This window comes from Stenotrophomonas maltophilia, assembly GCF_002799245.1.
GTDB classification, from domain to species: Bacteria; Pseudomonadota; Gammaproteobacteria; order Xanthomonadales; family Xanthomonadaceae; genus Stenotrophomonas; species Stenotrophomonas maltophilia_S.
In genome coordinates, this window is sequence record NZ_NEQV01000001.1 from 489,000 (window position 1) to 546,670 (window position 57,671).

The window sequence follows — 57,671 nt, forward strand, 5'->3', positions numbered from 1 at the left end:
GGTTGTGCACACATAAAAGACCGATCCAGACGATCAATTCGCATTCAAGTACTTGCTTTACATGACAATTCCATCACATGCCTCACCGATTTCCTAGACAAAAGGGACTTGAACTATCGATTTAACGGCTCGTCGGGCTAGTTCTAACGTGCAATTTCGACACTCTGCCCGGCTTTCTTGACTGCTGATTACGCCCCCAGTTCCGTCCGGTCGATGTTCTGCCCCGCCTTGACCAACTCGTAGATCAGCCCCACCAGCGGGACCAGTGCCTGCTGGTCGTGCTTCAACACATGGGCGGCCAGCGTGCTGTGCGAGTCCAATGCCCTGACCAAGGCCGACTGGACTGAGCCTTTGATGTTGCCTGCCATGGCCACATCCCGCGGGTTGTTTTTGACTTGGGCCACGGTGTTGGCGTCCTCGCGCACGATGTCGGCGACGTGGTTCACCAGGGCCAATTTGTCGGTCAGTGCCGTGGCCTCACCGAAGATCGAGTTGAGCTTAGCGATCACCTGACGCAAGTAGACGGGTAGCTGCGCTTGCCCACCGCCCCCAGGGCCTACGGGCTTCAGTATCAGCTTCTGATCATCACCGTCATCACCACCCAAGGCGGGCTTGTCCTGCGACTTGATGTCGAAGCCGGTCAGCAGCAACGCGCATATGTCCACCTGATCAGGCGGCACACCGTTCAAGCGCTTGGACAGCAGGCGGGCGAAGCTGGCGAATCCTTCCAGGCTGGGGTCGCCGAAGTCGATGGTCTGGGCGATATAGGTGTACAGAGTGCCGAACCGGGACAACCCCGACTTGAAGTCCAGTAGCTTCTGGAGCACTTCAGCCGCCGCATTGCGCCGTGCGTCGGCCGCCTTCATACCGGCTTCGTTCCCCTGTGCCTTGGCGCCCTCGAAGTCTGCCTCCGCGGCCTGGATGGCGGTGCGGGCGGCTTTCAGCGCATCGTTGAACCGCTGGGTAGGCAGGCTAGTGGCCGCGTACATATCCTTGTGCTGGGCTTGGTCGCCTGCGGCGTAGGCCGCGGCTGACTTGAAGCGGATGGCCGTGTACGTCTCTACCTCGCGTTGCGTGTAGACCCCCACCTTGTCCAGGTCGGCTTGCAGGTCATAGACCACGTTGGGATCTTGCGCTTTCTCAATCTTGGCGCCTGCGTCATACATGGCGAAGGCGTCGAGGATCGACTGCGGATCGTTGACGAAGTCCACGACGAAGGTCGTGTCCTTGCCGGGCGCGGTGCGGTTGAGTCGGGAGAGCGTCTGGACAATCTCCACCGGGTTGGCGATCTTCTTGTCCAAGTACATTGCGCACAGCTTGGGCTGGTCGAAGCCGGTCTGGAACTTGTTGGCCACGATCATGACCCGGAACTCAGGACGATCGAACACCTTGCGCAGGTCGGTACCGTACTGACGAGGGTTCATGGTGCTTTCGGTAAACTGCTCATCGTCCTGCGCCGCGAACGGGTCGTTCTTCAATTGCTCGTCGGAGGCGTGCATGACCTCATTGCCCGTGAGTGAGCCGGAGAACGCCACCAGCGCTTGGTAGGGCTTGTGCTGCGGGTTGGCCCTGATATACGCGTCGAATGCCTTCTTGTAGCGCACGGCGGCCGCGCGCGAGGACGTCACGATCATGGCCTTAGCCGTGCCCCCCAGCAAAGGGGCTACGTTGGCCGCGAAGTGCTCGACGATGAACTCGACCTTCTGGGTGACGTTCGTGGCATGGAGCGAGAGCCACTTGGCCAGCGCCCGCTTGGCCGCCTTACCCTCCACGCGCTTGCCGTCCTTCTCAGGCTCGGCCATGTTGAACGCCGTCTTGTAGGGCAAGTAGCCCTGCAGCACATCGAGGATGAAGCCTTCCTCGATGGCCTGGCGCATCGGGTACTTGTCGAAGGACACGGGCAGGTTGTCCTCCTTACTAGCCGGCTTGCCCGGATCAGGGCGCGTGCCGAACAGCGTCAACGTGGCGTGCTTCGGCGTGGCAGTAAACGCGAAGTAGGAGACGTTATTGGGGCGCACGCGCGAGGACTGAATTTTCTCCAGTAGCTCCTCGACGGTGAGTCCTTCCATGGCCTTGGCGTCGCGGAGGGCAAGCGTGGCCTGCAGCTTGGAGGCGGCGGTGCCGGTCTGGCTGGTGTGGGCCTCGTCGATGATTACGGCGAAGTTGCGGTCAGCGAGTTTCCCGTTGGTCAGGATCTGCTCCATCGCGTAAGGGAAAGTTTGGATGGTCACCACGATGATGGGGGTGCCACGTTCCAGAGCTTCGGCAAGTTCCTTGGACTTGCTGACGCCGCTGTCCTTCTCCCCGATGGCCGCGATCAGATCCTTCTGATGATCGATCTGCTGGACTGCGTACTGGAGCTGCTTGTCGAGCACCGTGCGATCGGTGACCACGATGACCGAGTGGAACAGGTTGACGCCAGCATCGGTGCGCAGGCGGATCAGGTCATGCGCCGTCCAGGCGATGGTACTGGTCTTACCGGAGCCTGCCGAGTGTTCGCACAGGTAGGACTGGCCAGGGCCCTTGGCCTTGGCGTCGTCGATCATGCGGGTGACCGCTTTCCACTGGTGGAAGCGCGGGAAGATCTGCGTCTCCTTGCGGGAGTGGTTGCCAGCCACGTCCACCACGTCCTTCTTTTCGGTGTACACGAAGCCATGGAAGATCCGCAGCCAGTTGTCGCGCTGGCAGACCTGCTCCCAGAAGTGGGCGACCGGATACTCACCGTCCTCGCGGATGGGGTTGCCCGCCCGACCGTCCCGGCCTTGGTTGAAGGGTAGGAAGTAAGAGTTCTGGCCATCCAGCTTGGTGCACATCTGGATGTCGCTGTCGGACATGGCGAAGTGAACGACGGCGCCACGCTTGAAGATCAGCAGGGGTTCAACGCGGCTCGTGGTTGGATCCACGGGCAGTCGATCGTTCTTGTACTGCTCGACAGCAGCCGAGGCGGACTGGGTGAAGTCGGTCTTGACCTCTACGGTCGCCACCGCAAGACCGTTGATGAAGAACACCAGGTCGATGGCAAGCGTGCTGCCGGGGCGGTACTTCAACTGCGGCACCACGCGCAGAATGTTGGCGTTGTAGCGGTCCCAGGCCGACGGATCGCGCGTGTCCTCAGGCAGGCCTTCGCTCAGACTGATTTCGCCTGCCCCTGCGATCTTCACACCATGGCGCAGGATGTGGACGGTGCCCTCCTTGTCCAAGGCCTGGGCAAGGCGGTCCATGAGAGTGGTGACCGCCTTTTCGCCATTGCTCGCCACCAGCTTTTCCCACCTCGAAGGCTGTGTGGTCTGGATCCATGCCACAAGGTCTTCCGGGTAGAGCGCATGGTTCTGGTCGTAGTCGTTGGTATCGCCTATCTTCCAGCCGCGCGCGGCGAGTTGCTTGACGATGTACGTCTCGAAGTATTTCTCGCGGTGGGCGGTGTCGGTGAAGGCAGGATGCATGGCGTGTCCTTAGGCCGCAGGGCGCAGGTCGATCTTGCCGGTGACGGCAGCGGTAATGAGGGCGGTGCGGTGTTCGCGGAGCAATTCGATCGAGCGTTCGGTCTTGGCGATCAGAGTGTCAATGCGGGAGGTAGCGCGGTCGAGATGGGCGACGATGGCCTCAGCTTCACCATCCCTGGGGCGCGGTACCTGAATGGAGAGAAACGGGCCAGGTCGAATGGTCTTGCGCAGGCCCTTGTAGAAGGGCTTAAGGCGCTTGTACTCGTCCACGTGGAGAAAGAAGTAGTAGAGGTAGCGCGCCCAGAGGTCGCTCTGTGGCCGGAAAACCGTATACGCGCCCGTCAGCATCCCGTCCTGTTGGGCCACGCCGACGGTCCTCGGCGTTTCGTCCATGTCGAACAGGCAGAAGACCATCTCGCCTGCGGAAATGCGCTGGTAGCCATCGAATGAAGCAGGCATCTTGCCGGTGGGATTTTCCAGGTCTCGCTCAATCACGCCCTGCAAGGTGAGCGAAAGCAGCCTGGTATTCGCGCTGGCGGTACCAACGATGTCCCGACGAAGCTGAAGGAACGACTTGAGTGGTGCGGTATCCCACGTCACGGGGACCTCCCCCAGCCACTCAACCCCGCTGTCCTTCATCGGCGCACCACGATCCAGCCCCTTGGTCACGGCATGCGTAATCATGGCCTGGCGCTTCTCGCGCAGCAGCTCGATGAAGTGGGTCTTCTTGGCGACCAGGGCGTCGATACGGGTGGTTGCGCGGTCGAGGTGGGCGACGATGGCGTCCTGTTCCGGCCGAGGTGGAATGAGTACGGGGAACAGGCGAAATTTATCTGCCTCAAGATCCCACTGGCCCACACGGATCCCCTTTGAGATCGACTGGTAGCCAGTGATGTATGGAACGCTCCGCAACAGGTGGTGGAGGTAGGCGTTATTGCCGTCATGAAGCTTTGTGTAGACGTAGTATGCGGGGCTCACAATGCCGCGCAGGCTTGAGACGGCAATCGATCCTTGCCACGTCTTCATTTTGTTCGTGACTAGGTCGCCATCCACGACTAGCTGGTAGCCGCTCAGATCTTCTGACGCACGATTTTTGTTGTCGTCCCGCGAGCTCTTTTCAATGACACCATGGTCACGATAGACAGAGAGGAGCGTCTCCTCGGGGTATCCCGTAATCTTCTTCTGCCTGTACATGGACCACAGAGGTTTCACCACCCAATGGGTGGGCACATTCCCAAGCCACGGCGCGCCAGATGACTTGAACGCCTTGTGGTAAAGGGCGGGGGTCATTCCGCCACCTCATCCAGCAGTGCGGCGATTTCAGCCTCAACGGCCTTCAACTCTGAGTCGATTTCGTGCAGGTCACGCGGCGGAACGTATTTGTAGAAGTAGCGGTTGAAGTTGATCTCGTAGCCGACCTTGCCGCGCTGGCCATCCTCATCATCCGTAAAGCTGGCGTCCACCCATGCGTCGGACACGTGGGGCAGTACTTCGGCAGCCATGTAGGTGTCGATGGGCTGGTCCAGCGGGACAGTCTCGAAATCTTCCAGGTCCTTGTCGGCAACGAGGTTGCCATCGGCGTCCACCACTTCTGGTGCCTTGTCGTCTCGCACACCCAAAGCGCTCTCCAGAGCCGTCGCTAGAGCCTTTGCGATCTTCGGCAAGCCAGCCTTCTTGGCCAGAGCTGGCAAGGTGGCGAACCAGGTATAGGGGTAAGTCTGGCCCAGATGCTTGCGCAGCAGAGTGAGCCAACCGGATTGCTCAGTCTCATCAAGCTTGGCGAAGGCCTTGCTGGTCGCCAAGGTGGCAAGACCTTCCTCAGTCACCTTGGCGACCAGGCGCAGCGGTCGCTGGACCTTGATCCGGCGATAGCCGAAATCGCGATAGTCCACGATCCGCACATTCTCCCCGGGTGTGTAGTCGGCATAGAGCCGTGCGATGTCCTGGATCTGCCCGTCGCTCAGGTAGCGGCGCTTGTTACCTTCGGCCTTACGCATGGGGCTGTGCATCTCGGTAGCGTCGATCAGCTGGATCTTGCCGCGGCGGTCCTCTGGCTTGTTGTTGGTCAGCAGCCAGATGTAAGTACCGATACCGGTACGGAAGAAGATGTCGTTTGGCAAGGCGACAATGGTTTCGACGTAGTCCTTCTCGAGCAGCCACCGGCGGATCTGCGACTCGCTATGGCCATGACCACCTGCGGTGCCGGTGAACAGGGGCGAGCCCGACAGGATGATGGCCGCGCGGCCGCCGCCCTTGTTGGGGTGCTCCAGCTTAGAGATCAGGTGTTGAATGAAGAGCATTGAGCCGTCGGACACGCGCGGGGTGCCTGCACCGAAACGTCCCTCGAAGCCCTTTTCCTTGGCTTCGCGTTCGACGAACGCCTGGTCCTTCTCCCACTTCTTGCCGAAGGGCGGGTTGGAGAGGCAGTAGTGGAAGCGCTGGCCTGCGTAGGCATCCTGAGAGAGCGTGGATTTGGGGCCGGCGACGTTGGCCGACAGGTCACGAGAGGGTTCGGTTTCCAGGCGACGCAGCAGCATGTTGGCGAGCGCGACCGCGTGGGTTTCCGGTTCCAGTTCCTGGCCGAACGGGATCAGGACGGGCGGGGCCTTGCCCTGAGCGGCGAAGCCGTCGACGTAGTTCATGGCATCGGTGAGGAAGCCGCCGGTGCCGCAAGTGGGATCGTAAAGGGTGCGGATCAGGCCGGGACTGTTGCGAAAGAGCGCATCGTCCGGATCGAGCAACAGAGTGGTGGCCAGGTGAACGACATCGCGTGGCGTCATGAAATCTTCGGCCGCCTCGTTGACCTCGGAGCCGAACCGGCGGATCAGGTGCTCGTAGATGTTGGACATCACCCGGTCGGGCACGACATCCGGATGCAGGTCGGTATTGGCGAAGTTCTGGCAGATCTTGAACAAGATGTCGGCGCGGGCGAGCCGGGCGATCGTGTCGGTGAAGTTGAACTGGTCGAAGATGACGCGTGCGTTGTCTGAGAAGGCGGCGACATAGGCCTCGAGGTTCGACTTGGTCTTGGTCGCACCCAAAGTAGCCAGCGAGTACTGCGAGGTGTTGTAGAACGGAAGGCCGGCCTTCTGGCGCAGGATCAAGTCGGTATCCAGGCCCTTGTCCTTGAACTTGGCGTGGGTCTCGCGGACGACATCGCGCGTGGGTTCCAGCACGCATTCAAGGCGGCGCAGCAGCGTGAACGGCAGGATGATCTTGCCGAAGTCGGTGTGTTTGAAGTCGCCCCACAGGTCCTCGGCATTTTTCCAGATGAAGCTGGCGAGCACGGTGTCGGATGCCTTAGGGACTTCGATATGGCCCGCGGCCGTTCTGGTATCTTTCATTTGATTCATAGCCATTTTTGAACTTGTAGAGATGATGTCGGCCCGTTGGCGCCCTGCTTGAAGCCGCTGAGATACAGAAAGATCTTCCAAATGGGTTGCAAACCGATCATGTCTTTTTGGACACCCTAGGCCTCGGGATCCCACGTGGGCGTCCTGAGCGGTTCACCTCAGGCAGCGGCTTATCTAAAGCGAGAAGATCCATCCTGACGTTGTTCGCATAGGCGTTGTATTGCCATCTGCGGAACTGGTCTAACAGCCGGTTATTCGTCTCTTCTAGCCGTTTTACCTGTGCTTCCAGATCAGCAATCCGCCGGGTCGCGGAATCTAGCGTCAAGTCTCGCGGGAGTGCATCCCTTGCCTCTCGCAAGTCCTTCTGTCGCTGCTGAAACCGCTCTTTGATGGCGGGGTAGAGGTACATCGTGTGCTTCGAAATCGCTGCGACGTTCAGCACCTTTGCGACACGCTCGCAGAAAAGTGGCCAAGTGAGCTTGCCTTGCCAGCGATCTAGCTCACGCATGATCTTTGGGAGCGTTGCCTTGGTGATGATCCTTTTTGGCATGGCGATCAGGTCAGGGCCAAGGGAATTATGTTCGGACCAAGCGCCTCCATGGAGGGCATCTCCACCACATCAAGATCCATAAGGGCGCGACGAACTGGAGAGGGATCGTGCCCGTCCGGGACCCTGAGGACCGCTCCCTCCGGAATATTGGGATGCTCCAAGGCCATCCGCATTGCCTTGACGTGCGCGAGCTTCCACTTGTGATTGTCAACCCAGCGGTCGGCGCCAAAGTCGCCATCATCATGAGCTTTCATGGCGTGTTGGAGCAGTTTTTCCGTCTGCGTTTCCAAGAGACGAATCCGATCTAGCGTAACGTGATCGCCCTTGACGCAAACATGCTCCTTGCAGGTCATGCACTCGCGCTGTTTCTGGCACGGCGCCATGGCGTAGTCGTGCACGCACATGCCGTAGAGCGTTGCTTTGGCCGTTCCTAGCCGATCAACCCCAAGCTCCTGATATGTCACCGGCTGACGATGCTTGATGCGCTCGAGCAATGGAGCAAGCTGCATCGGAAGCAGCCCTCGGGCAGCCTCCAGGCGCTCCTCGGGCGAGCGATGGTCGTAATGACGATTGTCGGAAACCTTTGCACGGCCAGCCCATTGCGCCAGGGTATAGTCGTCCATGCCCGCCCGCTCTGACATCGTGCTGAGCCAATGACGGAGCTGGTGCGAGGTCAACACGATGCGCGTGCCATCCGAATTCCGCAGACCCATGCGATCAAATAGCGATAATCGGTGGCCGGCGCCCAAGCGCCTGTTCACCTCGTTAGCGTCGGGAATCCGCCATGAGTTTGGCTTGATTTCCCTCTCGCGGTTGAACTCATTCTCTCGGTGCAGGCATAGTGCGTCCCAAGCCTTCAGCACCTTCTTCTCATCCAAGAATGGCCAGTAAAAGCCACCAAACTCTTTGATGAGGTTGGACGCGCCGGCCTCTCTCGACAATTGTGCTGAGCCTTCGAACGCCGTCTTTGCTACCTCACGTGCCGGATCACCGACTTCGACCAACCGCCGGACAGCCTCTTGCACGACGTCATGCATGGCGGGTACAACCCACTTCTTCGTCGCGCCTTTGCCCTTGACCGCATGCCAGCGCAGGAACATTTGAAGCTTCCCACCTTCGTCCGCCTCCCATTGAATGCAATCAGTAGGCAGCTTGAGGACTTCGGAGATGCGGCCGGGCGCTGCCATCAGCAGGATGAAGATTGACGAGTAGAACTGGCTCTCTCGATCGTCGGCCTGGGCGAACACGTCAGCAACTGCGAGCATTGCCTCATTAGAGGGAAGCTTTGCCATGCGATGGGCCTGCCCTGCTTCGCCGAGATCCTCGGTCAGGATGACCGGCTTCTTGAAAGGAGACTTCCAAGCTGGCAACGACAAGACAAGACTCTTCTCACGCAAGAAGTCGAATACGGCTTGAAGTTGGAGCCCGGTTTTGTGGTGCACATCCTCGCTGGAGTAGAACTCCTTGCACTTGTTGGCGCAAACGTCCATTACCGCACCACTCAGGAGGCCGACATCTGCTCGGCTACAAGACGCCAGCAACCCTGCCTCCACGCAGCGAAGCGCCTGGAGCATCATTGCCAAGCTCTTGACCGGTCTGTGGCTATACCGGTATCTAACGTATGCCTTTGCGAACTGCATGAATGGTTCGGCGAAGGGCGTAAAGGAGTATGAGTTCAGAGGCGAAGTCTTCGTCGCGAATACAACTACGGTTTCGTTTTGCTGCCACTTGTCGCGATCCCAAGCACCACCATTCGCGAATGCTGTCAGGCTTTCTTTTGCCAAGCGGATGAACTCGGCTAGATTTTTACTTGCATCGCGCTCAGCGCGAGGCACGAATTGGACGACATCACCCATGGGCGTCCGCCTCTAACAAAGTCGCTTCAGGCATCCGATCCCTAGCCTTCTTGCACATCGAAACGCAATGCTCGACGGCGAGGATCAACTGGTCATTTGCGTTTACGATGACGTCTGCGCAGCCTGCCTCCCGGGTGCGCTCCTTCTCAGCGTATAGGTCCACCAACACCTCTTCATGCGGCCCGTCGATCCACGGCTGGAAGTGATAGCAGGTGTAACAAGAACGGTAGCCACTAGCGCAGAAGCCATAGTTCCCACAGGTTCCCACCGCGTGTTGGTGGTCGTTCGGCACCCGGCTTCGCGGATCGTCACCGCGAATTGCCTCACGTTCAGAGCGGACAAGCTTACCGAGACAGGCTTGCGCAAAGGGAGCGAGCTGGGCACCCACCAGCTCATTGATGACCACCGCCTCCTGAGCAGTGTTCTCCGTGTACACACGCACGTTCTGAGTGTCGGAATGATCCAACAGATCAGCAATGATGACTGCACCGAAGCCCTCTCGACGAAGCTTGGTGCCCCGTGTGTGTCGGAATCGAATTGCTGAGAGACGAATGAACTCGCCAGTGCGCTCCGAACGTGCAGTCGACGCCTTAGCGCAACGCTGCAGAGCGGAGTCGAACGAGTCGATCTTTGCGTGCAGCTGGTCGGGCGCACTGCCCATCAAAAGGTCAGTGAGTTCGTCGACGTGTTCCACACCCTCGATACGCTTGCGATTTAGAAAGATCGGCACTTCGCCTGCCAGCACGGGGTCTACTGTTCGCCCAATAGCTTCGGAAACTGCGGCGACGGACTGTCGATGCTGCTGCCGAAGCACCAGATATAGGTCTTCAAGAATGGCAAGAGACCGGAAGGCACCACGGAACGCGAGGCCGCGTTGCTTTGCTCGCGGAATGTTGAGCCTGAACATTGGCGTACCTTCACCAGTCTCCCGAATCATGTCCCGTCCCCTAAGTGCTGCAATCTGGACAGGACGTCGCGCGGTCATCGCCAAGGTAAGCAGATAGGCGTAGTCCTCAAATGCGATGTCCTTCCGTGCTGCCGCAAGATTCGCCCAATCCAAGATCGCAGCCATCTCAAGGTCGGTGTAAGGTCCACTCTCAGGGCAACCACTGGCGACGGCCACGCCTTTTTCGTTCCCCTGTATTCGCCAACCCTGTAGTAGATCAACGACTTCATCGGTGATGCCTTCAAACCCGTAGTCGTACCATGCAAGCAGAAATCCCTTCAGCCCACCCAACTGATATTGCTCGTCTGTCGCAAGGCTGGCGCGCCAATTGATGAGGTCGGACACCGTCACCCGTGACGCTCCGGTGTCCCGCAAGTATCGCTTGAAACGCGTCTCCATATTTCGCGTATGACGAGCAGATGCCTCTTCCGCATAGCGCAACAGCGTGGCGCGAAAGCCAGCTTCGGCTATAGCGTCAATAGCCCCTGGAAGACCAAGCGCGATCTGCACGTCCTTATTCAATCGCCAGTGGTCATCCGTAGGTTCAAATGGATAACCGTCCTTAGACACTGCTCGAGCTATCGACTTCCGCTCGGCATCGACCTGCTTTGGCTTAACGCGGACCATCGCCGTCTTCCTTAGAGTTATCGCTGGTCTTGGGACGACCTGCCTGCACCCGACGAGCAGCCTTGTCGCTGGCTTCACGGATGTGGCGCCGGTTGTACGTCGCTCCCGAGGTCTTGCTGCGATGACCATTCAGGAACGCACGAACATCCAGTTCCTTAGCCTCACTGATCGGCGACGCCTCAGCATCTTCCCCTGACCGGCTCTTGGCGTTGTGCTTGTCAATGCTGACGGAAAGCTCGTAGTTGAAGTGGTGTCGAAAGGCATGGGGATGGATAGCCTCGAAGGCGGAGTCAACCGCGCGCATCCGGGAAAAGATCTGACTGCTTAGTGCTGAGGCGGAGAGCGGCTTACCCCATGTGCTGCCCTTCCTGTGCGAGACAAGCAGGTAGGGGTGCCGTCTGGCGGGGCCGATCTTGGGGCGCACCTTCAACATGTAACGGTCGATCTGGTTGGCTAGCATCTCAGGCAGCGGCAGCGGACGCTCCTTGGTCTTGGCTACCGGCTGATAGCGCCGCGAGTCATGCTTATCGTCCTGATTGCGCCGAACCCAGACGTGCGGCTCATGGCCCAAATCGAATTGATCGAGCCGCAGACTCAATAGCTCCCCTCGCCGCATTCCGGTGTGCCGCAGCAGCCCGAAGATAATAGCATTTCGCAGTTGGACTTCCGGGTGCCGGAACGGGTTTCGCGGGTTTCCCTCGGCACCTATCGCCATGAATCGCTCGACCAACTCAGAAGGGGGGGAGCGCAGATCCGATTCGTCGGCCCTCTGCTTTGCCAACCCGCGGGGCCGATGTTTACGGATGGTCCTGGCCATCCGCGCGATTTCCTGCGCGGTCCGTGACGGGTTCTGATGCTGTGTAACGACTGAAGCCGTAAATTCCAGATAGTCGGCGAACGTGCTGATCCGATTGAAGTGTTGCTGCCCACCAATGGTGGCCAGAGCCCGACTTGAGGAAACTCGCGCCTCAAGGAAATCTACGACGACGCCCCGTTCCTTTTCACCGTCTCCAGCAGAACTCAACTCCCGCATGTCGAGCTTGGCGAAATCCCGCAGCGAAACTATGTCTGCAACCGAGAGAAAGCGTCCGCTGCGGAACTCTGTAATCAGGTCTCGGCCATTGGCCTGCTCCCAGCGCAAGAGCACGAGGAGATCGGCAAGCTTGTTCCGGATCGTGTTTACGGCCGCCCCTGCATTCCGAAGCTGGGAAGTAGCGAACAGGGTCGGATAGAACAAAGGCATGCCCTGCTCATCATGGAGCATTGGGACTCGCTCCCCTTCGCCAAGCACATGAACTGACAGCATGGGCATCGCCCTTTTTTTACTTTTTCCCCATGCACACAACTATATATGAAATTCTCAACAGTGCAAGAACCATTGAAAAACAGAAAGCCCCGTAAAAACGGGGCTCTCCGTGGATCTATATCACCACTCTCGATCTAGTATTCGCTAGAACGGAATATCGTCGTCAGCGAAGTCATCCATCGGCGGCGCCGACTGCTGCGGCTGCGGGCGCTGGTTGCCACCCTGGTTGCCGTAACCGCCGCCCTGGTTGCCGCCCTGGTTGCCATAGCCGCCGCCCTGGCCACCCCGCTGGCCACCGCCACCGCCGCCATACTCCTGACGCGGAGCCTGCTGGCGCTGCGGACGCTCGCCGCCACCGAAGTTGCCACCACCGCCGCCACCGCCTTCACCGCGGCCGCCCAGCATCTGCATTTCATCGGCGATGATATCGGTGGAGTACTTCTCCACGCCGTCCTGGCCGGTGTACTTGTCGTAGCGCAGGCTGCCTTCGACGTAGACCGAGCTGCCCTTGCGCAGGTACTCGCCGGCGATCTCGCCGAGCTTGCCGAAGAACACCACACGGTGCCATTCGGTACGTTCCTGCTGGTTGCCATCCTTGTCCTTGCGGACGCTGGTGGTGGCCAGGCTGATGCGGGTGATCGCCATGCCGCCCTGGGTGTACTTCACGTCCGGGTCGTTGCCGAGATTGCCGACCAGGATGACTTTGTTGATGCCGCGCGCCATAGGTACCTTCGTCCGTTGTCCAGGGGCAGACCGCCAGTGATAGCACAGCCCCGGCCGGGGTGCAGTACGCTGGGCCGCCCCAGTTGAAATTTGGGGGAATGCAAGAACGATGCATCTTAGCATTGCCGCCGCCGCCCGCCCGGTCAGAAGCCACCGGCTGCATCGAAGGATTGGACTGATTTCCTTGTCCGGCAATGACTTAGCCTCGCCTCGGCGGACATCCGGAGGGGCATTCGCGTCTGCCCATGGCATCATGCCCGGGCACCTTCCCCTGCCCCCTTCCGCGTGCCCATGACCATCAAAGGCAAAGCCACCTCCCTGGACATCGCCCACCTGGCCGGGGTCTCCCAGCCCACCGTGTCGCGAGCCCTGCGGGGCAGCCCGATGGTCAACGCCGAGACCCGCGAGCGCATCCTGCGCATCGCCCGCGAGCTGAACTACAAGGTCGACAAGAATGCCTCCAGCCTGCGGCTGCGCAATGCCGGCACCCTGGCCCTGCTGTTCTTCGAGGACCCGACCAACGACGACTCGCTGATCAACCCGTTCTTCCATTCGATGCTGGGCTCGATCACCCGCGCCTGCGCCCTGCACGGGCAGGACCTGCTGGTCTCGTTCCAGCAGCTGTCCACCGACTGGCAGGCCGATTACGAGGACAGCAACAAGGCCGACGGCATCATCCTGCTCGGCTACGGCGACTACCACGAATCACGCGACCGCCTGCAGCGGCTGGTCGAACAGGGCACGCACTTCGTGCGCTGGGGCGCCGCCCTGCCCGGCCAGCCCGGCGTGTCGATCGGCAGCGACAACTTCCAGGGCGGGCACGACATCACTACCCACCTGCTGCTGCAGGGCTGCCGCCGCATCGCCTTCCTCGGCCACGCCTCCAGCCATTACCCCGAATTCCAGGAGCGCTACCGCGGCCATGTCGCGGCCCTGCAGGAACACGGCCTGGCCGCCGAACCGGCGCTGCAGCACGATGCGATCACCACCGAAGCCTCCGGCCAGGAGGCCTGCCAGGCCCTGCTGGCCCACGGTGAACCGATCGATGCGATCTGCGCGGCCAGCGACCTGATCGCCATCGGCGCGATGCGCGCCCTGCGCGAAGCCGGGCTGCGGGTGCCGCAGGACGTGGCGGTGACCGGCTTCGACGACATCCCGCTGGCGGCCTCCGTTTCCCCTGCGCTGACCACCGTGCAGCAGGACACCAAGCAGGCCGGGCAGTTGCTGGTGGAACGCCTGCTGGCACTGATCGGCCGGCAGCCGGTGGACAGCCAGAGCATCCCGGTGAAGCTGGTGGTGCGCGAATCCTCCCTGCGCGGATAAGCGCCGCAGGGCTGGCGCCCCGGCCAACGCACGACGGCAGGAATCTCCCCCCATGACCAACGGCGGATGCGCACGGACGCGATTGCGCGGATAACCCGCAGACATTGCCCATGGAAAGGTGTACGTCGCATGCTGAAGATCGATTCGCTGTCCAAGACGTACGCCAACGGCGTGCATGCCCTCAACAACGTCAACCTGGATATTCCGCGCGGCATGTTCGGCCTGCTTGGCCCGAACGGCGCCGGCAAGTCTTCGCTGATGCGCACGCTGTCCACCCTGCAGGAGGCCGACAGCGGCACGGCCACCCTCAGCATTCCGGGCGAGGCACCGATCGACGTGCTGCGCGACAAGGACGCCGTGCGCCGCCGGCTGGGCTACCTGCCGCAGGATTTCGGCGTGTACCCGAAAGTCAGCGCGCTGGACCTGCTGGAACATTTCGCGGTGCTCAAGGGCCTGACCCAGCGCGGCCAGCGCCGCGAGGTGGTCGATGGACTGCTGCAGCAGGTGAACCTGTGGGACGCGCGCAAGCGCAAGCTCGGCACCTACTCCGGCGGCATGCGCCAGCGCTTCGGCATCGCCCAGGCACTGCTGGGTGACCCGCGGCTGGTGATCGTCGATGAACCCACCGCCGGCCTCGACCCGGAGGAACGCAACCGCTTCCTCAACCTGCTGGCGGCGATCGGCGAGAACGTGGCGGTGATCCTGTCTACCCACATCGTCGAGGACGTGACCGACCTGTGCCCGACGATGGCGATCATGAACAAGGGCCAGGTGCTGCTGACCGGCCGCCCTGCCGAGGCCATCGACGCCCTGCAGCACCAGGTCTGGCGCAAGCAGGTCGATCCTTCGGAACTGGCCGACCATGAAGCGCGCTACGTGGTGCTGTCGACCCGCCTGGTCGGTGGCCGCCCGGTGATCCACGTGCACAGCGCCAACGACCCGGGTGACGGCTTTGCGGCCGTGGCGCCCGACCTCGAGGACGTGTACTTCCAGCGCCTGCGCCTGCAGGCCCGTGCCCGCGCGGCAGCCTGAGCGGAGCACGCCATGATCCTCAACTTCTTCCGCTTCGAGCTGCGCGAGCAGCTGCGTTCCCCACTGCTGTGGCTGCTGGCCGGACTGTTCGCCCTGCTTGCCTTCGCCGCCGCCTCCAGCGACGCCGTACAGATCGGCGGTGGCACCGGCAACGTGCACAGCAACGCGCCCACCGTGATCGCGCAGATGCTGGGCATCTTCACCCTGCTCGGCATGCTGGTGACCGCCCTGTTCGTCAGCAATGCGCTGTTGCGTGACTTTGAACTGGGCACCGCCGAGCTGATCTTCGCCAGCCCGGTGAAGCGCCGCGATTACCTGGCCGGGCGCATCGCCGCTGCCCTGGCCACCGGGTTGCTGGTCTACGTGCTGATCGCGTTCGGGCTGTGGCTGGCGCCGTTCATGCCCTGGGTCGATCCCGAACGCATGGGGCCGATCAGCTGGCAGGGCTATGCCTGGACATTCGCGGTCATCGTCATTCCGAACCTGTTGTTCACCACGGCACTGCTGTCGCTGCTGGCAGCACTGACCCGTTCGATCCTGTGGGTCTACATCGGCCTGGTGGCCTACCTGGTGCTGTTCGGTGCCAGTGCCGCGCTGTTGCGGGACATCGACAACACCTGGATCGCGGTGCTGAGCGAGCCGCTGGGCATGCGTGCGCTCGGCCGCACCATCCGCTACTGGTCCACCGCCGAACGCAACAGCGGCATTCCCGCGCTGACCGGTTACCTGCTGGCCAACCGCGTCCTGTGGCTGGGCGTGGCGGCAGCGCTGTTCGCCGCTACCTTCGCGCTGTTCCGAACCGAACGCAGTGGCAGCGGCCGTCGTCGCTGGGGCCGCAGGCAGGCGCAGCCGGGTGCCGATGCCGCCACCGTCCGCCCCGCCCTCGCCACGTTGCCACGCGTGGTACCAGCCTTCACCACGACCACTGCCTGGCAGCAGTTCCTGCGCCAGGTGCGATTCGACACAGTCGGCGTACTGCGCAGCGTTCCGTTCATCGTGCTGCTGGTGCTGGGGCTGGCCAACTTCCTGCCCAGCGCGCTGTTCCGGCAGACGCTGTATGGCACCTCGATCTGGCCGGTCACCTCGCAGATGATCATGGGCCTGCAGGGCGCCTTCAGCTGGCTGCTGGTGATCATCGTGCTGTTCTTCGCCGGTGAACTGGTCTGGAAGGAACGCGGCGCGCGCATCAACGAAGTGACCGATGCCATGCCGGTGCCGAACTGGGTGCCGCTGCTGGCCAAGTTCACCGCACTGCTGGCGGTCATCGCCTGCTTCCAGGCGGCGGGTGCGCTGGCCGCGATGGGCGTGCAGCTGGCCAAGGGCTACACCCACCTGGAACCGATGCTGTACCTGCGCAGCCTGGCGCTGGATTCGGTGGTGTACGTGCTGATGGGCGGCATGGCGCTGGTACTGCAGGTGCTGACCAACAACAAGTTCGTCGGCTATGCGCTGCTGATCGTAGTGATGATCGGCCAGGGCGTGCTGGGCATGCTCGACTACACGCAGAACATCTACAACTTCGGCAGTTGGCCGATCGCCCCCTATTCGGACATGAATGGCTATGGCCACTTCCTCACCGGGCAGCTGGCGTTCCAGGGCTATTGGGCGTTGTTCCTGCTCGCATTGATGTGCGTGGCCTCCGCGTTCTGGGTGCGCGGTGTCAGCCAGGGCCTGCGCCAGCGCCTGGCGCTGGCCGGTCGTCGCCTGCGTGGGCCGACTGGCACCTTCGCCGGGTTGGCGGCACTGGCCTTCGTCGGCGTGGGTGGCTGGCTGTACTGGAGCACCAACATCCGCAACGAGTTCGTATCACCGGACCAGCAGCTGGATCTGCAGGCCCGCTACGAGCGCGAGCTGTCGAAGTACCGAAACCTGCCGCAACCGCGCGTCGTGGCGGTGGACAATCGGGTGGACCTGTTCCCGGAATCGCAGTCGATGGTGATCGACGCGAACTGGACGGTACGCAACACGCACGCCGTGCCGATCCAGGAGGTGCATGTCTCGATGGGTGATGACAAGCAGCTGGTCGCGGTCGATCTGGGAGGACAGACCCTGTCGATGCACGATGCCGATCTCGGCTACCGCATCTACCGCCTGCAGAAGCCGCTGCAACCCGGTGAATCCCGCAGCGTGCATTTCCGGGTGGTGCAGAAGCCCAACGGCATCACCGCCGGCCTGGCACCGAGCAACATCGTGGATAACGGCACGTTCTTCAACAGCCGCGTGCTGCCCTCGTTCGGCTACAACGAGGGGGCCGAGATCAGCGACCGCAACGAGCGCCGCAAGCGTGACCTCGGCGAACCTCGGCGCATGCCCAGGCTGGAAGACGAAGCCGCACGTGCCAACACCTACATCTCCAACGATGCCGACTGGCTCGACTTCCGCACCACGGTCTGCACCGCGCCGGACCAGGTCGCGCTGGCGCCGGGCTACCTGCGGCATGAGACCACGGTCAACGGCCGGCGCTGCTTCAGCTACGCCATGGACCGGCCGATGCTGAATTTCTACGCCTACCTGTCGGCGCGCTGGGAAGTGCGCAAGGCGAAGTACAAGGACATCCCGATCGAGATCTACTTCGACCCGGCGCACGGCTACAACGTGGACCGGATGATCGAAGCGGTTCAGAAATCGCTGGGCTACTACGAAGCGAACTTCACCCCGTACCAGCACCGCCAGGTGCGCATCATCGAGTTCCCGGGCTATGCCCGCTTCGCGCAGTCGTTCGCCAATACCATCCCCTACTCCGAGGCCATCGGCTTCATCGCCGACCTGCGCGACCCGGACAAGGTGGACTACGTGTTCTACGTGACCGCGCACGAGATCGCGCACCAGTGGTGGGCACACCAGGTGATCGGTGCCAACGTGCAGGGCGCCACGGTACTGTCCGAATCGCTGTCGCAGTACTCGGCGCTGATGGTGATGGAGCAGGAGTACGGCCGCCAGCACATGCGCCAGTTCCTCAAGCGCGAGCTGGACGGCTACCTGTCCGGCCGCGGCGGCGAGGCCATCGAGGAACAGCCGCTGGAGCGCGTGGAGAACCAGCAGTACATCCACTACCAGAAGGGTTCGCTGGTGTTCTACCGCCTGCGCGAGGAGATCGGCGAACAGGCGCTGAACCGTGCGTTGAAGCGCTTCCTGCAGGACAAGGGGTACCAGCAGCCGCCGTATACCACTTCACGCGAGCTGCTTGGCTACATCCGCGCCGAGACCCCGGCCGACCGCCAGCAGCTGGTCACCGACCTGTTCGAGAAGATCAGCTTCTACGACAACCGCGTGATGGCCGCCAGCGCCCGCAAGCGCGATGACGGCCGCTACGATGTGACCCTGGATCTGCACGCCGCCAAGCAGTACGCCGACGGCAAGGGCAAGGAAAGCGACGGCAGGATGGATGACTGGATCGAGATCGGCGTGTTTGCCAATGGGCCGTCGGGCAAGGAGCGCGACCAGAAGGTGCTGTACCTGCAGCGCCACCACATCACCAGTGCCGAGCCGAAGATCACGGTGACGGTGGACGAAAAGCCGGATGAAGCGGGCTTCGACCCGTACAACAAGCTGATCGACCGGGTGAGCGATGACAACCGGCGCAAGGTGACGATGTGAGCCGAAGGAGCGCCGGCAAGTGCGCCGGCGCTCCCCGTCACACGGGTTCGGCGTGGAGCTGCCGAGCATGGCTCGGCACTGCTGGAGAGCAGTTTCTCTCGATCGCTGCGCGGATTCAGCGCGCGATCTTCGGCCCCAGCAACGCCAGCAGCACATAGACCACGATCGAGGCGACAGTGCCCAGCGCCGCCGGCAACCCGAATGCCCACGCCGGGCGGCCCTGCTGGCGCGCCCACTGGCCCAGATGCCAGGCCGCGCCCAGGTTGATCAGCCAGGCAATGACGAATACCGGCCACAGCACCATGCCCACCGCGCGCAGCACGGGCATGGACACCAGCGCGACGGCGATGGCCGCGATCAGGAAGATCAGCGCGGAGCGGGAATGGCGCGATCGTGCCGGTGCGTCGGCGGGTAATCCCCTGAGTTCCATGGCGATGCCTCGATTCCGCTGTTGACCAAGGGGATCACGGACGGCGCCCGAAAGGAAGCTTTCTGTAGCGTCGAGCCACGCTCGACGGGTCAGGTGATGCACGAACGGCAACCGGGCATGGGCCCGGCTCTACAAGTTGCGCGGTGCCGCCTCAGCCCTGGGCGAAGTCCTTCAGGATCTCGCCGATGCCGCTGGGCGAGATCTCAAAGCCCAGCGGGGTGCCTGGATTGATCACCACGCCATAGCCACCCGGCACACGACGCAGTACGTCCAGCATCAGCCAGCGGATCTGGTGGGGTGCCTGCTGGCTGTAGACGCCCACCCGCGACGGATCGGTGAACACCGCCACATGCAGCGTGCCCTGCTTGTCGAACAGCAGCGGGTCGAAGCCACTGCCATCGGGGGTAACCAGGCTGCCGGTCAGCAGTACCACCTCGGAGGCGACGAAGGCCTCCATGAAGGCGCGGATCGGCACCGCCCCGTCCATCGCCGCCTTCAGCAGGGTTTCGATCGGGGTCTGCGGGGCGAGGTCGGTCATGGCGGCACGGCGGGACGTGAGGGGTGCCTATTGTGCCGGATGCGATCGCACCCGGTAGTGCCGGCCACTGGCCGGCACCAGCAGGCGCCGTGGATTCATGGGTTGCCGGCCAGCGCCCGGCACTACCGCCCCAGACGCTGGTCCCGCGCCTGCTGGTCGGCCATCGCCTTGTCCAGCTCGGCCTGAAGTGCCGGCTGCCGTACCTGTGCGTCCAGCACGTAGACCTTCACCCCGTGCGCCGGCACCTCGGCCTTCAGCGGCCCCTCAACCCGCAACGAACCACCGTCCAGTGCATCGCGCCAGCGGCCAGCCTGGACGTAACGCGCCACGTTGAAGGTCTTCGCCCTGTCGCCCTTGTTCAGCAGTACCAGCGCGGTCTGCGCCACGTCACCCTGCTGCAGCACGCGGATGAACACCGCCTCGTCACCCTGCAGGCGTTCGTTCACCTGCAGGCCGCGCTGCAGCGCCGGGGTGGCTGCGCGCAGCCTGGCGATACGCTGCAGCGGCGCGAAGATCGGGCTCTGTGGAGCCGCATCCACGCGCGGCTGGCCGAAGTAGGCACGGTTGCCGGCATGCTCGGCGCGACCACGCATGAAGCCCGTCTCCGAGCCGTAGTAGACCACCGGAATGCCGCGGGCAGTGAACAGCCAGTTATGCGCATCGATGAAGCCGTTGTCGCTGGCCTGCAGGCGCGGCATGTCGTGGTTGTCGTAGAAGCTCATCAGCTCGTAGGGGTTGGCATACGGCCCACCGCTCAGGTGCAGCGGCCCGGCCAGGGTCTCAAAGCCCTTGCCGGCGGTGCCGAAGGTCTGCTCCAGCGCGCCGCGCAACGGGAAGTCGAGCACGCTGACGTTGGCGTTGGCCGGCCAGGTGTGCTCGGCGATGCGCGCAGCATCGTAGTCAAAGGCCTCGCCGAACATGAACATGCCAGGGTGCTCGGCACGGATGCGCTTGACGAAGGCATGCCACCACGGGTGCGGCAACCAGCCGATGGTGTCGATGCGCAACGCGTCCACGCCCTGCGCAGTCCATTGCAGGTAGGCACCCACCAGGTAGTCCATCACCGCCGGATTGTCCTGGTTGAAGTCGGACAGCTCAGCCAGGTTGCCATCGAAGATCGAGCCGTCCTTGCTGTCGACCGGGCCGATGTTGTTGTAGAACGCATGCAGCGGGTTGTGCTTCGGATCCAGTTCCTGCGGCGGCAGGTTCTGGTGGTCGGCGATCAGCTTTCCGTCCTTGTCGAAGATCTGCCCGAACTGCGGCTGCCGTGTCGGCATGGTCCAGGCCGGCGAGCCATGGTTGCCTACGATGTCCAGTACAACCTTCAAGCCAGCCCCGTGCAGGCCCTTGGTCAGCCCGGCAAAGTCCAAGTCCTTGCTGGGCAGGTGCTCATCGAGCCTGTAGAAGTTGATGCCCCAGTAACCGTGGTAACCGGTCTTGCCGCGGTCGGTCAGTGTGCTGGTGCAGCTGATCGGCTTGCTGCCGGTAAACGCCTCGTCCGGGTTGTCGACGATGGGGGTGATCCATACCGCGCCGAAGCCGAGGTCGCGGATGTACTGCGCATTGTCGAGCACGCCGCGGAAGTCACCGCCGAGGTAACCGATGTTGCCGTCCACCTTGTCCGGGCATGGCACCGGAATATCGAAGGTGCGGTGCGCGCCGCCCTGGTCGCGATGGTCGTTGGACGGATCACCATTGACGAAGCGGTCGGTGACCACGAAGTACACCGCATCGCTGGCGAACGGCTCGGTGGTGCCCACATAGTCCGGGCGCGGCGCGGCCGCCGCATGGCCGGCCAGCAGTACCAGGGAAACAGCAACAGACAGCGCACCACGCATCACACCACCTCCTGACGGGACGGAACCCACAACACGCACAGGCCGGCGATGAACAGGCTGCAGCCGCCCAGCACCAGCACATGCATCGGCTGGCCGCCCAGCAACGTGCGCAGGGCGAAGCCCAGCGCACTGGCCGCCACCAGCTGCGGGATCACGATGAAGAAATTGAAGATGCCCATGTACACGCCCATCTTCGACGCCGGCACGCTGTCGGACAGCAGCGCATAGGGCAGCGAGAGGATGGATGCCCAGGCGAAGCCGACGCCGACCATCGACAGCAGCAGCCAGTAGGGGTCGCGGATGAACATCAGCGAGACCAGCCCGGCGCCGCCCAGCCACAGGTTGACCAGGTGGCTCCAGCGCAGGCCGATCGCACGCACCATCAGTGGAATCAGCACCGCCGCCAACGCAGCGAAACCGTTATAGGCGCCGAACAGCACGCCCACCCAGTTGGCGCCCTCGTTGTAGGCCGCCGACTCCGGTTCGGTCGCACCGAAGTGGGCGCCGGCCACCGCGGCGGTGGTGTAGATCCACATCGCAAACAGCGCAAACCACGAGAAGAACTGCACCCACGCCAGGCGCCGCATCGTGACCGGCATCGCGCGCAGGTCGCCGACGATGGCGGCCAGCATGTGCGTGGCCGGCAAGGTGCGCGCAAGCGCCAGCAGCAGGCCGTAGCCGGCACACAGGCCGGCCAGCACGTACAGCATCCTGTCGCCCTGCCGCCACGCGATCAGCAGCGCCAGCAGCACGCCCAGCCCCAGCCACGCGGCCACCTGGATCCAGGGTGCAGGGCCGCCGATCGCCGCGGCTGCATGATGTGCCGGTGGCTCGGCATCCTCGAACCCGGCCAGCTCTGCCGGTGAATACTCGCGGGTGCTGACCACCGTCCAGGTGATCGCCGCCAGCAGCACCACCGCGCCGAAGTAGAACGCATAGCGCACGGTGTCCGGCACCTCGCCTGCGGCGGCCGTATTGGCGACCCCGAAGTGGGCCAGGATGAACGGCAGGAAGCTGGCGACGATGGCGCCCACGCCGATGAAGAAGCTCTGCATGGCATAGCCGGTCGGGCGCTGGCGCGGTGCCAGCTGGTCGCCGACGAAGGCGCGGAACGGCTCCATCGATACGTTGATCGAGGCATCCAGCACCCACAGTGTGCCGGCCGCGATCCACAGCGTCGGCGAATTCGGCATCACCAGCAGGGCCAGCGTGGTCAGCACCGCACCGATCATGAAGAACGGACGCCGGCGCCCCCATCGCGTCCAGGTGCGATCGGACAGGTAGCCAATCACCGGTTGCACCAGCAGGCCGGTCAGTGGCGCGGCGATCCACAGCCCCGGTACCGCGTCGATGTCCGCGCCCAGCGTCTCGAAGATGCGGCTGGCATTGGCATTCTGCAGGGCGAAGCCGAACTGGATGCCGAGGAAACCGAAACACATGTTCCAGATCTGCCAGAACGACAGCTGCGGTTTGGACGTGCGATTCATCGTGCATCCTCTGCCACTGCAACGGGTGCCACCGTCAGTGCCTGCACCAGGGCCTGGTTCAGTACGCCATCGCGCCCGCCCTTGCCCCCCGTGTAGTGCGCGAAGTGCTGCAGCGCGCTCATGTTGAAGCCCTCTTCAAGCGCAACCGTACACCGGCCCTTGGCCACCGTGAATGTCGCCGAGGTCGAGTCCTGCACGGCCACGCTGTGCGGCAGGGCGACCGTGTGCCGCTGCAACGGCTGGCCCGGGCACTGCAGCACCAGCTGCTTCACCGCGGCGGTGACGCCGGTGTTGATCGGCCCGTTCGGGTTGCGGTACTGCAGGCGCAGGCGCACCTGCCCGGCCTTGGCCGAGGTGAACTGCCAGCGCTGCGCACCCTTCAGCTGCTGCTGCGGACCGACGCAGACCATCGGGCTGTGCAGCGATTCCAACGCACCGTCGCGCCGGGTCAGGCTGAGGCAATGCTGCAGGCCATCGTCACCGATGCGTGCCAGGCCATTGCTGGCGGCGAGCGCGCGACCGTCCTGCCACAGCACCTGGCCGGCAGCGACCGCGACGTTCCACCCCCTGCCCTTGCGTCGCACCTGCGGCACGGCCGGCGTGGCCGGTGCGCGCGCATTGGCGTCGGCCGTCGTTGCTGCGCGGCGTGGCGCCACTGCGGCGGGGACCAGCTGCACGGTGGTGGTGGCACCACGCGTCTTCACCTTGCCGGCCACCAGCAATCCATCGCCCAGCTGCTTCGGGCGTTCCAGCACGTAGCGCCTGCCCGCAGCGTCGAGGCGGATGCTGCGCTGGCTGCCGAACAACTCCGGCACCAGCGCGGCCGGCAGCTTGGGCTGCACGTGGCCATCGTCCTGCACGCCAAACACCCCTTCGATCACCATCGACAGATACCCGGCCACCGACCACAGCTGGCGTTCGGAGTTGACCACCGGGCCGCTCAGCGCGCCGTCCTCGACATGCACGGCCTGGCTGACCAGCTCGTAGTTCTCCATGTTGGAGCCGGCCAGCGCGGCGCCCTGCATCAGCGAGCGGATCTCGGCGGCGATGCGCGGCGCATCGTCCAGCTGCCGCGCCGCACGCAGCGAATAGGCGCTGACGAATGGCCAGATGGCGCGGTTGTGGTAGATCGGCTGCTGCGCTTCCTGCGGCCAGACCACCGGGCTGCCGGCCGGTCCCATCGGGTAGGCGGCCAGCGCGCGGCGCGCACGCTCGGGCGGCAGCACCTCGGCGAGGATGCCCAGCGACAGGCCGAGCAGATCGACCTTGGCGTACGGTACCGGGTGCGCGGCTTCGCCGATGTAGCTCATGTACTGGCCGATATCCTCGCGCCAGAAACGTGCATCGATCTGCTGCGCCAACGCATCGGCCCACGCCTTGTAGTCGGCCGCGCGGGCGTCGCCCTGCTGGCCGGCCAGGCGTTCGGCCAGGCGCAGTGCCTGGTAGTGCAGCACGTTGGTGGACAGCGCATAGGAATCACCGATGAAGCGCACGTCCTCGCGGGTCCAGTCCGGATAGGTCTGCTCGCGCCAGTCCAGGAACGAGGTCTCACCGCGGTACAGGCCCATCTGCGCATCGAACACCATGGCGCGGTCCTGCGCCAGCGTGCCCTGCAGTGCCTGCCAGACCTGGTCGGCAAACACGCGATCATCCAGCAGGTGGCGTGCGGCCAGGAACCACACCACGCGGTCGCTACTGATCGGCCAGCTGCCACCGGAGCCGGTATCCTGCGCGACGAACAGGCCGGGGGTATGGCCATCGCGGGCCGCCGACAGCTTGAACTGCAGCGACTGCCGGGTGCGCTGCGGGTCCAGCCGCGCCAGCGCCAGATCAGCGGCAAAGCTGACATCGCGGGTCCAGACATAGGGCCAGCGCGCACCGGTCTGGAAACACTCGCAGGGTACCGGTCGGCCTTCGTCGAAGGCGGGATCGCGGATCGCGTCCACGCGGTCCTGGTCCATCTCCTGCTGGGCCAGCGCGAACAGTGCATCGAACATCACGCTGCCGGTCTGGCTGCGCATCGGCATGGGCGCGATGCGCACCTCGCCGCGCCCTTCCGGGGTGCGTGCATGCAGCACGAAGCTGCCCTTGGCAGCGGCTTCGGCGCGCGCATGGCGGCCGTCGAATTGCAGGTCGGCCGCCTGCGCGGTCGATCCCAGCGCTGCCCCCAGGGCAGCGGTCAGGCAAATGATCTTCAGCATCGAAGCGGCGGACCGGCTTGCGCCCGTCGGCCTCCCTCCCTCTCTGCACGCGTTGTAGGTCCGCACCACCGTTGCCGGCAGACGGGCGCGGCCCCTCCCTCAAGGTGCCTTGGCCCCATGGTAGACGCGGGGCTGTCGGCTGCGTCCAGCTGCATACGTATTCATGGCGCCACGCGGTAGCGCGCCTGCCGCGCTGGCTTATGGTCCGGGTCTGCCAACGGCGCCTTGGGAGGGGAAATGCCGATGTCACCCATTGCTGTACGCGCGGTGCTTGCACGCACCGTGTTCGCGCCCATGCTCGGCCTGGCCCTGCTGGGGTGGGCCACGCTGGCACAGGCCGCGCCACAGGTAGCCAGCGTCGAATCACCGGGCAAGGTACTCAAGGTCAGCCTGGTGCTGGATGGCGGCACCGCGCGCTACCGCGTCGAGCGCTTCGGCGAGCCCGTGGTGGAGGATTCAAAGCTCGGCTTCGCCCTGCGCGACGGCCGCCTGGATCGCGATTTCGCCCTGCTTGGCCAGCGGCGGCGCAGCGTCGATGAGCGCTGGGAGCAGCCGTGGGGCGAGCGCCGGCTCACCCGCAACCACTTCAACGAGCTGACCGTGCAGCTGGCCGAAACCACCGGCAGCAAGCGGCGGCTGGATGTGGTGTTCCGCGTCTACGACGATGGCCTCGGCTTCCGCTATGTGTTTCCCGAACAACCGGATCTCCGCGAGGCGATCATCGATGACGAACTGACCGAGTTCGCCGTCGCGCAGGATTCCACCGCCTGGTGGATCCCCGCCGGCGAACCGATCCACTACGAATACCTGTACCAGCGCACGCCGTTGCGCGAGGTGCCGCTGGTGCATACACCGATGACCCTGCGCAGCCGCGATGGCCTGCACGTGGCCATCCACGAAGCCGCACTGGTGGACTATGCGGGCATGTGGCTGCGCCGCACCGACGGACAACGCCTGCGCGCGCAGCTGTCGCCCTCGGCCGAAGGCTGGAAGGTGCGCCGCACCCTGCCCTTCGCCACGCCGTGGCGCACGCTGCAGATTGCCGACCGTGCCGGTGGCCTGGTCGAATCAGACCTGATCCTCAACCTCAACGAGCCCAATGTGCTGGGCGATGTGAGCTGGGTGAAGCCGGCCAAGTACCTCGGCGTGTGGTGGTCGATGCACCTGGACAACGAGAGCTGGGCGACCGGACCGAAGCACGCGGCCACCACCGCCAAGACGAAGAAGGTGATCGACTTCGCCGCCGCACACGGCTTCCGTGGCGTACTGGTGGAAGGCTGGAATCCAGGCTGGGACGGCAACTGGGTCGGCAACGGCTACGACTTCGATTTCACCCGCGCCACGCCCGACTTCGATATCGAAGCACTGTCGGCGTACGGGCTGAAGAAGGGCGTGCACCTGATCGGCCACCACGAAACCGGCTGCGCCATCGAGCACTACGAGGACCAGCTGGGTGCCGCACTGGACCTGTATGCGCGACTGGGCGTGGACCAGTTCAAGACCGGGTACGTCTGCGACGACGGCCAGGTCGACCGCCGCAATCCTGCAGGGGGCCCACTGTGGCGCGAGTGGCACGACGGGCAGTTCATGGCCCGCCATCATCTGAAGGTGGTGCAGGAGGCCGCGCGCCGTCACCTGTCGGTGAACCCGCATGAGCCGATCAAGGACACCGGCCTGCGCCGCACCTACCCCAACTGGATCTCGCGCGAAGGTGCCCGCGGCATGGAATACAACGCCTGGGGCCAGCCGCCGAATCCGCCGGAGCACGAGGTCAACCTGGTGTTCACCCGCATGCTGGCCGGGCCGATGGATTACACCCCCGGCATCCTCAGCCTGAAGGGCCGCCACGGCCAGGCCATCCCCAGCACGCTGGCCCGCCAGCTTGCCCTGTACGTGGTGCTGTACAGCCCGATCCAGATGGCCGCCGACCTGCCCGAGCACTACCTGCAGCATCGCGAGGCGTTCCGCTTCATCGAAGACGTGGCGGTGGACTGGGAACAGAGCCGCGTGCTCGATGGCGAAGTGGGCGACTACGTGACGATCGTGCGCCGCGACCGCAACAGCCGCGACTGGTTCCTCGGCAGCATCACGGATGAACACGGCCGCGTGCTGCCGGTGTCGCTGGGCTTCCTGGAGCCGGGCGTACGCTATCGCGCCGAAATCTACCGCGATGGCGAAGGCGCTGATTTCCGCAGCAATCCGTTCGCGTTCGCACGCGAAACCCGCGAGGTGACCAGCGCTGACCGGCTGACCCTGGTGCTGGCACCGGGCGGTGGGCAGGCGATCCGCTTCACCCCGCTGTGAATGCGCCGGTAGTGCCGGCCAGCACGCCCCTCTGTAGCGCCCGAGCCCATGCTCGGGCGGCGGTGCACAGCACCGGTACGGCAGCCGAGCGTGGGCTCGGCTCTATAGAACGAGACACCTGAAAGCGATTACACCCCTGCATGCGCCATTGAATACGTATGCAGGGTGATTCCCGCGAAGAACGCGCTGCCTACCATAGCGGCGACGACAGCGGCCACCGCGTCGCACGTCCACGGTCACGCCGGGACGTCCACGAATCGATCTGCAACATTGCCTGGGAGGGGAAAATGTTGAACCACAAGCGCAGTGCGCTGAGTCTCGCGCTGGCCGTTGTGCTGGCGCCGACGCTGGCGTCGGCACAGTCCACGCAGAGCACCACCACACCTACGGGAACCGCCGCCACCAACCTGGACACGGTGCAGGTCACCGGCATCCGCCGCGGCATCGAGAGCGCGATCGCGGTCAAGCAGGACGCCACCTCGGTGGTCGAAGCGATCTCCGCTGAAGACATCGGCAAGCTGCCCGACGTCAGCATCGCCGAATCCATCTCGCGCCTGCCCGGCCTGGCCGCCCAGCGTGTGGCCGGACGTGCGCAGGTGATCAGCGTGCGCGGCCTGTCGCCGGACTTCGCCACCACCCTGCTCAATGGCCGTGAAGTGGTCAGCACCGGCGACAATCGTGGCGTCGAGTTCGACCAGTACCCGTCCGAGCTGGTCAACGGCGTGACCGTGTACAAGACCCCGGATGCCGCGCTGGTCGGCCAGGGCCTGTCGGGCACCATCGACATGCAGACCGCACGCCCGCTCAGCTTCGGCGAGCGCGTGATCGCGGTCAGTGGCCGCTACCAGAAGAGTTCGCTGGGCCGTGCCGCCAACGTCGACCCGTACGGCAACCGCTTCAGCGCCAGCTACATCGACCAGTTCCTGGACAAGACCCTGGGCATCGCCATCGGCTACGCGCACAGCGACATGCCCATCCAGGAAAACCAGGTCGGCCTGTACGAGCCGTGGACCACCGAGCACACCGACAAGGGCGACCGCCCGGGCGTGGGCGCCGGCACCTACTTCTCCGACGGCATCAAGGCGCTGCGCCGCACCGGCAACAACAAGCGCGACGGCGTGATGGCCACGATCCAGTTCCGGCCGAACAACAGCTGGACCAGCACCTTCGACGCGTTCCACACCGAAGCCGAGCAGATCGACACCGCCAACCAGTTCGAGCTGAACCTCAGCAACTACAACGGCAACTACTCCCCGGGCCTGCTGGTCAGCAACCCGCAGGTCAACGCCAACGGCTCGTTCACCGGCGGCACCGCCAGCGGCGTCTATCCGCTGGTGCGCGGCATGTACAACAAGCGCAAGGACAAGATCGATGCGTTCGGCTGGAACAACGAGTTCAACTTCGGTGGCGTCAAGCTGGTCGCCGACCTGAACTACTCCAAGGCCACGCGCGACGAGCTGAACCTGGAAAACAACCTGCAGCTGACCCCGATGCCGCAGCTGGATACGATCGGCGTGGCGATCCGCCAGGATGGTTTCTCGCAGATCAGCCCGGGGCTGAACTATTCCAACCCCGATGCCCTGTTCCTGACCAATACCATCTACGGTTCGGGCTACGGCAAGGTGCCGCAGGTGGAAGACCGCCTGAAGGGGGGCAAGCTGGCCGCCACCATCGCCCTGCCCGATGCCATCGCCTCGTGGGCGCCGGACATCGACATCGGCGTGAACTACGCCGACCGCCGCAAGGTGAAGACCCAGTCCGAAGGCAACATCCTGCTCGGCGCGCAGGGCGACGCCAACATCGCCCCGGACCTGCAGTACCGCCCGGTGAACCTGGGCTTCGCCGGCCTCGGCACCATTCCGGCCTGGAACGTACCGGCCGCGGTGGGCCGCTACATGACCTTCAACCCGGTCGACAACCTGGACTACCTGATTCCCAAGTCGTGGTCGGTGCAGGAGAAGATCACCACGGCATGGGCACGCCTGAACATCAACACCGACATCGGCGAGGTCGGCGTGCGCGGCAACATCGGCGTGCAGATGCAGCACACCGACCAGAGTTCGGATTCGCGCTACTGGGACAGCTCGCAGGCGGCCGGCAACAACGTGCAGCCCTACTCGAACGGCCGCACCTACAACGACTGGCTGCCGAGCTTGAACCTGGCCTTCATGTTCCCGCACCAGCAGACGCTGCGCTTCGCCGCCGCCAAGCAGGTCGCACGCCCGCGCGTGGACCAGATGCGTGCCGGCCTGGAGTTCGGCGTGGATACCGGCACCGGCCGCCCCGGCGGCAGCGGCGGCAATCCGCTGCTGGACCCGTGGCGTGCCACCGCGCTGGATCTGTCCTACGAGAAGTACTTCGGCGAGAAGGCCTACGTGGCGGCGGCGATCTTCTACAAGGACCTGAAGAGCTACGTCTACACCCAGTCGGTCGACAACTACGACTTCACCTCGCTGCTGGGCAGTTACGTACCGCCGCCGGGCATGACCTCGCCGGTGCTGACCACCGGCACCTTCTCCGCACCGCAGAACGGCAAGGGCGGCACGCTGAAGGGCCTGGAGCTGACCGCGTCGTTCCCGCTGGACATGCTGACCGACAGCCTGCGTGGCTTCGGCGTGCAGGCCAGCGCGACCTTCAACAAGAGCGACATCACCATCCTGGATCCGGAGAGCGCCTCCAGCGTGGGCAGTGACCCGATCAGCCTGCCGGGGTTGTCCAAGCGCGTGTACAACTTCACCGCGTACTACGAGCGCAGCGGCTTTGAAGCACGCGTCAGCCAGCGCCGACGTTCGGACTTCATCGGTGAGATCGGCAACTTCAACGGCAACCGCAGCCTGCGCTACGTCGTCGGCGAGAACGTGACCGATGCGCAGGTCAGTTACACCTTCAGCGACAGCAGCACGCTGCGTGGCCTGACCCTGCTGCTGCAGGGCAGCAACCTGACCAACGAACCGTACCGCACCTACGCCGGCAGCAAGGACCGCCCGCTGGAGTACATCGAGTGGGGCCGCACCTACATGCTGGGCGTGAACTACAAGTTCTAACCACGACCGGGTAGTGCCGGCCGCTGGCCGGCAACGACCCATCGGAAACCCGCTGCGCAGGCAGCGGGTTTTCTTTTGCGCGCATGCCGGCCGTTGGTCGGCAAGGCCTACCCACGCATGGCGTGGATCTACTGGTTGGGGTGTCGCTGGGTAGATCCACGCCATGCGTGGATGCCTTTCGCCGGAAGCTCACCCACAAAAAAGGGACGGGGCGCTTCGGCCCCGTCCCCGCAAGTACCGCCACCGGAGAAAACGGTCAGCTGCGTCGGGCGCAATACACCGCGCGCGGCGGCAGCTGGAGTACATCACCCTGCACCGTGCCTGCATCCGGGCCCGGCACCGCCACCTGCTGCCAGTTGCCCGGTGGCAGCGGATGGGTCACCGCCTCGGCCGACAGGTTGAAGGCCAGCAGGAGGGTTTCATCTGCAAGCATACGCTCGAACAGCAGCACTGGCTCGGCGCTTTCGATGAATCTGATGCTGCCATGCAATAGGGCCGGCTGGGTATGCCGCCAGGCCAGGAAGGCCCGGAAGGCCGCCAGCACCGAGTGCGGATCGCGCTCCTGCACAGCCACCGCCGCCGCCCGGTGCTCGGCCGGAATCGGCAACCACGGCTTGCCGGAGGTGAAGCCGGCCAGCGGCGCATCGGTCCACGGCAGCGGGGTACGGCAACCATCGCGCCCCTTGAAGTTCGGCCAGAAGGTGATGCCATAGGGGTCCTGCAGGGCCTCGAACGGCACCTCGGCCTCGGCCAGGCCCAGCTCCTCGCCCTGGTACAGGCAGACCGAGCCACGCAGCGAGCACAGCATCGCCACCAGCATCCGCGCCAGCCGCGGGTCGGCCGGGTGCCCACCCCAGCGGCTGACCGCCCGCTCCACGTCGTGATTGGAAACCGCCCAGCACGGCCAGCCTTCGGTCATCACCGCTTCCAGGCGCGAGACCGTATCGCGGATGTAGGCCGCGCTGTAGTCGTTCACCAGCAGCTCGAAGCTGTAGCCCATGTGCAGGCGGCCATCGCGGGTGTACTCGGCGGTGGTCGCCAGCGAGTCCTCCGAGGAAATCTCGCCCAGGCTGACCGCCCCCGGGTACTGGTCCAGCAGCGCGCGCAGGCGCTCCAGGAACGGCAGGTTCTCCGGCTGGGTGTTGTTGAAGTAGTGGTACTGGTAGGCGTACGGGTTGTCCGGGCTGAAACCGCGCCCCACCCGCTTGTCGGCGGGCTTGGCCGGGTTGTCGCGCAGCTGTGCGTCGTGGAAGCAGAAGTTGATCGCATCCAGGCGGAAGCCATCCACGCCGCGCTCCAGCCAGAAGCGCACATTGTCCAGGGTGGCCTGCTGCACATCCGGGTGATGGAAGTTCAGATCCGGCTGGTCGACCAGGAAGTTGTGCAGGTAGTACTGCTCGCGGCGCGGCTCCCACTGCCAGGCGCAGCCGCCGAACAGCGACAGCCAGTTGTTGGGCGGGGTGCCGTCCTCGCGCGGGTCGGCCCAGACATACCAGTCCGCCTTCGGGTTGCTGTGGTCCTGGCGGCTCTCGCGGAACCAGGCATGCTCGATCGAGGTGTGGCTCAGCACCTGGTCGATCATCACCTTCAGGCCCAGGCCGTGGGCCTTGGCGAGCAGGCGGTCGAAGTCGTCCAGGCTGCCGAACAGCGGGTCGACGTCGCGGTAGTCGGCGATGTCGTAGCCGAAGTCGGCCATCGGCGACTTGAAGAACGGCGAGATCCAGATCGCATCCACGCCCAGTGTGGCGATGTGGTCCAGGCGCTGGATGATGCCCGGCAGGTCGCCCACCCCATCGCCGTTGGCATCAAGGTAGCTGCGCGGGTAGATCTGGTAGATGACGGCTCCGCGCCACCATGGATAGTGCGACATCGACAGCCCCCCTCCGGGCATGCGGGACCCGCCGGCAGCGGGCCGAAATCCTGACCCGGCAAGCTTAGCGGCGGCCCCGCGGGCATGGCGCAACCTGCATACGTATTCACGCGGGCGGCAGCGTTGGCCGGGCCGGGAACGCCGGCCAGACCGGTTTGCGCCCGAATTCACGGCCAGCGCCTATAATCGGTGGTGAGCCTGAAAGCCTGATCGCATGACCATCACTGAAGACACCCGTCCCGCCCTGGGCCTGCCCCAGATCCAGTCGCTTGCCGCGGCCGACATGGCCGCCGTCGACGCCCTGATCCGGCGCCGGTTGTCCTCGGACGTCGTGCTGATCAACCAGATCGCCGACCACATCATCTCCGCCGGCGGCAAACGCCTGCGCCCGATGCTGGTGATGCTGGCTGGCCATGCGGTCGGCCAGGCCGGCCCGGAGCACCACCAGCTGGCGGCGATCATCGAGTTCATCCATACCTCCACCCTGCTGCACGACGACGTGGTGGACGAATCCAGCCTGCGCCGTGGCCGCAGCACCGCCAACGCGCTGTGGGGCAACGCGCCCAGCGTGCTGGTCGGCGACTTCCTGTACTCGCGCAGCTTCCAGCTGATGGTCGAGCTGGAGCGCATGCCGGTGATGCAGATCCTGGCCGATGCCACCAACCGCATCGCCGAAGGTGAAGTGCTGCAGCTGCTGCACGTGCACAACCCGGATACCGACGAAGCCGCCTACCTGCGCGTGATCGAGCGCAAGACCGCGGTGCTGTTCGCCGCCGGCACCCGCCTGGGCGCACTGGCCAGCGGCGTGGATGAAGCGACCCAGCAGGCCCTGTTCGACTACGGCATGCACCTAGGCTACGCGTTCCAGATCGCCGACGACGTGCTGGACTACTCGGCCAACGCCGAGGAACTGGGCAAGAACCTGGGCGACGACCTTGCCGAGGGCAAGGCGACGCTGCCGCTGATCCACGCGATGGCCCACTCCGACGACGCCACCCGCGAGCGCCTGCGCACCATCGTGCAGGACGGCGATGCCTCGGCGATGCCGGAAGTGCTGGCCGCGATCCGCGCCACCGGCGGGCTGGAATACAGCCGCGCGCGTGCCGAGGAATATGCCGAGAGTGCGGAGCGTGCGCTCGACGGCCTGGGCGACAACGACGCTGTGGCTGCCCTGCGCGGCCTGGCCCGCTACGCGGTGCAGCGCTCGCATTGATGGCTGAAGGCGTGCCGACCAACGGTCGGCACCCACCAAACCGGCATTAAGGCGTGCCGACCAACGGTCGGCACCCACCAAACCGGCATTAAGGCGTGCCGGCCAACGGTCGGCACCCATCAAACCGGCATTCCGGTGGGTGCCGACCGTTGGTCGGCACGCGTCTGATTACCGGAAGCGCTCCTCGAAGAATTCATCCAGCGCCTTCCACGCGCGCTTGGCCGCGCGCTCGTTGTACTGGCAGCCCGGCGGGCTGTTGGCATCGCGCTCGGCGAAGCAGTGCACCGCGCCGCTGTAATTGGTGAATTCCCAATCGACCTTGGCCGCGTTCATTTCCTTCTGGAAACCGGCGATGTCCTCGGCGGTCACGCTCTTGTCGTCGGCACCGTTGAGCACCAGCACCGAGGGGTGCGTACCACCGGCCTGTGCCGGCAGCGGCGAGCCCAGCCCGCCGTGCAGGCTGACCACGCCCGCCAGCGGCGCACCGGCACGGGCCAGTTCGAGCACGGTGGTGCCGCCGAAGCAGAAGCCCACCGCGCCGATCCGGCTGGCATCGAGCGGCGCCTTGCCAGCCTGCGCCTTGAGCACGTTCACCGCCTCCAGCGCGCGTGCACGCAGCAGGGGACGGTCGTTGCGCAGCTTGCTGGCCACCGGCCCGGCCTCGGCATCCGTCTTCGGCCGCACGCCCTTGCCGTAGACATCGGCCACCAGCACCACATAGTCATCGCCGGCCAGCTGCTTGGCCTTCTCCACCGCCGACTCGTTCACACCCTTCCAGTTCGGCACCATCACCAGGCCCGGGCGCTTGCCATGCCCACCATCGTCATAGACCAGCACACCACTGAAGGTCGTGCCCTGGTGTTTCCACTCCACCGGCTGCGTCTTCATCGCCGCCCACGCCGGCATCGCCGCCAGCCCCAGCATCACCGCCACACCCCATCGCCAACGATTCATGCGCCTGCTCCGCAAAAAAGGGGACGGAGGGGATTAAGCCGTAATCGCCCCTCCCGCGTCGCATTCTGCATTGGCGGCGTGACGCAGGTGTGGTTGGATACGACTTAATCCCCTCCGTCCCCTTTTTGACGCATGAATCTTGTTGATCGCTTTCTGTCTGGCCTGGTTCCGCGCTTGCCTGCTGACGATGCCGCGCAATGGGCCCACGTCCAGGGTGCCAGCACCGAAGACCTGCAGCGCCTGCGCACGCAGTGGCCACAGGTGCCGGACAGCCTGGTCGCGCTGCTGTCGCGCGTGGATGGCACCCATTTCCGCGAGTATCCCGGCGCTGAGGTCTGCGTGCTGATGCTCGGCTCGGACGTCGAGGACGGCGGCTATCCGTACTACCTGCGCTCGGTGGCACAGATCTTCGAGGACCAGCAGCAGTGGGACGATAGCATCCGTTCGATCTACGAAGAGTGGCTGGATGACGAACCGGAGATCCTCGGCGAGGGCATCGATGCCGACCTGGCGATGAACCGCCGCCTGTGCTTCTCGCACTGCATGAACAATGGCGGCACCTCGATGCTGTATCTGGATTTCGATCCGGCACCGGGCGGCACCGCCGGCCAGGTGGTGCGCTACCTGCACGACCCGGACAGCTACGCGGTGATCGCACCCAGCTTCGATGCCTATCTGCAGCAGCTGATCGACGGCGGCTACGCGTTCATCGACGAGGAACTGTAGATCCACGCCATGCGTGGATGGAGGCGTGCAGGATCAATCCGGGGTCGGATCCCTTTCCTGCGGAAAGGGATCCGACCCCGCTGGATCACGGGGTTTCATCCGCGCCCGATCCAATGCAACGTGCCCGGCGCGAACGCCAGCAGATCCCCTGCATCCAGCTGATCCCGCGACCAGTTGCGTTCCGGCGGCTTCGACTGCCGGGCACCCACCGCACCGTTGTAGTCGCGCACCAGCAGGCCGATACGCGCGGCACCGGACTGCAGCAGGGCATCGATGCGCTGCAGCCACTGGCCAGCGTCGCCCAGCGCTTCATCGTGGCGCATCTGCTGATCCTGCTCATGCCGCGCCGACTGCTCGGCCCGCGCACGGGCAATCTTGGCTTCGCTCCAGCCCCTCTTCCGCCAGCGCTCAGCATCGCCCTTCCACTCCCGCTCGGCATGCGACGAGGCCAGCGCCGTACCGCAATCGCAGTGCGCGGTACTCAGCCACGGCTGCCAACCGGGTCCGACCGCTGACTGCAGGCTGGGAGAATCCTGCACGAACAGACGCCGGCCGCTGCGCTCCATGATCGCGGTGGCTTCAACTTGCGCAAACGACGTGGGCAGCAACAGAGTGATGAAGGTGCACATGCGGGTGTCCGGGTCCGTCCGGGGAGTGCACCCATGGTAAGTCCATACCGGGGTCAGAGCCCTTTCCTGTGGGAAGGGATCCGACCCCCAGTCCGGGACTACCCGATGCCGAGCCCCGGAATCGCACTGATGCTGTCCGGGTCGAACCCGGCCAGTTCGGCGAAATGACGGCCACGCGCCACGTAATCACGATAGGCACCAAAGCTCGGTGCGCCCGGCGACAGCAGCACCACCCCACCCTGCGTACCCAGCGCGCTGCGCGCCAGGGCCATCGCTTCCGGCAGATCGCCGGCGGCATGCAGGCCGAAGCGACCGGCCTCGGCCAACGGCTGCAGCATGGCGTGGATGCGCGGACCGTTGCTGCCCATGGTCACGATCTCCACCGGGGGCACATCGTGCGCCATGTGCTGCATGAAATCGGTCCAGTCCAGGCCACGGTCGTGCCCGCCCACCAGCAGCGCGATGCGCTGCCCGGCAAAACACTCCAACGCGGCCAGGCTGGCATGCGGCGTCGTGCTGATCGAATCGTTGACGTAGGTCAGGCCATCGGCGACGCCGATCCGCTGCAGGCGGTTGGGCAGCGGACGGAAGTCCTGCACCGCGGGTGCCAGCGCCACTGCATCCAGCCCCAACGCTTCCAGCGCGGCCAGCACCGCGCAAAGGTTGCCGCGGTTGTGGCGGCCCGGCAGTGGCGTATTGCGGGTATCGAACACCGCCTGCCCGCCGCGATGCACGACATCGCCACGCATATGCCAGCCCTGCAGCTGGTTGAACCAGACCACCTCGCTGTCGGGCAGCGACAGCGCGGCCAGGTGCGGATCGGCGGCATTGAGCACGGCAATGCGCGGTGCGGCTTCAGTCACCAGCCGCAGCTTGTCGTCGATGTAGCGTTGTTCGCTGCCGTGCCAGTCCAGGTGTTCCGGGAACAGGTTCAGCACCACCGCCACCTGCGGATGGGCGCCGCTGCGCGCCACTTCCCCGGTCTGGTAGCTGGACAGCTCCACTGCCCAGTACTCGGGCGCGGGTTGCGGATCCAGCACTTCCAGCAGCGGCAGGCCGATGTTGCCGACCAGGCCGGTACGGTGGCCGGCGGCACGCAGCAGATGTGCGACCAGGGCCGTGGTAGTGCTCTTGCCCTTGGTGCCGGTCACGCACACGGTGTCGTGCACGATGCCATCGTCGGCCGCGTGTTCGGCAAACCACAGCGCGGTGCCACCGATGAAGGCGGTGCCCTGCCCTGCCGCCGCCACTGCGATCGGCTGGTAGGGGCTGATACCGGGCGATTTGATCACCACGTCGAACGCGGCCAGCGCCTCAGCCGAGGGCTCGCCACGGACATCCAGAGCACCCTGCGTTTCCGCACGCGCGGCCTCGGCCTCGGCCGCCGGGCAGAACAGGCTCAGCGGCAGCGTGGGCAGGCGCTCACGCAGCACCGCAAACGCGGCGCGGCCCTCACGGCCCCAGCCCCACAGCGCGACCCGCTTTCCTTCAAGCTTCGAAATCTTCACGCACCCGTTCCCACAGCGCAGCCGGAACGCGATGCTCGCCCTGCAGCTGCAGCAGCGGTGCCAGTTCCAGCTCGGCGGCATCCAGCTGCGGCTGGATCTCATTGCAGAAGCGCTTCACCAGCACGTCTTCCTTCCACTCCGGGCGCTGTGCCAGGGTCGCCATCGCCGCACGCGATTCGCGGCCTTCGCCGACGCACTCGAACGGCTTGTGGTCCTGGAATTCCAGCAGCGCATCGAAGCCACCGGCCTGCTCGGCATCATCCAGCAGGTTGCGGCCGAAGATGCGCACCAGGCGCGTCTTGGGCATGAACGGGGCCAGCGCCAGGAACACGAAATGGCATTTCGGGCAGACGCCACACCAGCGATTCACCGGGCGCTCGCCGAGGATGTGGAAGTTGCGGTTGCAGCTGGAGAAGTGCGCGTCGTAGAAATCGGTCTTGGCGAACTGGCGGGCCACCGCCAGCTCGGACATCGGGCGCAGCAACGAGTAGTACTGCAGGTCCGCCGCCACCTGCTTCTGCACATGGCGGCCGAAGGCCTGCTCGAACGCCCAGCCCTTGGACCACTGGTGGTTCACTTCGCCGGTGCCCGGAATCTGGCTGCCGTAGCTGGCCGAACGCTCGTTGGAGAACACCACCTGGTCCACGCCCTGCAGCAGCGCGGCCAGCACCATGATCGCCGAGTTCACTGCGGTGACCGGGATATGGCCGTTCCAGGCACCCTGGCGGTTGAGCTCGAACAGTTCCGGCGCCAGCGCGCGGCCCAGGTTCAGCGTCGGCAGGCCGGTACGCTCGGCACAGGCGCGGATCAGCTGCGAGCCACCGATCCAGGTCACCGTCTCGTCCACGCCGGCACGGCGCAGCGCTTCGATGCTGACCAGCGAATCCTTGCCGCCACCGATCGCCACCAGCGCGTGCGGCTGCAGGCCCAGTGCCGGCGCCTGCAGCGCGTCGCCCTGTACCGGCAGGCGGAAACGCCCGCGCAGGTTCAGGCCGTTGCGGTACGCAAATTCACCCAGGCCGTTGAGATAGACCGTTTCCACCAGCGCAGCGGTATCGGCATCGATGGCGTAGCTGTCGATGCTGACCGTCTCCGGCACGCCCGCCTTGTAGTAGCTGACACCAGCGATCAGGTGCAGCAGCTGCAGCGCGCGCTGCACCGCCGCGGTTCGCGCCGTGTCCAGCACGAACGGGGCGCCCGGCACAGTGATGGTCTCCACCATCTCCGGGCCATCATCAAAGGCGTAGACCAGCTTGGCCACGCCGGTCTCCGCAGCGAATTCGCAGCGGACGAAGCGGAAGCGGGAAACCTGGTGTTTGTCGAAAGCAGTCATGGTGTATCCGGTCAGGCACGGGCCCGCGCGATGGCGCGGGGCGTGTCGGTGGGCGGGTGCAGGGCGCGCGCGGTGATCATTCGATCACGTCTTCGCGCGGCAGCATCCGCTGGTTGTAGGTGTTGGCCATCGAATAGCCGTAGGCGCCGGCGTCGGCGATCAGCATCACGTCGTCCGGTGCGGTCGACACCGGCAGCTTGCGGCGCTTGCCGAACACATCGCTGGATTCGCAGATCGGGCCCACCACATCGAACGCCGCTTCGGCATAACCGCCCTGGCGGCTGAGGTTCTCGATGTCGTGCCAGGCGTCGTACAGGGCCGGCCGCATCAGTGCATTCATGCCGGCATCCAGGCCGACGCGGCGCACGCCCTCCTTTTCCACCACCTGGGTGACATGGGTCAGCAGCACGCCCGACTCGGCCACCAGGTAGCGGCCCGGCTCGATCGCCAGCCGGAACGCCGGATGCAGCGCCTTGACCTCGGCCAGGCCGGCGGCCCAGGCATCCAGGTCGAACGGCTCGTCCTCGGCGGAATACGGAATCGGCAGGCCGCCACCAATGTCAATGGTGTGCACGCTGCCGATGCGGCGGGCGAAACCGGCCAGCTCATCGCACATCAGGCGCCAGTGCTGCGCGGTCTCGACACCGCTGCCGAGGTGCGCATGCAGGCCGACCACGCGGCTGCCCAGATCGGTGGCCGCGCGCACGAACTCGTCGACGCGGGCGATCGGCAGGCCGAACTTGGAGTCCTTGCCGCCGGTACGGACCTTCGCATGATGACCTTCGCCCCGGCCCAGATCGACGCGCAGCCACAGCTCGCGGTTGCGGAACAGGTCCGGCCAGCGCTGCAGTGCTTCGACGTTGTCGACCGTCACGGTCACGCCGAGCGCGAACGCCGCCTCGTACTCGCTGCGCGGGCAGAAGCTGGGAGTGAACAGCACGCGCTTGGGCGACAGTTCCGGCAGGTGCTGGAACACATGCTTCAGCTCACCGTGCGACACGCACTCCAGGCCGAAGCCCTCGGCTTCCAGCAGCTGCAGGATGGCCGGGTGGCTGTTGGCCTTGATCGCGTAGTAGCGCTGGTCAATCGGCTTGATCGCGGCCAGCGCGCGGGCGCGGGCGCGCACCGTCGGCAGGTGGTAGACGTAGCGCGGCGTACCGGCATCGGCCAGCTGCAGCAGGTGCGCACGCTGGCCCCGCCACCACGGCGTACCACGCGGGCGCACGGTGCCGGCAATCTCGCGCCAGCGCGGGCCGAACACTTCGGTCTCTTCCACCGGCATCGCACCGCTGTCGATCAGCTCGGCATGCAGGATCGGCAGCAGGCCATCGGCATCGGCCTCGTCGATGACGAAGGTCAGGTTCAGGTCATTGGACGACTGCGAGATCATGTGCACGCGCTCGCGGCCGAAGGTGGCCCACACGTCCGACAGCTTGTGCAGCAGCGAACGCATGCCACGGCCAACCAGGGTGATCGCCGCGCACGGCACGATCACCTTCACCTTGCAGATCTGCGACAGGTCGGCCGACAGCGCGGCCAGCACATCGGTGTTGACCAGGTTCTCGGACGGGTCCAGCGACACGGTGACGTTGGTCTCGGCCGAACCGATCAGGTCCACCGACAGGCCGTGCTTCTTGAACAGGTTGAACACATCGGCCAGGAAACCGACCTGCTGCCACATGCCGATGCCTTCCATCGACACCAGCACGATGCCGTTGCGGCGGCTGATCGCCTTCACGCCCGGCACCGGTGCAGCGCTGCCATCGATGCTGGTACCCGGCAGTTCCGGGCGCTCGGTATCGAGGATGGCCATCGGCACGCCGGCATCGCGGCACGGCTTGATCGAGCGCGGATGCAGCACCTTGGCGCCGGTGGTAGCGATTTCCTGCGCCTCGTAATAGTCCAGCCGGGTCAGCAGGCGCGCGTCCGGCACGTCCTTCGGGTTGGCACTGAACATGCCCGGCACATCGGTCCAGATCTCCACGCGGCTGGCGCCGAGCAGTGCACCGAAGTACGCCGCCGAGGTATCCGAGCCACCGCGGCCGAGGATGGCGGTACCCCCATCGGCATGCCGCGAAATGAAGCCCTGGGTGATCAGCAGGCGGGTCGGCTGCGCGCGGAAACGCTGCATCCACTCCGCGTCGGCACGCCACTGGCAGTTCACCGACAGGCGCTGCGACCAGTCGCTCTGGTTCGGCTGCGGCGGCATCGCGTCCAGCCACTGGCGCGCGTCCATCCAGCCCATGTCCAGGCCCGAGGCATGCAGATAGGCCGCGCCCAGGGTAGAGGACAGCAGCTCGCCCTGGCCCAGTACCTCGGCCTGCCATTGCAGCGGACGGGTGGCCGCACGCGGGTCGTCCAGCAGGCCCTGCAGCGCCGCCAGACGCTCGGCCAGTACCTCGCGGCCCAGGCCCAGCTCGGCCAGGAAGGCCTCATGGCGCTCGACCAGCGCCGCCACGCGATCACGGCTGTCCGGCGCGCCATCGGCAATCGCAGTCAGTTCGTTGGTGACCCCGGACAGTGCCGAAACCACCACCAGCACGCGTGATCCGGTCTCTTCCGCGCGTTTTTTCGCCAGCTTCCCGATCGTGTCCCAGCGGTGACGACGCGACACCGAGGTGCCGCCGAACTTCAGTACGATCCAACGATCGACAAGGGGGGAAGCTGACATGGATTGGCTATGTAGAATGTGGGGAAGCCGCCCCTGGGGGCGGAACCTTTGATTCTAAGCGCAATATCCCCGTAGATGGCCGTCCTTCGTTACCTGCAGCTCGATGTCTTCGCCCCCCGCCCCGGCAGCGGCAATCCACTGGGCGCCATCCTGGACGCCGACGCGCTCTCCAGCAGCCAGATGCAGGCCCTGGCCGCCTGGCTGAACCTGTCCGAGACGGTGTTCTTCCTGCGCCCCAGCGCGCCCGGCGCCGACTACCACATCCGCATCTTCACCCCGACCCGCGAGCTGGCGTTTGCCGGCCACCCGAGCGTCGGCGCGGCCTGGGCTGCGGTGAGCTGCGGCCTGGCCCGACCGCGCGACGGCGCCCTGCTGCAGCAGTGCGCAGCGGGATTGCTGCCGGTACGGGTCAGCGGCCCGGCCGAGGCGCTCAACATCCAGTTGGCCAGCCCGCCGGCCCGGCAGCTGGCGACGCCCGCAGATGGCGCACCTGAAGCATTGTTGGCACTGGCTGCCAGTGGGCAGCGACCCGAACTGTGGGACAACGGTGCACGCTGGTGGCTGCTGCCGTTGCGCGATGCTGCGGCCGTGCGCGACCTGGCGCCGGACATGACCGCCCTGCGCGACTGGAGCCTTGCGACCGATGCCACCGGCGTGGCGGTGTTCGCCGACGAAGCGGGCACCGGCCACACCCGCGTGGTACGCGCGTTCTGCCCCGCCGATGCGGCCAGCGTGCCGGAAGATCCGGTCACCGGCAGCGCCAATGCCCTGATCGGTGCCTGGCTGCGTCAGCGCGACGCCCTGCCCGGCAGCGAGGGCCGCTACGTGGCCAGCCAGGGCCGCGAAGTCGGCCGCGACGGCCGCGTCCAGGTACAGGTCGATGCGCAGGGCACGGTGTGGATCGGCGGCCAGGTGCAGCCGGTCATCGACGGCCATGTGAGCTGGCTGTAGAGCCGGGCCCATGCGCGGCTGCGCCCGATCAAACAGCAGCCGAGCATGGGTTCGGCGCTACACGCTAAGCTGCGCGCCATCGATTACTGGAGCTCCTGCCCTGATGACCACCCGCCGTTTCCTGCAGCTGGATGTGTTCTCCCCGCGCGCTGGCGCTGGCAATCCGCTGGCCGTGGTGCTCGATGCCGATGGCCTGGACGACACCAGCATGCAGGCCATCGCCCGCTGGACGCGCCTGCCCGAGACCACCTTCGTGTTCCCGCCGCAGGCCGCCGGTGCCAGCTACCGGCTGCGCATGTTCAGCCCGCAGAAGGAGGTTCCGTTCGCCGGCCACCCCAGCGTCGGCACCGCGCATGCGGTGCTGCAGGCAGGCCTGGCCACACCGATCGATGGTGTGCTGGTGCAGGACGGCATTGCCGGTGCCCTGCCGTTGCGCGTCAGCGGTGAGGGCGCGCAGCAGCGCATCGCCATCCGCACCCCGCGCGCGCAGCTGGCCGAGACCGCTGAAGCCACCGATCCGCGCCTGCAGGCCGCGCTGAAGGACTGGCCACTGGGCACGCTGCCGCCGGCGCGCATGCAGGGCGGACGCAGCTGGTGGGTGGTGCAGGTGGCCGATGAGGCTGCATTGCGCGCGCTTCGCCCGGACTGGGATGCGGTGGCTGCGCTGGCCGAGTCCACCGACAGCATGGGCGTGTTCGCCTATGCCTTCAGCGATGGCCGCGAGGGATTCGATCTGGCAGTACGCGCCTTCGTCGGCAATGGCCGGCGCTTCGAGGATGCCGCCTCGGGTGCCGCCAACGCAGTGCTGGCCGCGTGGCTTGACCTGCGCGATGCCCTGCCCCGTGGCCGTGAACCTTTCGAAGTCAGCCAGGGCCGCGAAGTCGGCCACGATGCGCGCCTGACCCTGCTGGTGGATGAGGACGGTGAGGTCTGGTCCGGTGGCCAGGTGCAGACCGTGATCTCCGGCACCCTCGATTGGTGACAGCGTTGTAGAGCCGAGCCCATGCTCGGCTGCTTTCGCGCTCAGTAAAGCAGCCGAGCGTGGGCTCGGCTCTACGGGCGGTCAGCCCAGCTCGGCTTCCAGGCTGATCGGCACTGCGCTGAGCGCCTTGGACACCGGGCAGTTCTGCTTGGCATCATCGGCAATGGCACGGAACTGCGTCGCATCGATGCCGGGCACCACCGCCTTCACCTTCAGCCGGATCTGCGACAGCTGCGGACCGCCTTCCAGCGACAGGTCGACCTTGGCTTCGGTATCCAGCGAAGTCGGGGTGAAGCCGGCCTCGCCGAGCTTGGCCGACAGCGCCATGGTGAAACACCCCGCGTGCGCGGCGGCAATCAGCTCTTCCGGATTGGTGCCCTTCTCGTCGCCGAAGCGGCTGTTGAAGCCGTAGCGGGTCTTGTCCAGCAGCCCGCTCTGCGGCGTGCTCAACTGCCCCTTGCCCGACTTCAGATCGCCTTCCCAGTGCGCGGTGGCATGTCGCGAGATTCCCATTGTGCTGCTCCTGCGTGGCGGTGATGAACGGTCACCCTCGCACGCCATGCGTTAGGCCCGCGTCGCTCCGCCGCACGCCGGCAGTCGCCCCCGAACCCGGCAGGTGGACACTTCCTCGCCAGCCCGGAACGCATTTTCCTCTTGTTTTCAGTGGTTTCGCGCACTCCACCGATGGACAGGCACCGGCCATCGAACACGCTGCCGCGCCCCCATCCCCCACCGCCGGCCATGTACTGAATCGGCCTGGATATGAAAAAACATGCACTTTCCGCGCTTCGGGCTATTGGCGGCGCCCGAGAGTTGCCCTACATTGCGCTTGCCGACGGGGTTCGGCGCCGACCAAACAACCAACCGTTCACGGAACAGGAAACCATGGCAAAGACCGCTAAGAAGGCTGCCCCGAAGAAGGCAGTGAAGAAAGTCGCGACGAAGGCAGCCGCCAAGCCGGCCGCTCCGAAGCCGATCAAGGAAGTGCTGACCAAGTCCGGCCTGGTTGCACACATCGCTGAAGCCTCCGGCGTCATCGCCAAGGACGTCCGCGCTGTGCTCGCCTCGCTGGAAGGCGCCGTCGCCTCCTCGGTGCACAAGAAGGGCGCTGGCTCCTTCACCCTGCCGGGCCTGCTGAAGATCACCACCGTCAATGTGCCGGCCAAGCCGAAGCGCAAGGGCATCAACCCGTTCACCAAGGAAGAGCAGTGGTTCGCCGCCAAGCCGGCCACCACCAAGCTGAAAGTGCGTCCGCTGAAGAAGCTGAAGGACGCCGCGCTGTAAGCGCGCGCCCCAACGCGGATTCCGACGGGACGGCTCTGGCCGTCCCGTTTTTTTTTGCGCGTGCCCGGCACCAGATCCACGCCATGGGTGGATGCGCCGCCCTGGGGCAATCCGCAACACAGCGTTGCCGCTTACTGGGAAATCCCCGCTCAAGCCCGCCGCCATTGGCCGGGCGCGGCCTGGGCAGGCCCTGGAACGTACCGGGTGGAACACTGCGTGCAGCGCCGGCCGTCGCCGCCGGCCGTGGCCTTGCCTATGGTGGGCACATCCTCCACAGCTACGGCGAGCACACCCTCATGGCCAGCCCCTCCACCCGCTACCGGATCTCGGTGACCCCCATCGAAAAGGACGGGCTGCAGTGCACCGGGCGCTGCACCATCGAACTGGAACACCGCGCCAGCCGCGACCTGATGCGCCTGCTGGAGGCGGCCCCCCGTACCGCCGGCATCAGCGGCGACGAGCGCGCGACCCTGGTGATCGCCACCCAGCTGCTGCGCGACATCGTGCAGCACCATGCCGAGACCGAAGGCCACGCACTGGCGGCCATCGCCGCCCAGGTCCTGCCGGCCCTGGACGCGCTGGAGCAGCTGCCCTCCTCCCGCTGATCCCTGCGCAATCGCTACACTGCCGCCCTCCAGGTTGCCTCGGGGAGGAGGCGGACATGCGCAGGATCCTGTTCCTGATTGCGCCACTGGTGCTGCTGGGCTGCTCGCGCCCGGCAGCACAGACGACTGACGATGTCGCGGCCGCGTCCGCTCCCGTCGCCGCCACCGCCGCAGCAGGCGCCAGCACCGGCCCAGATCCCACAGCCCTGCAGGCAAGCGGAATGCCGCTGCTGTCCGCCGTCGCCGACGGTGCCGAGCCGCCATCAACGATGCTCAACCGCTACGTGGCGGCGTTGCTCAACCGCGACCGCGCCGCCAGCGATGCCGCCTGGTCGATCCCACCCGGCGACCCGCGGCATGCGGACGACGCCGCGCTGCGGCAGCTGCAGGACCTGCGCACCCTGCGCCTGCACAGCGATACCCCGATCGCCCGCGACGACCGGCAGCCACCGCAGCTGCTTGAAGTGCCGGTGCAGATCCGTGCGGTCACCGCCAACGGCACGTTCCGCTTCGGCGGCTGGTACCGCGTGCAGCCCAGCAGCGATGGCAGCGCCTGGCAGATCCAGTCGGCGCAACTGCGTCCAACGCTGGACTGAACCGTTGCAGCCGCATGCACGCGCGATTCAGCCTGCGCGGCTACTCTTTGATCCATCCATTCCCTACCCACCGGTCACCGTCATGCGCCTGCGTTCCCTGATGACCCGCCTCGCGGCCTCCACCGTACTGATCGCCGCTGCGATCGGTGCGCAGGCAGCTCCCTCCATTTCCGGCCGCGAACTGTCGGTGGGTGCCAGCGACGTCCAGCAGTACCTCGATGGCAGCTTCCCTCGCACCCAGGATGCCCTCGGCGGCCTGATCGCCCTGACCATGAGCCACCCGCAGCTGAGCCTTCCGGCCGGCGAGCGGTTGAACCTGGGCATGGACGTGGCCCTGGCCACCGCCGGCGGCAACCCGGCCAAACTGGGTACCGTGAAGCTCAGCAGCGGCCTGCGCTACGACGCGCAGACCCAGGGCTTCCACCTGCAGCAGCCAAGCGTGGATGACTTCACCCCGGCCAACCAGGGCGGCCGCCTCGACTCGCGCACCCGTGGCCTGCTCAATGCGTGGCTGAGCGACTACGCCCAGCGCGAACCCATCTACAAGCTGGACCCGGCCGTGGCCGGGGTGCTCGGCGCCCTGCAGGTGCAGTCGGCACAGGTGAAGAACGGCAAGCTGGTGGTCACCTTCAACCAGAACCTGGGCAACCTGGTGCCGGCAGGCGTGCTGGGCAAATGAGGCAGTGCCGGCCGCTGGCCGGCACTCGTTTCACGTGCGTGCCGGCCAGCGGCCGGCACTACCCGGTACGGGTCAGCGCTTGGGCTGCAGCATGGTGCCGGTGCACTTGGGCGAGCCGCAGCGGCACTCCCAGATCTTCTTCAGCTTGGCGGTGTGGCGCTCGGCCAGGGTGATGCCGTAGTTGTAGGTCAGTTCCTCACCGGCCTTGATGTCACGCAGCGCTTCGATGAACACCTTGTCGCCACGGCTGTCGCCGTCTTCGTCTTCCTCGATCACCGCCTCGCAGTTCGGGTCGCAGCTGTGGTTGATCCAGCGCGCATCGTTGCCCTTGTAGTTGGCATCGATCACCCAGTCGTCGTTGAGGGTGAACAGGAAGGTATGGCCGCTTTCGACATCACCGCTGTCATCGGCATCGACGTCGCCGTGGCTGCGCAGCAGGCCCTTGTACTGGATCACACGCTCGCCCTGCTTGATCGGGGCCACGGCGAACACGCCGTTGCCATGGATGGCGGACTTGCGGGCTTGGATCTTCTTCGGCATCGGCACGGGCTGTTTGCAGCGAATGGAACGGGGATTCTCGCCCATTCCGGGTGATTGCGAAAATCACCCCGTTGGCGCAGCATTGCGCCCTGGCAACGGCCCGGCGCGTCCTCCCGGCCTGCCCCCAGCGCCGGCTGAATGCCCGGGTTGGATGGTGGCGAATAAAAGCGTACAATTTCAGTCCGCTTTACGAACCACTCGCATCCCCATGTTGCGCGTCACCAAACTCACCGATTACGCCACCGTCGTGCTGACCGTGCTCGCCGCCCGTCCGGGCGAAGTGCTGAGCGCGACCGAGCTGGCCGAATTCACCGGTCTGGAGCCGCCCACCGTCAGCAAGGTCCTCAAGCCGCTGGCCCAGGCCGGCCTGGTCGAAGGCCTGCGCGGCGTCCGTGGCGGCTACCGGCTGACCCGCCCGGCCATCGAGATCTCGCTGTTCGAAGTGGTCGAAGCGATGGAAGGGCCGCTGGCCCTGACCGAATGCAGCCACGACCACCATCAGTGCGGCATGGCGCCCAAGTGCGGCGCGCGCAGCAGCTGGCGGTTGATCAACGACGTGGTCTCCGAGGCCCTGCGCGATGTCAGCCTTGCGCAGATCCTGCCCCCCCTTCCCCTTGCCGATGACGAACAGCGCCGCACCATCGCTGTCGACGTCGTCTCCTGATCCGTAGGCAGCCCTCCCATGGCCACCGAAACCATCGAAAACGTCGCCCACGACGACACCCCCAACCGCGAGATCCACGAGCAGCTCGGCCGCAAGTATTCGGCCGGTTTCATCACCGAGATCGAATCGGACTCCCTGCCGCCGGGCCTGGACGAGGACACCATCCGCGCCCTGTCGGCCAAGAAGGACGAGCCGGAGTGGATGACGCAGTGGCGCCTGGACGCCTACCGCCACTTCCTGACCATGCCGATGCCGGACTGGGCCAAGCTGGAGATCGCACCGATCGACCTGCAGGCGCTCAGCTATTACTCCGCGCCGAAGGGCCCGAAGTACGCCTCGCTGGATGACGTGCCGAAGGAACTGCTCGACACCTACGACAAGCTGGGCGTGCCGCTGCACGAGCGCGCCAAGCTGGCCGGCGTGGCGGTGGACGCGGTGTTCGACTCGGTATCCGTCGGCACCACCTTCCGCAAGGAACTGGCCGAGAAGGGCGTCATCTTCTGCTCGATGTCCGAGGCCATCAAGGAACACCCTGAGCTGGTGCGCCAGTACCTGGGCACCGTGGTGCCGGTGGGTGACAACTACTTTGCCGCGCTGAACTCGGCAGTGTTCTCCGATGGCAGCTTCGTGTTCATTCCCAGGGGCGTGCGCTGCCCGATGGAACTGAGCACCTACTTCCGCATCAACGCCGGCCACACCGGCCAGTTCGAGCGCACCCTGATCGTGTGCGAGGACAAGGCCTACGTCTCCTACCTGGAAGGCTGCACCGCGCCGATGCGCGATGAGAACCAGCTGCACGCCGCAGTGGTCGAGCTGGTCGCGCTGGAGGATGCGGAGATCAAGTACTCCACGGTGCAGAACTGGTATCCGGGCGACGAGAACGGTGTCGGCGGCATCTACAACTTCGTCACCAAGCGTGCCGAATGCCGCGGCGCGCGCAGCAAGGTCACCTGGACCCAGGTCGAGACCGGCTCGGCGATCACCTGGAAGTACCCGTCGTGCGTGCTGCTCGGCGACGATTCGGTCGGTGAGTTCCACTCCGTCGCGCTGACCCATCACCGCCAGCAGGCCGACACCGGCACCAAGATGATCCACGTCGGCAAGCGCACCAAGAGCAAGATCGTCAGCAAGGGCATCAGCGCCGGCCGCGGCCAGAACACCTACCGCGGCCTGGTGAAGGTGGATCGCAACGCCGACGGCGCACGCAACTACACCCAGTGCGACTCGCTGCTGATCGGCAAGCAGTGCGGCGCGCACACCTTCCCCTATATCGAGGTGAAGAACCCGGCTGCCACCGTCGAGCACGAGGCCACCACCTCCAAGATCTCCGATGACCAGCTGTTCTACTGCCGCGCCCGTGGCATCAGCCAGGAAGACGCGGTGTCGATGATCGTCGACGGCTTCTGCAAGCAGGTGTTCCGCGAACTGCCGATGGAGTTCGCGGTGGAAGCCAAGAAGCTGCTGGAAGTCTCGCTGGAAGGTTCGGTGGGCTGACCGCCCGCCCCTGCCCCTCGCAAACGCATTCTCTTTACCGGCGGGCCACGGCCCGCCCCACGGAAACCCCACCATGCTGAAGATCGAAAATCTCCACGCCCGCATCGGCGACAAGGAAATCCTCAAGGGCCTGTCGCTGGATGTGAAGCCCGGCCAGGTGCACGCCATCATGGGCCCGAACGGCGCCGGCAAGTCCACCCTGGGCAATGTCCTGGCCGGCCGCGACGGCTACGAAGTGACCGAAGGCAGCGTGCAGTTCGACGGCGTCGACCTGCTGGAGCAGGACCCGGAAGCGCGCGCCGCTGCCGGCCTGTTCCTGGCGTTCCAGTACCCGGTGGAGATCCCGGGCGTGAACAACACCTACTTCCTGCGCGCCGCACTGAATGCCCAGCGCAAGGCACGCGGCGAGGAAGAACTCGATTCCATGCAGTTCCTCAAGCTGGTGCGCCAGAAGCTGGCCGTGCTGCACCTGAAGGACGAACTGCTGCATCGTGGCGTCAACGAAGGCTTCTCCGGTGGCGAGAAGAAGCGCAACGAGATCTTCCAGCTGGCCGTGCTGGAACCGAAGCTGGCGATCCTGGACGAGACCGACTCGGGCCTGGACATCGACGCGCTGAAGAGCGTGGCCGACGGCGTCAACGCGCTGCGCGGCGCCGACCGTTCGTTCCTGGTCATCACCCACTACCAGCGCCTGCTGGACTACATCAAGCCGGACGTGGTGCATGTGCTGGCCGACGGCCGCATCGTCAAGAGCGGTGGCCCGGAACTGGCGCTGGAACTGGAAGCACACGGCTACGATTTCCTGAAGGACCGGGTCGTGCCCGAGGCGGCGGTCTGATGAGCGCCCTGCTCGACTCGATGGCCCAGGCCTTCTGTGGCAGCGATGCGCGCCGCGAAGTGCTGGATGCAGCCCTGCGTGATGGCCTGCCGGCCGCCCGCAACGAAGCCTGGAAGTACACCTCGCTGCGCCAGCTGGAACGCCGTGCGTTCGCTGCGGCACCGCTGCAGGGCCCGGCGCTGGACGCCGCGCTGCTGGAAGACATCCCGGCGCCGCGCCTGGTGTTCGTCAACGGCCGCCTGGATGCCGCGCTGAGCGATGTGCAGGCGCTGCCGTCCGGCGTGCAGCTGCAGCCGCTGTCGGCGGCGCTGGCTGCCGGCGACGACGCCGTGCGTTTCCTTGGCCGCCGCTATGAGCGCAGCGAAGAGATCTTCGCCCGCCTCAACGCCGCGCTGGCCGATGAAGGCGTGGTGCTGCGCGTGGATGAAGGCGTGCAGGTGGAAACGCCGCTGCAGCTGGTGTTCGCCAGTGTCGCTGGCGAAGCCGATCTGGCCTGGCACCACCGCCACCTGATCGAACTGCATGCCGGCGCCAGCCTCGGCGTGGTCGAGCATCGCTTCAGCGTCGGTGATTCGGCCCACCTGGACAACACCGTGCTGCATGCCCATGTCGCCCGCGATGGCGTGCTCAAGCACGCTCGCGTGCAGGCCGGCAGCGCACGCCAGACCAGCTTCCTGCGCACCGACGCGGTACTGGCCCGCGACGCGCAGTACCACCGCGTCGACCTGGAACTGGGCGCCGCGCTCAGCCGCCATGAACTGAACGTGCGCCTGGAAGGCGACAATGCCCAGCTGACCGCCAACGGCGTGCTGCTCGGCAATGGCCGCCGCCACGTCGAGACCCGCCTGGGCATCGACCACATCGCGCGCGATACCAACTGCGAACTGCTGTGGCGCGGCGTCGCTGCCAACCGCAGCCGCGTGGTGTTCCATGGTGGCATCCAGATCCGCGAAGGCGCCGATGGCACCGACGCGAACCTGTCCAACAAGAACCTGCTGCTGTCGGCCGATGCCGAGATCGACACCCAGCCGACGCTGGTGATCGACGCCGATGAAGTGAAGGCCGCACACGGTGCGACCGTCGGCCAGCTCGATGCCAATGCGCTGTTCTACCTGCGCTCGCGCGGCCTGCCGCAGGCCCAGGCGCAGGCGCTGCTGAGCGCCGCGTTCTGCCACGAGCCGCTGAAGATCCTGCCCGACGCGCTGCGTGCCCAGCTGGCACGCCGCCTGGACAAGGCGTTGGCCGAGGCGGGTGTGGCATGAACCTGTCCACGCCGCGCCCGATCGAAACCCCCACCGGCGCCCCCGACTGGGACCGCGTCCGCCTCGACTTCCCGCTGCTGATGCGTGAAGTGCACGGCAAGCCGCTCGTCTATTTCGACAATGCCAACACCGGCCAGAAGCCGGTGCAGGTGATCGGCGCGGTGGACGAGTTCTACCGCCGCTACAACGCCAATGTCAGCCGCGCGGTGCACGCACTGGGCAGCGAAGCCACCGACGCCTACGAAGGCGCGCGCAACAAGCTGGCGCGCTTCCTCAACGTGCGCCCCAGCGACCTGGTGCTGTGCAGCGGCACCACCTTCGCCATCAACCTGGTGGCCTACTCGTGGGCGCTGCCGCGGTTGAAGGCCGGCGACGTGATCCTGATCACGCGCATGGAGCACCACGCCAACATCGTGCCGTGGCAGCTGGTCGCACAGCGTACCGGCGCCACTATCCGCGTGGCCGAGATCACCCCCGACGGCGCGCTCGACCTGGATGCACTGCGCGCGGCGATGACCCCGGAGGTCAAGCTGCTGGCGGTCACCCATGTCTCCAACGTGCTGGGCACGGTCAATCCGGTGCGCGAGATCTGCCGTGAAGCGCGCAAGCGCGGCATCGTCACCGTGGTCGATGGCTCGCAGGCGGTGCCGCACCGCAAGGTCGACGTCGCTGCGATCGGCTGCGACTTCTACGCCATTACCGGTCACAAGATGTGTGGCCCGACCGGCACCGGTGCGCTGTGGGCCCGTCGCGAGCATCTGGACGCGATGCCGCCGTTCCTCGGCGGCGGCGAGATGATCAAGGAAGTCAGCTTCGACGGCACCGTGTTCAACGACGCCCCGCACAAGTTCGAAGCCGGCACCCCGAACATCGCCGGTTTCATCGGCCTGGGCGTGGCCGCCGACTACCTGCAGCAGCTTGGCCAGGACAACGTGGAAGCCCGCGAAGCCGAGCTGCTGGCGCACTTCACCGAAGAGCTGCGCCGCGTCGACGGCCTGCGCATCATCGGCGAAGCGCCGGAGAAGGCCGCCGTGGTCTCGTTCCTGATCGATGGCGCGCATGCGCACGACCTGGCGACCCTGCTCGACCTGGAAGGCGTGGCCGTGCGCTCGGGCCAGCACTGCGCGCACCCGCTGCTGCAGTACTTCGGCGTCGCCGCCACCTGCCGTGCCTCGCTGGCGTTCTACAACACCCACGCCGAGATCGAGCGCTTCATGACTGCCCTGGCCAAGGTACGCAAGCTGCTGGGCTGAGCCCGGCAGTCGGGGTCAGATCCCTTTCGCGGAGCGAAAGGGATCTGACCCCATCAGTATTCCCGACAACCGCCGTTGCGACTGCAATGCCCGCCGGATCGCCAGCAGATCCCCCGCCGGAATACCCGCCTCGATGAACTCCGCATAGCGCCTACGCCGTTCATCCGCATCAGAAGCGATCAGCTCAAATGCCGAGTGCGGCTCGAGCAGCGCATTCGGCCTGCCCTGCGCATTGGCCCGATAGCTCGACCAGCGATAGTCCCCTGGGCGCACCACCCTCCCCGCTCGAACCGGGTTCAGTTCGATATAGCGTTGGCAGGCCAGCAGATAGCGATCCGTATCCACCAGCGTGGAATGGAAACGCCCCTCCCACAGGGTTCCGGTGCGGCCCTGCCGATCATTCACCCGGCGCACGTAGGTCCGGCTCACTGCCTGCATCATCCGCGACAGCCCGCCGGACGCATCAGGCGTCGCCAGCAGGTGGACGTGATTGTCCATCAGCGCATAAGCGTGGATCCGGCAGTGCTGCTGGCTTGCGTGATGACTTGGCAGGCGCAGATAGGCGATGCGGTCGTCATCTGTAAAGAACACTGGCTGGCGGTTGTTGCCGCGCTGGACGAGATGTTGCGGGTAACCGGGCGCATCGATGCGTCGTGGCCTTGGCATGGGCTCCTCCTGGAAACAAGGGGTCAGCGTCCTTTGCTGCGCAAAGGGATCTGGCCCCAAGCATCCGTCGATCCCGCGCCCGTGCCAGTCGGTCCATGACCTGCCGTTGGGTCGGTAGACGCCGGGGTCAGATCCCTTTCGCACAGCGAAAGGGATCTGACCCCAAGTCCCCCATTTGCGCCCGCGCACGCCCCACCTAGAATGGCTCCATGAGCACCCTGACCTTCCGCGCCGCCACGCCGGCCGACATCCCCGCCCTGATCGCCCTCGTCACCTCGGCCTACCGTGGCGACGCCAGCCGCGTCGGCTGGACCACCGAAGCCGACCTGCTGGATGGCGCCCGCATCGACGCCGAAGGCATCCAGGCCGACCTGGACCGCCCCCGCTCCACCATCCTGCTGGCCGAGCGCGAGGGCCACCTGGTGGCCTGCGCCCATGTTGCCGACGTTGAGGGCAAGGGCTACTTCGGCATGTTCTCGGTCGATCCGGCCCAGCAGGGCGGCGGCGTCGGCAAGCTGCTGATGGACGCCGCCGAAGCGCACGCCGCACGCGAATGGAACGTGCCGGTGATGCAGATGACGGTGATCGACGTGCGCGACGAACTGATCGCCTTCTACGAGCGTCGTGGCTACCAGCGTACCGGCATCAAGAAGCCGTTCCCGTATGGCGACGAACGCTTCGGCATCCCCAAGCGCGACGACCTGCGCTTTGAGATCCTGGAGAAATCGCTGGCCGGAGCGGCCGCGTGAGCGATACCTGGACCTTCGTGTGTGCCGGCAACGAGCTGCTGCCCGGTGAAATGAAGAGCGTGTTCGACGAAGTGACCGGCACGCCGATCGTGGTGTTCAACCTCGACGGTGAGCTGTACGCGCTGGAAGACCAGTGCACGCACGAGGAGTTCGAGCTGTCCTCGGGCGAATTCAACACCGCCGAAGGCAGCGTGGAGTGCGTACTGCACGGCGCACGCTTCGACGTGCGCGATGGCCGTGCCCTCTGCGCCCCGGCCTATACGCCCGTGCCCAAGTTCCCGGTGAAGCGCGAGCACGACGCCGTCTGGACCCGCGACGACCGCGATTGAGGCCGCGCCCCGACCCGGGGCATCCATTCATGGGGTGGATCTACGGGAGGCCCGCAAGGGCCTTCCCAGGGCGTTCCACGGCCGCCCCGGCGGCCCGCCACATCCCGCATATGCGAATCATTATCGTTGATGTTATCCTGAGTAACATCTTCGTAACGATCCCGCCCTCGCGCCATGGCTTCGCCCGCGCCCACTGCCACGTTGTGCCAGCTCGCCCGCAAGGGGTGGCCGCTGGCTGTGGCCGTGCTGCTGACGCTGCTGCTGGGCTGGTCGGCCCTGCACGAAGGACGCGGCAACAGCCCGTCTGCCCATGGCTGGCAGGCGCACGCTGACGATCTGCGCCAGGTCATGCCGATGCCGGCGCCGCCGGCAGAAGAATGCCCGCAGCACGCCGCACCGGCACCGGAGCCGCCGCTTGATGGCGAGGGCAACACGCCCTGCACCGGCATCGCCCCCGCGCGCGCCACCCTGGTCGCGCATATCCCGCTGTGGCGTTCCGACGCCCTGCGCTGGCAGCTGCACGATCCCGCACTGCGGTTGAACCCCGGCCACGCTCCGCCCGCACCGCACGCCAGCTGAGGCGACCTGCGGCCGTTGCCGTGCGCCTGATTGCGTGTCCTGCCAGCCGAGCATGGCTCGGCCCTACCCAACCCACTTCCCGCCTGTCGCCGCACGCCCACCTGCGCCGGCCCGCCCTCGCCCTTTCCCGATCCAAGCCACTACCTACCGCCATGACCCACATCACGTCCCGCAAGTACGCCCCGCGTGTTTCCCTGCTCGCCACCGCCACTCTGGCCGCCGGCTTCGCGCCGCTGGCCGCGCAGGCTGCCGACAGCGCTGACGCTGCATCCAGCAAGGCCACCGACCTGGACAAGGTCCAGGTGCGCGGCAGCTGGTTCAACCCGTCCTCGCCGAAGTTCACCGCCGAGCTGCTGGACACCCCGAAGTCGGTGTCGATCGTGTCGGAGAAGCTGATCGCCGAAACCGGTGCGACCAACCTGCAGGATGCACTGCGCATGGTGCCGGGCATCACGTTCGGTGCCGGCGAAGGCGGCAACCCGACCGGCGACCGCCCCTTCATCCGTGGCTTCGATTCGCAGAGCAACGTCTTCGTCGACGGCCTGCGCGACGTCGGCTCGCAGACCCGCGAAATCTTCGACCTGGAGCAGGTGGAAGTGGTCAAGGGCCCGAGCTCGGCCTATGGCGGCCGTGATTCCGGCGGTGGCAGCCTGAACCTGGTGAGCAAGACCCCGAAGCTGAAGAACGAAACCAGCGCCAGCATGGGCATCGGCACCGACAGCTACGCGCGCGGCACCGTGGACGCCAACTACGTGCTGGGCGATGGCATCGCCGCCCGCCTGAACCTGATGAAGCACGAATCGGACATCGCCGGCCGCGACGCCGCTAATGTCAGCCGCTGGGGCATCGCGCCGTCGATCGCGTTCGGCCTGAACGGCCCGGCGCAGCTGATCGCCAGCCACTACCACATGCAGAGCGATGACCTGCCGGACGCGGGCGGGTTCCCGTACGGCAACCCGAACGGTGCGCCGGCCTCGAAGTGGGTCGATGGCCGCCCGATGGTGCCGGACCGCAACAATTACTACGGCCTGGTCGACCGTGATTTCCAGCGCACCCGCGCCGACATCAGCACCCTGGACGCCAGCTACGACTTCGGCGGCCACAAGCTGCGCAACATCGCGCGCCTGGGCAACACCAGCAACGATTACCTGTGGACCCAGCCGGACGACAGCCAGGGCAACCCGAACAACTACGGCACCTTGTGGCGCCGTACCAACAGCCGCGCCGTCGACGTCAAGAGCTTCGCCGACCAGCTGGGCCTGACCGGTGCCTTCCAGACCGGTGCGCTCAAGCACAGCTACAGCGCTGGCGTGGAGTACAGCGACGAGAAGATGACCCGTGGCAGCTATCTGATGACCCCGGGCACCAGCAACCCGCTCACCGGCAACAGCAAGTGCCCGACCACCGGCGCCGCCACCGGCTACAACTGCACCGATTTCGCCAATCCGAATCCGCGTGATCCGTGGGCGGCCACCCATTCGGTGTACCGCAGCGACAAGGCACTGGACGTCGAGCAGCGCACCAAGACCACCTCGGCCTACGTGTTCGACACCATCGAGCTCAATGAGCAGTGGATGGTCAACCTCGGCCTGCGCTACGACGACTTCCGCACCACCCTGACCACCCCGGTGGCCGGTGCGGCGCCGACCCGCGTGCGCAACAGCAACGATTTCCTGAACTACCAGGCCGGCGTGGTGTTCAAGCCGGCCGCCAACGGCAGCATCTACCTGTCGTGGGGCACCTCCTCGACCCCGCCGGGCATGGACGGTGGTGACGGTTCGGACGGCCTGAGCGCCGCCGTGGCCGACCTCAAGCCGCAGGACACCAAAAGCCTCGAACTGGGCACCAAGTGGGACCTGTTCGACAAGCGCCTGAACCTGACCGCGGCGATCTTCCACACCGTGATGAACAACGCACGCGTGACCATCGACAACGGCACCAGCCAGAACGCCGGCAAGAAGGAAATCAACGGCTTCGAGCTGGGCTTCACCGGCCAGCTGACCGATGCCTGGAGCCTGTACGGCGGCTACACCTACCTGGACTCGGAGCTGAAGGACAACGGCTTTGTCTGCGCCGTGTCGGGCCGCACCTGCCCGTCCAACGTCTACGTGCCGTCGCCGTACAACGGCAACGAGTTCCCGAACACCGCCAAGCACAGCGCCAACCTGTGGACCACCTATCGCTTCCCGATCGGCCTGACCATCGGCGCCGGTGCGTTCTACTCGGACAAGCAGTACGGTGACGTGGCCAACACCAAGTGGATCGCCAGCTACACCCGCTTCGACGCGATGGCCAGCTACGCGATCCAGGACAACATCAGCCTGCAGCTCAACGTGCAGAACCTGACCGACAAGACCTACTTCACCAAGGCCTATGCCTCGCACTACGCGAGCATCGCCCCGGGTCGCTCGGCCACCCTGGCACTGAACGTGAAGTTCTGATGTAGCTTCGCTCCACCACGGCGGCAGGGTCTCCTGCCGCCGTTTTTGTTTCCGGCGATACTCACCCCATGGCTACCCGTACCCCGATCGACAGCGACGCCCTGGCCGAGCTGCTCCAGCACGATCCGCAGGCCGCGTTCGCACACGTACGCGACGCCGCGCAGGCCGGACAGGTCGATGCACAACTGCTGCTCGCGCAGATGCACATGGACGGCAAAGGCACCGCGCAGGACGCCTCGGCTGCGCTGCTCTGGTAC

The 57,671-nt window shown here is 65.5% G+C and carries 44 protein-coding genes (1 of these 44 only partly in view); 23 read left to right on the forward strand and 21 right to left on the reverse strand.

Annotation, left to right across the window (positions count from 1 at the left end):
* Nucleotides 1-188: 188 nt before the first annotated feature.
* The 7 genes from B9Y64_RS02295 to B9Y64_RS02330 all read right to left on the reverse strand — a co-directional run bounded on the left by B9Y64_RS02295 (nt 189) and on the right by B9Y64_RS02330 (nt 12,804).
* Nucleotides 189-3,443, reverse strand: coding sequence for a type I restriction endonuclease subunit R (locus B9Y64_RS02295; RefSeq protein ID WP_099596161.1), 3,255 nt, complete (start codon nt 3,441-3,443; stop codon nt 189-191).
* A gap of 9 nt (nt 3,444-3,452) precedes the next feature.
* Complete coding sequence (locus tag B9Y64_RS02300; protein ID WP_011051908.1) at nt 3,453-4,733, reverse strand: restriction endonuclease subunit S; 1,281 nt, start codon at nt 4,731-4,733, stop codon at nt 3,453-3,455.
* On the reverse strand, nt 4,730-6,787 hold the full coding sequence (locus tag B9Y64_RS02305; RefSeq protein ID WP_011051909.1) for a type I restriction-modification system subunit M: 2,058 nt from the start codon (nt 6,785-6,787) through the stop codon (nt 4,730-4,732). The genes B9Y64_RS02300 and B9Y64_RS02305 overlap by 4 nt, the downstream gene beginning before the upstream one ends.
* A 564-nt stretch (nt 6,788-7,351) precedes the next feature.
* Nucleotides 7,352-9,202, reverse strand: a complete 1,851-nt coding sequence (locus tag B9Y64_RS02315; RefSeq protein ID WP_099596160.1) for a hypothetical protein — start codon at nt 9,200-9,202, stop codon at nt 7,352-7,354.
* Entirely contained in the window at nt 9,195-10,775 is a 1,581-nt protein-coding gene (locus B9Y64_RS02320) for a site-specific integrase (protein WP_099596159.1), read from the reverse strand. Before B9Y64_RS02320 ends, B9Y64_RS02315 begins: the two co-directional genes overlap by 8 nt.
* On the reverse strand, nt 10,762-12,018 hold the full coding sequence (locus B9Y64_RS02325) for a site-specific integrase (protein WP_224119352.1): 1,257 nt from the start codon (nt 12,016-12,018) through the stop codon (nt 10,762-10,764). Before B9Y64_RS02325 ends, B9Y64_RS02320 begins: the two co-directional genes overlap by 14 nt.
* Nucleotides 12,019-12,225: 207 nt before the next feature.
* Nucleotides 12,226-12,804: a single-stranded DNA-binding protein gene (locus tag B9Y64_RS02330; RefSeq protein WP_100439340.1), complete on the reverse strand. Its 579-nt coding sequence runs from the start codon at nt 12,802-12,804 to the stop codon at nt 12,226-12,228.
* A gap of 291 nt (nt 12,805-13,095) precedes the next feature.
* Here B9Y64_RS02330 and B9Y64_RS02335 point away from each other — a divergent pair, with 291 nt between their 5' ends.
* The 3 genes from B9Y64_RS02335 to B9Y64_RS02345 all read left to right on the forward strand — a co-directional run bounded on the left by B9Y64_RS02335 (nt 13,096) and on the right by B9Y64_RS02345 (nt 18,756).
* Nucleotides 13,096-14,127 carry a LacI family DNA-binding transcriptional regulator gene (locus tag B9Y64_RS02335; protein ID WP_100439341.1) on the forward strand — a complete coding sequence of 344 codons (1,032 nt, stop codon included), beginning with the start codon at nt 13,096-13,098 and terminating at the stop codon, nt 14,125-14,127.
* Nucleotides 14,128-14,256: 129 nt separating this feature from the next.
* Nucleotides 14,257-15,159, forward strand: coding sequence for an ABC transporter ATP-binding protein (locus B9Y64_RS02340; protein WP_100439342.1), 903 nt, complete (start codon nt 14,257-14,259; stop codon nt 15,157-15,159).
* A 12-nt stretch (nt 15,160-15,171) separates the two neighbouring features.
* Complete coding sequence (locus B9Y64_RS02345; RefSeq protein WP_100439343.1) at nt 15,172-18,756, forward strand: ABC transporter permease/M1 family aminopeptidase; 3,585 nt, start codon at nt 15,172-15,174, stop codon at nt 18,754-18,756.
* A 115-nt stretch (nt 18,757-18,871) separates the two neighbouring features.
* Here B9Y64_RS02345 and B9Y64_RS02350 read toward each other — a convergent pair whose 3' ends face one another.
* The 5 genes from B9Y64_RS02350 to B9Y64_RS02370 form a co-directional block, all read right to left on the reverse strand.
* On the reverse strand, nt 18,872-19,186 hold the full coding sequence (locus tag B9Y64_RS02350; RefSeq protein ID WP_100439344.1) for a hypothetical protein: 315 nt from the start codon (nt 19,184-19,186) through the stop codon (nt 18,872-18,874).
* Nucleotides 19,187-19,337: 151 nt separating this feature from the next.
* A complete protein-coding gene (locus tag B9Y64_RS02355) occupies nt 19,338-19,724 on the reverse strand; it encodes an SseB family protein (RefSeq protein ID WP_100439345.1) in 387 nt (128 codons plus the stop codon).
* A gap of 122 nt (nt 19,725-19,846) precedes the next feature.
* The gene (locus tag B9Y64_RS02360) at nt 19,847-21,562 is read right to left on the reverse strand and encodes an alpha-amylase family glycosyl hydrolase (protein ID WP_100439346.1); all 1,716 of its coding nucleotides are present in this window, start codon (nt 21,560-21,562) and stop codon (nt 19,847-19,849) included.
* On the reverse strand, nt 21,562-23,049 hold the full coding sequence (locus B9Y64_RS02365; protein WP_100439347.1) for an MFS transporter: 1,488 nt from the start codon (nt 23,047-23,049) through the stop codon (nt 21,562-21,564). The genes B9Y64_RS02360 and B9Y64_RS02365 overlap by 1 nt, the downstream gene beginning before the upstream one ends.
* Nucleotides 23,046-25,250 carry a Six-hairpin glycosidase-like protein gene (locus B9Y64_RS02370; RefSeq protein WP_100439348.1) on the reverse strand — a complete coding sequence of 735 codons (2,205 nt, stop codon included), beginning with the start codon at nt 25,248-25,250 and terminating at the stop codon, nt 23,046-23,048. Before B9Y64_RS02370 ends, B9Y64_RS02365 begins: the two co-directional genes overlap by 4 nt.
* Nucleotides 25,251-25,487: 237 nt before the next feature.
* Here B9Y64_RS02370 and B9Y64_RS02375 point away from each other — a divergent pair, with 237 nt between their 5' ends.
* Both B9Y64_RS02375 and B9Y64_RS02380 read left to right on the forward strand, forming a co-directional pair.
* A complete protein-coding gene (locus B9Y64_RS02375) occupies nt 25,488-27,554 on the forward strand; it encodes a glycoside hydrolase family 97 protein (RefSeq protein WP_100439349.1) in 2,067 nt (688 codons plus the stop codon).
* A gap of 287 nt (nt 27,555-27,841) precedes the next feature.
* Entirely contained in the window at nt 27,842-30,598 is a 2,757-nt protein-coding gene (locus B9Y64_RS02380; RefSeq protein WP_162292360.1) for a TonB-dependent receptor, read from the forward strand.
* A gap of 256 nt (nt 30,599-30,854) precedes the next feature.
* Here B9Y64_RS02380 and B9Y64_RS02385 read toward each other — a convergent pair whose 3' ends face one another.
* The gene (locus tag B9Y64_RS02385) at nt 30,855-32,468 is read right to left on the reverse strand and encodes an alpha-glucosidase family protein (protein WP_100439350.1); all 1,614 of its coding nucleotides are present in this window, start codon (nt 32,466-32,468) and stop codon (nt 30,855-30,857) included.
* A 214-nt stretch (nt 32,469-32,682) separates the two neighbouring features.
* Here B9Y64_RS02385 and B9Y64_RS02390 point away from each other — a divergent pair, with 214 nt between their 5' ends.
* On the forward strand, nt 32,683-33,681 hold the full coding sequence (locus B9Y64_RS02390) for a polyprenyl synthetase family protein (protein WP_100439351.1): 999 nt from the start codon (nt 32,683-32,685) through the stop codon (nt 33,679-33,681).
* Nucleotides 33,682-33,849: 168 nt separating this feature from the next.
* Here the strand turns inward: B9Y64_RS02390 and B9Y64_RS02395 are convergent, their stop codons facing one another.
* Nucleotides 33,850-34,635 carry a dienelactone hydrolase family protein gene (locus B9Y64_RS02395; protein ID WP_100439352.1) on the reverse strand — a complete coding sequence of 262 codons (786 nt, stop codon included), beginning with the start codon at nt 34,633-34,635 and terminating at the stop codon, nt 33,850-33,852.
* A 132-nt stretch (nt 34,636-34,767) separates the two neighbouring features.
* On the opposite strand from B9Y64_RS02395, the gene B9Y64_RS02400 reads away from it, so the two are divergent.
* Entirely contained in the window at nt 34,768-35,361 is a 594-nt protein-coding gene (locus tag B9Y64_RS02400) for an SMI1/KNR4 family protein (RefSeq protein ID WP_100439353.1), read from the forward strand.
* Nucleotides 35,362-35,456: 95 nt separating this feature from the next.
* Here the strand turns inward: B9Y64_RS02400 and B9Y64_RS02405 are convergent, their stop codons facing one another.
* The 4 genes from B9Y64_RS02405 to B9Y64_RS02420 form a co-directional block, all read right to left on the reverse strand.
* On the reverse strand, nt 35,457-35,990 hold the full coding sequence (locus B9Y64_RS02405; RefSeq protein ID WP_100439354.1) for a hypothetical protein: 534 nt from the start codon (nt 35,988-35,990) through the stop codon (nt 35,457-35,459).
* A 98-nt stretch (nt 35,991-36,088) separates the two neighbouring features.
* Nucleotides 36,089-37,498, reverse strand: coding sequence for a UDP-N-acetylmuramoyl-L-alanine--D-glutamate ligase (murD, locus tag B9Y64_RS02410; RefSeq protein WP_100439355.1), 1,410 nt, complete (start codon nt 37,496-37,498; stop codon nt 36,089-36,091).
* On the reverse strand, nt 37,479-38,831 hold the full coding sequence (gene murL, locus B9Y64_RS02415) for a UDP-N-acetyl-alpha-D-muramoyl-L-alanyl-L-glutamate epimerase (RefSeq protein ID WP_100439356.1): 1,353 nt from the start codon (nt 38,829-38,831) through the stop codon (nt 37,479-37,481). The genes murD and murL overlap by 20 nt, the downstream gene beginning before the upstream one ends.
* Before the next feature lie 76 nt (nt 38,832-38,907).
* Nucleotides 38,908-41,502, reverse strand: coding sequence for a bifunctional aspartate kinase/diaminopimelate decarboxylase (locus B9Y64_RS02420; RefSeq protein ID WP_100439357.1), 2,595 nt, complete (start codon nt 41,500-41,502; stop codon nt 38,908-38,910).
* Nucleotides 41,503-41,577: 75 nt separating this feature from the next.
* Here B9Y64_RS02420 and B9Y64_RS02425 point away from each other — a divergent pair, with 75 nt between their 5' ends.
* Nucleotides 41,578-42,453 carry a PhzF family phenazine biosynthesis protein gene (locus B9Y64_RS02425; protein WP_100439358.1) on the forward strand — a complete coding sequence of 292 codons (876 nt, stop codon included), beginning with the start codon at nt 41,578-41,580 and terminating at the stop codon, nt 42,451-42,453.
* A 103-nt stretch (nt 42,454-42,556) separates the two neighbouring features.
* The gene (locus tag B9Y64_RS02430; protein ID WP_100439359.1) at nt 42,557-43,435 is read left to right on the forward strand and encodes a PhzF family phenazine biosynthesis protein; all 879 of its coding nucleotides are present in this window, start codon (nt 42,557-42,559) and stop codon (nt 43,433-43,435) included.
* A gap of 81 nt (nt 43,436-43,516) precedes the next feature.
* Here the strand turns inward: B9Y64_RS02430 and B9Y64_RS02435 are convergent, their stop codons facing one another.
* Nucleotides 43,517-43,948: an OsmC family protein gene (locus B9Y64_RS02435; RefSeq protein WP_005408443.1), complete on the reverse strand. Its 432-nt coding sequence runs from the start codon at nt 43,946-43,948 to the stop codon at nt 43,517-43,519.
* Nucleotides 43,949-44,320: 372 nt separating this feature from the next.
* On the opposite strand from B9Y64_RS02435, the gene B9Y64_RS02440 reads away from it, so the two are divergent.
* From B9Y64_RS02440 to B9Y64_RS02455, 4 genes are all read left to right on the forward strand, one after another.
* Nucleotides 44,321-44,719 carry an HU family DNA-binding protein gene (locus B9Y64_RS02440; protein WP_100439360.1) on the forward strand — a complete coding sequence of 133 codons (399 nt, stop codon included), beginning with the start codon at nt 44,321-44,323 and terminating at the stop codon, nt 44,717-44,719.
* Between the two features lie 296 nt (nt 44,720-45,015).
* Nucleotides 45,016-45,324 (forward strand): DUF3861 family protein, encoded by a 309-nt coding sequence (locus B9Y64_RS02445; RefSeq protein ID WP_100439884.1) that lies wholly within the window; start codon nt 45,016-45,018, stop codon nt 45,322-45,324.
* Nucleotides 45,325-45,380: 56 nt separating this feature from the next.
* A complete protein-coding gene (locus B9Y64_RS02450) occupies nt 45,381-45,920 on the forward strand; it encodes a hypothetical protein (protein ID WP_100439361.1) in 540 nt (179 codons plus the stop codon).
* A gap of 82 nt (nt 45,921-46,002) precedes the next feature.
* Nucleotides 46,003-46,599 (forward strand): DUF1439 domain-containing protein, encoded by a 597-nt coding sequence (locus tag B9Y64_RS02455; RefSeq protein WP_005408439.1) that lies wholly within the window; start codon nt 46,003-46,005, stop codon nt 46,597-46,599.
* A 72-nt stretch (nt 46,600-46,671) separates the two neighbouring features.
* Here B9Y64_RS02455 and B9Y64_RS02460 read toward each other — a convergent pair whose 3' ends face one another.
* Nucleotides 46,672-47,139: an SET domain-containing protein gene (locus B9Y64_RS02460; protein ID WP_012479369.1), complete on the reverse strand. Its 468-nt coding sequence runs from the start codon at nt 47,137-47,139 to the stop codon at nt 46,672-46,674.
* 208 nt (nt 47,140-47,347) lie between these two features.
* Between B9Y64_RS02460 and B9Y64_RS02465 the strand changes: the two genes are divergently transcribed.
* From B9Y64_RS02465 to B9Y64_RS02485, 5 genes are all read left to right on the forward strand, one after another.
* Complete coding sequence (locus B9Y64_RS02465; protein ID WP_049414161.1) at nt 47,348-47,803, forward strand: SUF system Fe-S cluster assembly regulator; 456 nt, start codon at nt 47,348-47,350, stop codon at nt 47,801-47,803.
* 18 nt (nt 47,804-47,821) lie between these two features.
* A complete protein-coding gene (gene sufB / locus B9Y64_RS02470; RefSeq protein ID WP_100439362.1) occupies nt 47,822-49,297 on the forward strand; it encodes a Fe-S cluster assembly protein SufB in 1,476 nt (491 codons plus the stop codon).
* A gap of 73 nt (nt 49,298-49,370) precedes the next feature.
* Entirely contained in the window at nt 49,371-50,135 is a 765-nt protein-coding gene (sufC, locus tag B9Y64_RS02475) for a Fe-S cluster assembly ATPase SufC (RefSeq protein ID WP_032957818.1), read from the forward strand.
* Nucleotides 50,135-51,397, forward strand: a complete 1,263-nt coding sequence (gene sufD / locus B9Y64_RS02480; RefSeq protein ID WP_100439363.1) for a Fe-S cluster assembly protein SufD — start codon at nt 50,135-50,137, stop codon at nt 51,395-51,397. Before sufC ends, sufD begins: the two co-directional genes overlap by 1 nt.
* The gene (locus B9Y64_RS02485; RefSeq protein WP_100439364.1) at nt 51,394-52,650 is read left to right on the forward strand and encodes a cysteine desulfurase; all 1,257 of its coding nucleotides are present in this window, start codon (nt 51,394-51,396) and stop codon (nt 52,648-52,650) included. Before sufD ends, B9Y64_RS02485 begins: the two co-directional genes overlap by 4 nt.
* 15 nt (nt 52,651-52,665) lie before the next feature.
* Here the strand turns inward: B9Y64_RS02485 and B9Y64_RS02490 are convergent, their stop codons facing one another.
* Nucleotides 52,666-53,316: a transposase gene (locus B9Y64_RS02490; protein WP_100439365.1), complete on the reverse strand. Its 651-nt coding sequence runs from the start codon at nt 53,314-53,316 to the stop codon at nt 52,666-52,668.
* Between the two features lie 209 nt (nt 53,317-53,525).
* Here B9Y64_RS02490 and B9Y64_RS02495 point away from each other — a divergent pair, with 209 nt between their 5' ends.
* From B9Y64_RS02495 to B9Y64_RS02515, 5 genes are all read left to right on the forward strand, one after another.
* Nucleotides 53,526-54,065 (forward strand): GNAT family N-acetyltransferase, encoded by a 540-nt coding sequence (locus B9Y64_RS02495; protein ID WP_100439366.1) that lies wholly within the window; start codon nt 53,526-53,528, stop codon nt 54,063-54,065.
* Nucleotides 54,062-54,394, forward strand: a complete 333-nt coding sequence (locus tag B9Y64_RS02500) for a non-heme iron oxygenase ferredoxin subunit (protein WP_061479221.1) — start codon at nt 54,062-54,064, stop codon at nt 54,392-54,394. The genes B9Y64_RS02495 and B9Y64_RS02500 overlap by 4 nt, the downstream gene beginning before the upstream one ends.
* A gap of 174 nt (nt 54,395-54,568) precedes the next feature.
* Nucleotides 54,569-54,973: a hypothetical protein gene (locus B9Y64_RS02505; RefSeq protein ID WP_100439367.1), complete on the forward strand. Its 405-nt coding sequence runs from the start codon at nt 54,569-54,571 to the stop codon at nt 54,971-54,973.
* 152 nt (nt 54,974-55,125) lie between these two features.
* Nucleotides 55,126-57,414: a TonB-dependent receptor gene (locus tag B9Y64_RS02510; RefSeq protein ID WP_100439368.1), complete on the forward strand. Its 2,289-nt coding sequence runs from the start codon at nt 55,126-55,128 to the stop codon at nt 57,412-57,414.
* A gap of 68 nt (nt 57,415-57,482) precedes the next feature.
* Nucleotides 57,483-57,671: the beginning of a tetratricopeptide repeat protein gene (locus B9Y64_RS02515; protein WP_100439369.1), read on the forward strand. The gene runs 531 nt beyond the window's last position; only the first 189 of its 720 coding nucleotides appear in the window; the start codon lies at nt 57,483-57,485; the stop codon falls past the right edge of the window.

What these genes read in the sequence shown, in the direction of transcription:
- B9Y64_RS02295 (WP_099596161.1), bottom strand. Translation starts at nt 3,443, where the DNA reads ATGCATCCTGCCTTCACCGACACCGCCCACCGCGAGAAATACTTCGAG.
- B9Y64_RS02300 (WP_011051908.1), bottom strand. Translation starts at nt 4,733, where the DNA reads ATGACCCCCGCCCTTTACCACAAGGCGTTCAAGTCATCTGGCGCGCCG.
- B9Y64_RS02305 (WP_011051909.1), bottom strand. Translation starts at nt 6,787, where the DNA reads ATGAAAGATACCAGAACGGCCGCGGGCCATATCGAAGTCCCTAAGGCA.
- B9Y64_RS02315 (WP_099596160.1), bottom strand. Translation starts at nt 9,202, where the DNA reads ATGGGTGATGTCGTCCAATTCGTGCCTCGCGCTGAGCGCGATGCAAGT.
- B9Y64_RS02320 (WP_099596159.1), bottom strand. Translation starts at nt 10,775, where the DNA reads ATGGTCCGCGTTAAGCCAAAGCAGGTCGATGCCGAGCGGAAGTCGATA.
- B9Y64_RS02325 (WP_224119352.1), bottom strand. Translation starts at nt 12,018, where the DNA reads ATGCCTTTGTTCTATCCGACCCTGTTCGCTACTTCCCAGCTTCGGAAT.
- B9Y64_RS02330 (WP_100439340.1), bottom strand. Translation starts at nt 12,804, where the DNA reads ATGGCGCGCGGCATCAACAAAGTCATCCTGGTCGGCAATCTCGGCAAC.
- B9Y64_RS02335 (WP_100439341.1), top strand. Translation starts at nt 13,096, where the DNA reads ATGACCATCAAAGGCAAAGCCACCTCCCTGGACATCGCCCACCTGGCC.
- B9Y64_RS02340 (WP_100439342.1), top strand. Translation starts at nt 14,257, where the DNA reads ATGCTGAAGATCGATTCGCTGTCCAAGACGTACGCCAACGGCGTGCAT.
- B9Y64_RS02345 (WP_100439343.1), top strand. Translation starts at nt 15,172, where the DNA reads ATGATCCTCAACTTCTTCCGCTTCGAGCTGCGCGAGCAGCTGCGTTCC.
- B9Y64_RS02350 (WP_100439344.1), bottom strand. Translation starts at nt 19,186, where the DNA reads ATGGAACTCAGGGGATTACCCGCCGACGCACCGGCACGATCGCGCCAT.
- B9Y64_RS02355 (WP_100439345.1), bottom strand. Translation starts at nt 19,724, where the DNA reads ATGACCGACCTCGCCCCGCAGACCCCGATCGAAACCCTGCTGAAGGCG.
- B9Y64_RS02360 (WP_100439346.1), bottom strand. Translation starts at nt 21,562, where the DNA reads ATGCGTGGTGCGCTGTCTGTTGCTGTTTCCCTGGTACTGCTGGCCGGC.
- B9Y64_RS02365 (WP_100439347.1), bottom strand. Translation starts at nt 23,049, where the DNA reads ATGAATCGCACGTCCAAACCGCAGCTGTCGTTCTGGCAGATCTGGAAC.
- B9Y64_RS02370 (WP_100439348.1), bottom strand. Translation starts at nt 25,250, where the DNA reads ATGCTGAAGATCATTTGCCTGACCGCTGCCCTGGGGGCAGCGCTGGGA.
- B9Y64_RS02375 (WP_100439349.1), top strand. Translation starts at nt 25,488, where the DNA reads ATGCCGATGTCACCCATTGCTGTACGCGCGGTGCTTGCACGCACCGTG.
- B9Y64_RS02380 (WP_162292360.1), top strand. Translation starts at nt 27,842, where the DNA reads ATGTTGAACCACAAGCGCAGTGCGCTGAGTCTCGCGCTGGCCGTTGTG.
- B9Y64_RS02385 (WP_100439350.1), bottom strand. Translation starts at nt 32,468, where the DNA reads ATGTCGCACTATCCATGGTGGCGCGGAGCCGTCATCTACCAGATCTAC.
- B9Y64_RS02390 (WP_100439351.1), top strand. Translation starts at nt 32,683, where the DNA reads ATGACCATCACTGAAGACACCCGTCCCGCCCTGGGCCTGCCCCAGATC.
- B9Y64_RS02395 (WP_100439352.1), bottom strand. Translation starts at nt 34,635, where the DNA reads ATGAATCGTTGGCGATGGGGTGTGGCGGTGATGCTGGGGCTGGCGGCG.
- B9Y64_RS02400 (WP_100439353.1), top strand. Translation starts at nt 34,768, where the DNA reads ATGAATCTTGTTGATCGCTTTCTGTCTGGCCTGGTTCCGCGCTTGCCT.
- B9Y64_RS02405 (WP_100439354.1), bottom strand. Translation starts at nt 35,990, where the DNA reads ATGTGCACCTTCATCACTCTGTTGCTGCCCACGTCGTTTGCGCAAGTT.
- murL (WP_100439356.1), bottom strand. Translation starts at nt 38,831, where the DNA reads ATGACTGCTTTCGACAAACACCAGGTTTCCCGCTTCCGCTTCGTCCGC.
- B9Y64_RS02420 (WP_100439357.1), bottom strand. Translation starts at nt 41,502, where the DNA reads ATGTCAGCTTCCCCCCTTGTCGATCGTTGGATCGTACTGAAGTTCGGC.
- B9Y64_RS02425 (WP_100439358.1), top strand. Translation starts at nt 41,578, where the DNA reads ATGGCCGTCCTTCGTTACCTGCAGCTCGATGTCTTCGCCCCCCGCCCC.
- B9Y64_RS02430 (WP_100439359.1), top strand. Translation starts at nt 42,557, where the DNA reads ATGACCACCCGCCGTTTCCTGCAGCTGGATGTGTTCTCCCCGCGCGCT.
- B9Y64_RS02435 (WP_005408443.1), bottom strand. Translation starts at nt 43,948, where the DNA reads ATGGGAATCTCGCGACATGCCACCGCGCACTGGGAAGGCGATCTGAAG.
- B9Y64_RS02440 (WP_100439360.1), top strand. Translation starts at nt 44,321, where the DNA reads ATGGCAAAGACCGCTAAGAAGGCTGCCCCGAAGAAGGCAGTGAAGAAA.
- B9Y64_RS02445 (WP_100439884.1), top strand. Translation starts at nt 45,016, where the DNA reads ATGGCCAGCCCCTCCACCCGCTACCGGATCTCGGTGACCCCCATCGAA.
- B9Y64_RS02450 (WP_100439361.1), top strand. Translation starts at nt 45,381, where the DNA reads ATGCGCAGGATCCTGTTCCTGATTGCGCCACTGGTGCTGCTGGGCTGC.
- B9Y64_RS02455 (WP_005408439.1), top strand. Translation starts at nt 46,003, where the DNA reads ATGCGCCTGCGTTCCCTGATGACCCGCCTCGCGGCCTCCACCGTACTG.
- B9Y64_RS02460 (WP_012479369.1), bottom strand. Translation starts at nt 47,139, where the DNA reads ATGCCGAAGAAGATCCAAGCCCGCAAGTCCGCCATCCATGGCAACGGC.
- B9Y64_RS02465 (WP_049414161.1), top strand. Translation starts at nt 47,348, where the DNA reads ATGTTGCGCGTCACCAAACTCACCGATTACGCCACCGTCGTGCTGACC.
- sufB (WP_100439362.1), top strand. Translation starts at nt 47,822, where the DNA reads ATGGCCACCGAAACCATCGAAAACGTCGCCCACGACGACACCCCCAAC.
- sufC (WP_032957818.1), top strand. Translation starts at nt 49,371, where the DNA reads ATGCTGAAGATCGAAAATCTCCACGCCCGCATCGGCGACAAGGAAATC.
- sufD (WP_100439363.1), top strand. Translation starts at nt 50,135, where the DNA reads ATGAGCGCCCTGCTCGACTCGATGGCCCAGGCCTTCTGTGGCAGCGAT.
- B9Y64_RS02485 (WP_100439364.1), top strand. Translation starts at nt 51,394, where the DNA reads ATGAACCTGTCCACGCCGCGCCCGATCGAAACCCCCACCGGCGCCCCC.
- B9Y64_RS02490 (WP_100439365.1), bottom strand. Translation starts at nt 53,316, where the DNA reads ATGCCAAGGCCACGACGCATCGATGCGCCCGGTTACCCGCAACATCTC.
- B9Y64_RS02495 (WP_100439366.1), top strand. Translation starts at nt 53,526, where the DNA reads ATGAGCACCCTGACCTTCCGCGCCGCCACGCCGGCCGACATCCCCGCC.
- B9Y64_RS02505 (WP_100439367.1), top strand. Translation starts at nt 54,569, where the DNA reads ATGGCTTCGCCCGCGCCCACTGCCACGTTGTGCCAGCTCGCCCGCAAG.
- B9Y64_RS02510 (WP_100439368.1), top strand. Translation starts at nt 55,126, where the DNA reads ATGACCCACATCACGTCCCGCAAGTACGCCCCGCGTGTTTCCCTGCTC.